Source organism: Pseudomonas sp. PGPPP1 (genome assembly GCF_002255865.1).
Classification (GTDB): Bacteria; Pseudomonadota; Gammaproteobacteria; order Pseudomonadales; family Pseudomonadaceae; genus Aquipseudomonas; species Aquipseudomonas cremoris.
Window position 1 is genome coordinate 169,087 of record NZ_NKIG01000004.1, and the last position, 57,671, is coordinate 226,757.

The 57,671-nt window shown below is 56.0% G+C and carries 40 protein-coding genes, 1 other RNA gene and 6 pseudogenes (2 of these 47 only partly in view); 21 read left to right on the forward strand and 26 right to left on the reverse strand.

The features are described from left to right. A protein-coding gene (locus CFE47_RS08395; RefSeq protein ID WP_286836253.1) for a sensor domain-containing protein crosses the window boundary here: on the reverse strand, window positions 1-3,586 show its 5' portion. The gene continues 266 nt to the left of window position 1, outside the view; the window shows 3,586 of its 3,852 coding nt (coding positions 1-3,586); its start codon is at window positions 3,584-3,586; the stop codon falls past the left edge of the window. A 285-nt stretch (window positions 3,587-3,871) separates the two neighbouring features. On the opposite strand from CFE47_RS08395, the gene ettA reads away from it, so the two are divergent. Together ettA and gdhA are read left to right on the forward strand one after the other, a co-directional pair. After that, window positions 3,872-5,536, forward strand: a complete 1,665-nt coding sequence (gene ettA / locus CFE47_RS08400) for an energy-dependent translational throttle protein EttA (RefSeq protein ID WP_185708540.1) — start codon at window positions 3,872-3,874, stop codon at window positions 5,534-5,536. A 347-nt stretch (window positions 5,537-5,883) separates the two neighbouring features. Continuing rightward, a complete protein-coding gene (gene gdhA / locus CFE47_RS08405) occupies window positions 5,884-7,221 on the forward strand; it encodes an NADP-specific glutamate dehydrogenase (RefSeq protein ID WP_185708539.1) in 1,338 nt (445 codons plus the stop codon). On the opposite strand, the gene CFE47_RS08410 is transcribed toward gdhA, so the two are convergent. The 5 genes from CFE47_RS08410 to CFE47_RS08430 all read right to left on the reverse strand — a co-directional run bounded on the left by CFE47_RS08410 (window position 7,218) and on the right by CFE47_RS08430 (window position 11,143). Beyond that, the gene (locus CFE47_RS08410) at window positions 7,218-7,715 is read right to left on the reverse strand and encodes a GreA/GreB family elongation factor (protein WP_286836254.1); all 498 of its coding nucleotides are present in this window, start codon (window positions 7,713-7,715) and stop codon (window positions 7,218-7,220) included. The genes gdhA and CFE47_RS08410 overlap by 4 nt on opposite strands. Window positions 7,716-7,785: 70 nt before the next feature. Further along, window positions 7,786-8,142, reverse strand: a complete 357-nt coding sequence (locus tag CFE47_RS08415; RefSeq protein WP_286836255.1) for a hypothetical protein — start codon at window positions 8,140-8,142, stop codon at window positions 7,786-7,788. A gap of 95 nt (window positions 8,143-8,237) precedes the next feature. Next, window positions 8,238-8,531 carry a chorismate mutase gene (locus tag CFE47_RS08420; RefSeq protein ID WP_286836256.1) on the reverse strand — a complete coding sequence of 98 codons (294 nt, stop codon included), beginning with the start codon at window positions 8,529-8,531 and terminating at the stop codon, window positions 8,238-8,240. 180 nt (window positions 8,532-8,711) lie between these two features. After that, window positions 8,712-10,565 carry an Lnb N-terminal periplasmic domain-containing protein gene (locus tag CFE47_RS08425; protein ID WP_286836257.1) on the reverse strand — a complete coding sequence of 618 codons (1,854 nt, stop codon included), beginning with the start codon at window positions 10,563-10,565 and terminating at the stop codon, window positions 8,712-8,714. An 89-nt stretch (window positions 10,566-10,654) separates the two neighbouring features. After that, window positions 10,655-11,143: a DUF3015 domain-containing protein gene (locus CFE47_RS08430; RefSeq protein ID WP_016973832.1), complete on the reverse strand. Its 489-nt coding sequence runs from the start codon at window positions 11,141-11,143 to the stop codon at window positions 10,655-10,657. A 268-nt stretch (window positions 11,144-11,411) separates the two neighbouring features. Between CFE47_RS08430 and CFE47_RS08435 the strand changes: the two genes are divergently transcribed. After that, window positions 11,412-13,850 (forward strand): Lon protease family protein, encoded by a 2,439-nt coding sequence (locus CFE47_RS08435; RefSeq protein WP_185708533.1) that lies wholly within the window; start codon window positions 11,412-11,414, stop codon window positions 13,848-13,850. Window positions 13,851-14,028: 178 nt separating this feature from the next. Next, complete coding sequence (locus CFE47_RS08440) at window positions 14,029-14,358, forward strand: PA4575 family protein (protein WP_286836258.1); 330 nt, start codon at window positions 14,029-14,031, stop codon at window positions 14,356-14,358. A gap of 3 nt (window positions 14,359-14,361) precedes the next feature. Here CFE47_RS08440 and CFE47_RS08445 read toward each other — a convergent pair whose 3' ends face one another. Further along, window positions 14,362-16,188, reverse strand: a complete 1,827-nt coding sequence (locus tag CFE47_RS08445; protein ID WP_286836259.1) for a hypothetical protein — start codon at window positions 16,186-16,188, stop codon at window positions 14,362-14,364. A gap of 162 nt (window positions 16,189-16,350) precedes the next feature. Between CFE47_RS08445 and CFE47_RS08450 the strand changes: the two genes are divergently transcribed. After that, window positions 16,351-16,839, forward strand: coding sequence for a TIGR00645 family protein (locus CFE47_RS08450; protein ID WP_017739158.1), 489 nt, complete (start codon window positions 16,351-16,353; stop codon window positions 16,837-16,839). Window positions 16,840-16,854: 15 nt separating this feature from the next. On the opposite strand, the gene CFE47_RS08455 is transcribed toward CFE47_RS08450, so the two are convergent. Both CFE47_RS08455 and CFE47_RS08460 read right to left on the reverse strand, forming a co-directional pair. Then, window positions 16,855-18,288, reverse strand: coding sequence for an ArnT family glycosyltransferase (locus tag CFE47_RS08455; RefSeq protein WP_286836260.1), 1,434 nt, complete (start codon window positions 18,286-18,288; stop codon window positions 16,855-16,857). Between the two features lie 206 nt (window positions 18,289-18,494). Then, window positions 18,495-18,746: a DUF6124 family protein gene (locus CFE47_RS08460; RefSeq protein ID WP_286836261.1), complete on the reverse strand. Its 252-nt coding sequence runs from the start codon at window positions 18,744-18,746 to the stop codon at window positions 18,495-18,497. Window positions 18,747-19,725: 979 nt separating this feature from the next. On the opposite strand from CFE47_RS08460, the gene CFE47_RS08470 reads away from it, so the two are divergent. Beyond that, on the forward strand, window positions 19,726-20,508 hold the full coding sequence (locus tag CFE47_RS08470) for a hypothetical protein (protein WP_286836262.1): 783 nt from the start codon (window positions 19,726-19,728) through the stop codon (window positions 20,506-20,508). Between the two features lie 33 nt (window positions 20,509-20,541). On the opposite strand, the pseudogene CFE47_RS08475 reads toward CFE47_RS08470, so the two are convergent. After that, a pseudogene (locus tag CFE47_RS08475) lies at window positions 20,542-21,127 on the reverse strand (IS66 family transposase); the annotation flags it as partial. Between the two features lie 426 nt (window positions 21,128-21,553). Between CFE47_RS08475 and CFE47_RS31665 the strand changes: the two are divergent. The 3 genes and pseudogenes from CFE47_RS31665 to CFE47_RS08485 form a co-directional block, all read left to right on the forward strand. Beyond that, window positions 21,554-21,842 (forward strand): annotated as a pseudogene (locus CFE47_RS31665) (hypothetical protein); the annotation flags it as partial. Between the two features lie 60 nt (window positions 21,843-21,902). Continuing rightward, on the forward strand, window positions 21,903-23,447 hold the full coding sequence (locus tag CFE47_RS08480; protein WP_286836263.1) for an AAA family ATPase: 1,545 nt from the start codon (window positions 21,903-21,905) through the stop codon (window positions 23,445-23,447). After that, window positions 23,444-24,526, forward strand: a complete 1,083-nt coding sequence (locus CFE47_RS08485; protein WP_286836264.1) for a hypothetical protein — start codon at window positions 23,444-23,446, stop codon at window positions 24,524-24,526. Before CFE47_RS08480 ends, CFE47_RS08485 begins: the two co-directional genes overlap by 4 nt. Before the next feature lie 443 nt (window positions 24,527-24,969). Here the strand turns inward: CFE47_RS08485 and CFE47_RS08490 are convergent, their stop codons facing one another. The 8 genes and pseudogenes from CFE47_RS08490 to CFE47_RS08525 all read right to left on the reverse strand — a co-directional run. Beyond that, window positions 24,970-26,799: a DUF3732 domain-containing protein gene (locus CFE47_RS08490; RefSeq protein ID WP_286836265.1), complete on the reverse strand. Its 1,830-nt coding sequence runs from the start codon at window positions 26,797-26,799 to the stop codon at window positions 24,970-24,972. Then, window positions 26,796-27,251: a hypothetical protein gene (locus CFE47_RS08495; protein ID WP_286836266.1), complete on the reverse strand. Its 456-nt coding sequence runs from the start codon at window positions 27,249-27,251 to the stop codon at window positions 26,796-26,798. Before CFE47_RS08495 ends, CFE47_RS08490 begins: the two co-directional genes overlap by 4 nt. Next, window positions 27,248-28,444, reverse strand: a complete 1,197-nt coding sequence (locus CFE47_RS08500; RefSeq protein ID WP_286836267.1) for a hypothetical protein — start codon at window positions 28,442-28,444, stop codon at window positions 27,248-27,250. Before CFE47_RS08500 ends, CFE47_RS08495 begins: the two co-directional genes overlap by 4 nt. 289 nt (window positions 28,445-28,733) lie before the next feature. Continuing rightward, complete coding sequence (locus tag CFE47_RS08505; RefSeq protein ID WP_286836268.1) at window positions 28,734-29,021, reverse strand: hypothetical protein; 288 nt, start codon at window positions 29,019-29,021, stop codon at window positions 28,734-28,736. Beyond that, window positions 29,018-29,997, reverse strand: a pseudogene (locus tag CFE47_RS08510) (integrase domain-containing protein). The gene CFE47_RS08505 and the pseudogene CFE47_RS08510 overlap by 4 nt, the downstream one beginning before the upstream one ends. Then, window positions 29,975-30,333: pseudogene (locus tag CFE47_RS08515) on the reverse strand (hypothetical protein). Before CFE47_RS08515 ends, CFE47_RS08510 begins: the two co-directional pseudogenes overlap by 23 nt. Continuing rightward, a pseudogene (locus CFE47_RS08520) lies at window positions 30,317-31,717 on the reverse strand (YfjI family protein). The pseudogenes CFE47_RS08515 and CFE47_RS08520 overlap by 17 nt, the downstream one beginning before the upstream one ends. A gap of 1,021 nt (window positions 31,718-32,738) precedes the next feature. Beyond that, window positions 32,739-32,879 (reverse strand): annotated as a pseudogene (locus CFE47_RS08525) (integrase); the annotation flags it as partial. A gap of 134 nt (window positions 32,880-33,013) precedes the next feature. Between CFE47_RS08525 and CFE47_RS08530 the strand changes: the two are divergent. The 3 genes from CFE47_RS08530 (at window position 33,014) to CFE47_RS08540 (ending at window position 39,523) form a co-directional block, all read left to right on the forward strand. Beyond that, window positions 33,014-34,498, forward strand: a complete 1,485-nt coding sequence (locus CFE47_RS08530) for a type I restriction-modification system subunit M (protein WP_286836269.1) — start codon at window positions 33,014-33,016, stop codon at window positions 34,496-34,498. After that, complete coding sequence (locus CFE47_RS08535; RefSeq protein ID WP_286836270.1) at window positions 34,495-35,604, forward strand: restriction endonuclease subunit S; 1,110 nt, start codon at window positions 34,495-34,497, stop codon at window positions 35,602-35,604. The genes CFE47_RS08530 and CFE47_RS08535 overlap by 4 nt, the downstream gene beginning before the upstream one ends. A gap of 442 nt (window positions 35,605-36,046) precedes the next feature. Next, window positions 36,047-39,523 (forward strand): DEAD/DEAH box helicase family protein, encoded by a 3,477-nt coding sequence (locus CFE47_RS08540; protein ID WP_286836271.1) that lies wholly within the window; start codon window positions 36,047-36,049, stop codon window positions 39,521-39,523. 154 nt (window positions 39,524-39,677) lie between these two features. Here CFE47_RS08540 and CFE47_RS08545 read toward each other — a convergent pair whose 3' ends face one another. The 5 genes from CFE47_RS08545 to CFE47_RS08565 all read right to left on the reverse strand — a co-directional run bounded on the left by CFE47_RS08545 (window position 39,678) and on the right by CFE47_RS08565 (window position 46,612). Next, entirely contained in the window at window positions 39,678-40,934 is a 1,257-nt protein-coding gene (locus CFE47_RS08545) for an integrase domain-containing protein (protein ID WP_286836272.1), read from the reverse strand. A 187-nt stretch (window positions 40,935-41,121) separates the two neighbouring features. Then, window positions 41,122-41,518: a transfer-messenger RNA gene (gene ssrA, locus CFE47_RS08550) on the reverse strand. 103 nt (window positions 41,519-41,621) lie between these two features. Next, the gene (locus tag CFE47_RS08555; protein WP_286836273.1) at window positions 41,622-41,900 is read right to left on the reverse strand and encodes a PA2433 domain-containing protein; all 279 of its coding nucleotides are present in this window, start codon (window positions 41,898-41,900) and stop codon (window positions 41,622-41,624) included. Between the two features lie 136 nt (window positions 41,901-42,036). Continuing rightward, entirely contained in the window at window positions 42,037-44,847 is a 2,811-nt protein-coding gene (locus CFE47_RS08560) for an FAD-binding and (Fe-S)-binding domain-containing protein (protein WP_286836274.1), read from the reverse strand. 70 nt (window positions 44,848-44,917) lie between these two features. Beyond that, entirely contained in the window at window positions 44,918-46,612 is a 1,695-nt protein-coding gene (locus tag CFE47_RS08565) for a lactate permease LctP family transporter (protein WP_286836275.1), read from the reverse strand. 262 nt (window positions 46,613-46,874) lie between these two features. On the opposite strand from CFE47_RS08565, the gene CFE47_RS08570 reads away from it, so the two are divergent. After that, entirely contained in the window at window positions 46,875-47,642 is a 768-nt protein-coding gene (locus tag CFE47_RS08570) for a GntR family transcriptional regulator (protein ID WP_286836276.1), read from the forward strand. Between the two features lie 36 nt (window positions 47,643-47,678). Here CFE47_RS08570 and smpB read toward each other — a convergent pair whose 3' ends face one another. Continuing rightward, complete coding sequence (gene smpB / locus CFE47_RS08575; protein WP_060752280.1) at window positions 47,679-48,161, reverse strand: SsrA-binding protein SmpB; 483 nt, start codon at window positions 48,159-48,161, stop codon at window positions 47,679-47,681. A 166-nt stretch (window positions 48,162-48,327) separates the two neighbouring features. Between smpB and CFE47_RS08580 the strand changes: the two genes are divergently transcribed. Next, complete coding sequence (locus tag CFE47_RS08580) at window positions 48,328-48,762, forward strand: type II toxin-antitoxin system RatA family toxin (protein WP_005791512.1); 435 nt, start codon at window positions 48,328-48,330, stop codon at window positions 48,760-48,762. Then, complete coding sequence (locus CFE47_RS08585; RefSeq protein ID WP_286836277.1) at window positions 48,755-49,057, forward strand: RnfH family protein; 303 nt, start codon at window positions 48,755-48,757, stop codon at window positions 49,055-49,057. The genes CFE47_RS08580 and CFE47_RS08585 overlap by 8 nt, the downstream gene beginning before the upstream one ends. A 63-nt stretch (window positions 49,058-49,120) precedes the next feature. On the opposite strand, the gene CFE47_RS08590 is transcribed toward CFE47_RS08585, so the two are convergent. Continuing rightward, window positions 49,121-49,648 (reverse strand): outer membrane protein assembly factor BamE, encoded by a 528-nt coding sequence (locus tag CFE47_RS08590; protein ID WP_105698706.1) that lies wholly within the window; start codon window positions 49,646-49,648, stop codon window positions 49,121-49,123. A 98-nt stretch (window positions 49,649-49,746) separates the two neighbouring features. Here CFE47_RS08590 and fur point away from each other — a divergent pair, with 98 nt between their 5' ends. Then, a complete protein-coding gene (gene fur, locus CFE47_RS08595; RefSeq protein ID WP_185708686.1) occupies window positions 49,747-50,151 on the forward strand; it encodes a ferric iron uptake transcriptional regulator in 405 nt (134 codons plus the stop codon). Window positions 50,152-50,236: 85 nt separating this feature from the next. Here the strand turns inward: fur and recN are convergent, their stop codons facing one another. Beyond that, complete coding sequence (recN, locus tag CFE47_RS08600; RefSeq protein ID WP_286836278.1) at window positions 50,237-51,910, reverse strand: DNA repair protein RecN; 1,674 nt, start codon at window positions 51,908-51,910, stop codon at window positions 50,237-50,239. Window positions 51,911-52,164: 254 nt separating this feature from the next. On the opposite strand from recN, the gene grpE reads away from it, so the two are divergent. The 5 genes from grpE to carA form a co-directional block, all read left to right on the forward strand. Further along, window positions 52,165-52,725: a nucleotide exchange factor GrpE gene (grpE, locus tag CFE47_RS08605; RefSeq protein WP_185708496.1), complete on the forward strand. Its 561-nt coding sequence runs from the start codon at window positions 52,165-52,167 to the stop codon at window positions 52,723-52,725. 102 nt (window positions 52,726-52,827) lie between these two features. Then, window positions 52,828-54,744, forward strand: a complete 1,917-nt coding sequence (gene dnaK, locus CFE47_RS08610) for a molecular chaperone DnaK (RefSeq protein WP_286836279.1) — start codon at window positions 52,828-52,830, stop codon at window positions 54,742-54,744. Between the two features lie 317 nt (window positions 54,745-55,061). Beyond that, window positions 55,062-56,186 carry a molecular chaperone DnaJ gene (gene dnaJ, locus CFE47_RS08615; RefSeq protein WP_286836280.1) on the forward strand — a complete coding sequence of 375 codons (1,125 nt, stop codon included), beginning with the start codon at window positions 55,062-55,064 and terminating at the stop codon, window positions 56,184-56,186. A gap of 9 nt (window positions 56,187-56,195) precedes the next feature. After that, window positions 56,196-57,002: a 4-hydroxy-tetrahydrodipicolinate reductase gene (dapB, locus tag CFE47_RS08620; RefSeq protein ID WP_286836281.1), complete on the forward strand. Its 807-nt coding sequence runs from the start codon at window positions 56,196-56,198 to the stop codon at window positions 57,000-57,002. 259 nt (window positions 57,003-57,261) lie between these two features. Next, window positions 57,262-57,671, forward strand: the 5' end (the start) of a protein-coding gene (carA, locus tag CFE47_RS08625; protein WP_159956129.1) for a glutamine-hydrolyzing carbamoyl-phosphate synthase small subunit. It continues 727 nt past the right edge of the window; the window shows 410 of its 1,137 coding nt (coding positions 1-410); its start codon is at window positions 57,262-57,264; its stop codon lies off the right edge, out of view.

Here is a 57,671-nt window from a genome sequence, read left to right on the forward strand (position 1 = left end):
GGAATTGCTTGAGGTAGTTGAGCGACGAGTAACCCGTGCCAAAGTCGTCTACCGCAATGCTCAGGCCCAGGTTTTTCAAGCTGTCGAGGATATGCATGGCCTCGTTGACTTCACGCATCAGGATGCTTTCGGTCAGCTCAAGCTCCAGGCACGCCGGCGGCAGGCCGGTGTCCTTGAGGATGGTGGCGATGCGCGTACCCAGTTGGCCGTCGGAGAACTGCCGCGCGGAGATGTTCACCGAGACTTTCGGCACGCGCACCTTGTTCTGGTGCCAGGTCTTGAGCTGACGGCAGGCTTCGCTGATCACCCAGTCGCCCACGTCCACCACCAGGCCCAACTCCTCCAACACTGGGATGAAGTCTCCTGGCGGCACCAGGCCGCGTCGCGGATGGCGCCAGCGCAGCAGGGCTTCAGCGCCCGTCAGGCGTTTGCCGTCACCACTGAACTGCGGCTGGTAATAAAGCACGAATTCGTTTTGGTCCAGGGCGTGGCGCAGGTCGCTTTCCAGCTCCAGGCGTTCCAGGGCGCTGGCGTTCATGTCGGCCTGGTAGAACTGGAAGTTGTTCTTGCCGCGCTCCTTGGCGTGATACATCGCGGTGTCGGCGTTTTTCATCAACTGGCTCAGCTCGTTGCCGTCCTGAGGGCTGAGGGCGATGCCGATACTCGCGGTCACGAAGAACTCGCGGCCTTCCAGCACGAAGGGCTTCACGAGGCTGGCGAGAATCTGTTCGGCCACATGAATCGCACGGTTCAACGCTAGTTCGCGGTTGACCCGCGGTTGCAGGAGCAAAGTGAATTCGTCACCGCCCATGCGCGCCACGGTGTCGTCTTCGGCCACGCAGCCCAGCAGGCGGGTGGCCATTTCCTTGAGCATGCGGTCGCCGGCCGCGTGGCCCAGGGAGTCGTTGATCGGCTTGAAACGGTCGAGGTCGAGGAACATCAGCACCACCCACGACTTCTGGCGGTCGGCGGCCTGCAGCGCGGTATGCAGCCGGTCCTGGAACAGCGTGCGGTTTGGCAAGTGGGTCAGGGCGTCGTAGTAGGCCAGGCGGTGGATACGCTGTTCGCTGGCCTTGCGCTCGCTGATATCACTGAAGAAGCACACGTAGCTGGCCAAGTCGCCTTCGTCGTCGAACACGGCGGTAATGCCGACCCAGGCCGGGTAATGCTCGCCGTTGCGGCGCTTGAGCCACACCTCGCCTTCCCAGGTGCTGTGCTGGTGCAATTGCTTGAGCACGTAACGCAAGTGAGCTTCCTGCTGTTCATCGACGGTGAGCAGGTTGGGCAACTGATCCAGTACATCAGCGACCGCGTAGCCGCTGACCCGGCTGAATGCCTCGTTGGCCTGCACGATATAGCCCGCCGGGTCGGTGATCAGGATCGCCGACGTGGAGTGCTCGAATACCGTGGCCGCCATGCGCAGGTCTTTTTCGGCGCGGCGCTGCTGGCTGACGTCGCGGCCCACACCGAGGACGCCTTCAAAGGCACCGTGTTCGTCCCACACCAGCACCAGGCGCAGTTCGATCGGCACTTTGCGGCCATCGGCGCGCAGGCAGTCGAACAGGAACAACTGGGTCTGTACTTCATCGCGCAGCTTGTTCAGCGCCTCGGTATCGCCCAGTGCACGGCTGACCTGCTCCACCAGGCTGTAGATGCCGGTTAACTGCTGCGGGTTGGCGATGATCGATTGCCAGCCGTTCTTGAACACCCAGTCCACGTCGTAACCCAGCACGGCGTTAACCGAGGGGCTGATGTAGTTGAGGGCCAATTGGCTGTCGGTGGAGCAGATGACGTCGCTGATGCTTTCGGCCAGCATGCGGTAGCGCTGTTCGCTGTCACGCAGGGACTCGCTGGCTTCGATCTGGTCGGTGATGTCCTTGGCCACGCCGATGATCCGGGTGACCACGGCGGTCTTGTCCCGGGCCAGGGCCTGTTCGCGGATATCAAAGCGGCGCCATTGGTTGTTACGGTGGCGAAAGCGCAACTGGCACTGCAATTGGGTGGTGTAGCCGATCTGGCGTTGCTGCTGGCGTAAGTCGTGGTAGTGCTCGGCGTCTTCGGGGTGTAGCAGGATTTCCCAGAAGTACTCGCCCATTTGCTGCAGCTCGGCTTTGTTATAGCCGAGGGTGTGGCCCAAGTGATGGTTGCTGAAAATCATGCGCTGGCTGATCACGTCCTGCACATACAGGTGGTCGGGCACGGTACGCACCACGTCGGACCAGAAACTTTCACGCTCCACCAGCGACAACTCGATCAGCTTGCGGCTGGTGATATCGCTGATGCTGAGGATCACGGCCTTGGCGTCATCCTGCTGCTCGGGCAGGCGCATCACCAGCCACAGGTATTGATCGTTGCCGGCCACATCCTTGAGCTGGATCTCCAGCTCAAGCTGGTTCTGTTGGGTCAGGACGGCTTCCAGTATCTGGTAGCCGATAGAGGTGGCGTTGCGCGGGCAGTCATCGATCAGACGCTCCCAGGCTTCTTCGCAAGAGCCCACGTTCAGCAGGCGCACGGCAACCTGGTTGACCTCGGTAATGCGCAGTTCCTTGAGCAGTTGCTGGCGTTCGGCGGGGTTGTCTTGCAGCCAGGCGTGCAGTTGCGCGCGCGTTTCCAGTTGGGCCTTGGCGAAGAACGCCTTGAGCCCCGACAGGTCCAGCACGCAAAGCGCTACGCCGGTGCCCTCGAAAATGTCCTGGTAGCGTCGCCGGCCCTCATGCACCTGACGCTGGCGGCGGCGCATGTTCAACAGCACGATCACCGGGATCAGTGAGAACGCCAGGCCCAGCAGGCATTTACCGATAAAGGCAGGCAGCAGTTGCTCCAGCACGGCGTTACGGTCGAACAGCCCGCGCAGTTGCCAGTCGCTTTTGCTCAGGGGCGTGACCAGCACGCTTTTATTCAACTCGTCCGGAGTGAGGGCACTGGTCCATTGGGCGGGCATGCCACTGTCACGGCTGATGACACGGTGGTTGAGGCGATTCTCGATGGCCCACATCGGGCGCACGCCCTGGCCGTCCTGACGGGTGAGGTTGGTCAGGTAATTGGGGGCCAGGCGCAGCACCCAATACACCCTTGAACCGCCGCTGGGCTGATGCAGCAATAAATAGATGATGGTCCCGTCGTTGTTGTTGCTCAGGTAATACGACTGGGAGTGGCTGCGCTGCACCAGCTCTTCGAGCCAGGCAGCATCTTGGCTATCGGTGGCGCTGTCGCTGATCATCGCGCCGCTGGGGGCGAGCAGGGCGATGCTGCGCAGCTCCGGCAGCGAGCGTTGCAAGGTGCGCATCAGGGCTTGTTGCTGTTCGCTGTCGCGCGGTGGCTCGACCATCGGTAGCAGGTTCAGGGCGATTTTTGCGCTGAGGGCCATGTTCAGGCTGATCTGTTCAGCCAGGTCGGCGCTGTAGTCAATGGTGTATTGCTGCTGGTTCTTCTGGTTTTGCTGCAGTTGGTCCAGCAGTTGCCAGAACAATAACGCGAGCAGCATGAGGACAAGCGTCGCCAATGCGCCTTTGAGGGTGCCGTGCAGGGGCGCTCCCGGCGCTATATGAGCGGCGCGCAGAGGAGTTGGCGGCGTGACTTTGGACAAGCTGTGATCCTGCGGTTTGGCTGGACTGGCGCGCGACGTGCACTATAAGCCGGACGCCCGGAGGGCGGCTAGCATGCCTTGACTTGTGGCAAAGTGCCAGCCCCGCCTGGCTGGACTGACCAAGCGCATTCAGGTAGCTTTGCCGGTTACGCGGGGGCGTTCCAGCCCCAGACATTCAGGCTTTTTCCGCACGCAGGCATTGATCATCGTCAACGGCCCGCGCGGCGCATGGCCTGGCACGGGCTTCGCCCGCTTAATTCATCAGTCACTGACGCTAGGTTCACCATGGCTCAATACGTCTTCACCATGCATCGGCTGGGAAAAGTTGTTCCGCCGAAGCGGGAAATCCTCAAAAATATTTCGCTGTCCTTCTTCCCAGGCGCCAAGATCGGCGTGCTCGGCCTCAACGGTTCGGGTAAGTCCACGCTGCTGAAAATCATGGCCGGCGTCGACACCGAGTTCGAAGGCGAAGCCCGCCCGATGCCGGAGCTGAACATCGGCTACCTGCCGCAGGAACCGATCCTGGATCCGACCAAGACCGTGCGCGAAGTGGTTGAAGAAGCCGTCAGCGTGATCAAGAACGCCCAGGCCCGCCTGGACGAGGTCTATGCCGCTTACGCCGAAGAAGATGCCGACTTCGACAAACTGGCTGCCGAACAAGCCAAGCTCGAAGCCATCCTGCAAGCCGGCGACGGTCACAACCTGGAGCGCCAGCTGGAAGTTGCCGCCGACGCGCTGCGCCTGCCGGCGTGGGACGCCAAGGTCGAACACCTGTCTGGTGGTGAGAAGCGTCGTGTGGCCCTGTGCCGCCTGCTGCTGTCGGCCCCTGACATGCTGCTGCTCGACGAACCTACCAACCACTTGGACGCCGATTCCGTCGCCTGGCTGGAACATTTCCTTCACGACTTCCCAGGCACCGTGGTTGCGATCACGCACGACCGCTACTTCCTGGACAATGTTGCTGGCTGGATTCTGGAGCTCGACCGTGGCGCCGGTATCCCTTACGAGGGCAACTACTCCGGTTGGCTGGAAGCCAAGTCCGACCGTCTGGCCGCCGAATCCAAGCAGCAATCGGCCCACGAAAAAGCCATGAAGGAAGAACTGGAGTGGGTGCGCAAAGGCGCCAAGGCCCGCCAGTCCAAGTCCAAGGCTCGTCTGCAACGCTTTGAAGAAATGCAGTCGCAGGAATTCCAGAAGCGTTCGGAAACCAACGAGATCTACATCCCGGCCGGCCCGCGCCTGGGTGACAAGGTCATCGAGTTCAAGAACGTTTCCAAAGGCTACGGCGACCGCGTGCTGATCGACAACCTGTCGTTCTCCATGCCAAAAGGCGCGATCGTCGGCGTTATTGGTGGTAACGGTGCGGGTAAATCCACACTGTTCCGCATGCTGATGGGCAAGGAGACTCCGGACTCCGGCAGCATCGAGATCGGCGAAACCGTGCAACTGGCCTGTGTCGACCAGAGCCGCGACGACCTCGACGGCAGCAAGACCGTGTTCCAGCAGATTTCCGACGGCTCCGACCAGATCCGCATCGGCAACTATGAAATCCCGTCGCGCACCTACGTCGGTCGTTTCAACTTCAAGGGCGGCGACCAGCAGAAGTTCGTCAAGGACCTGTCCGGTGGTGAGCGCGGTCGCTTGCACTTGGCCCTGACCCTGAAAGAGGGCGGCAACGTCCTGCTGCTCGACGAACCGTCCAACGACCTCGACGTTGAAACCTTGCGTTCCCTGGAAGAAGCCCTGTTGGACTTCCCGGGTGCCGCCATTGTGATCTCTCACGATCGGTGGTTCCTTGACCGCGTCGCGACTCACATCCTGGCGTACGAAGACGATTCCCAAGCGGTGTTCTTCGAAGGTAACTACACCGAGTACGAAGCGGACCGTAAAAAGCGCTTGGGCGAAGCAGCTGCCCAGCCGCACCGCGTGCGTCACAAAAAACTGGCCTGATTAAGGTCGGTTTGAATGAGCGGAGCCTTCGGGCTCCGTTTTTTTTTGAGTGTTTTTCAGGTGGACCGAATTGGATTTATCGCAGGCATGCCAGCTCCCACTTTTGATTTGTGAACACAGTCGAATGTGGGAGCTGGCTTGCCTGCGATGGCGGCTTATAGGTTGGTGCATGTCTTGGGGTGGCAATCCCTTTAAAGGTGCAAAAATCGCCTGTTTTTCAGGTTTATTTATATCCAATGCACCATTTAAATTCACAAAGGCGACATTTTGCCCTGTCGCAGTGCGAAATGAATTGATAAAGTCCGGCTCAATCTCCGTTAAAAACTAAAAATCTGCCGAGACTTTTCATGATCGAATCCGTCGAATCCTTCCTTGCCCGCCTCAAAAAACGCGACCCGGACCAGCCCGAATTCCACCAGGCAGTGGAAGAAGTCCTACGCAGTTTGTGGCCGTTTCTTGAAGCCAACCCCCACTACCTGACCTCGGGCATCCTGGAGCGCATCTGCGAGCCGGAACGCGCGATTACTTTCCGGGTTTCGTGGGTGGATGATCACGGCAAGGTCCAGGTCAATCGCGGTTTCCGTATCCAGATGAACAGCGCCATCGGCCCCTACAAAGGCGGCTTGCGCTTCCACCCGTCGGTGAACCTGGGCGTGTTGAAGTTCCTTGCCTTCGAGCAGACCTTCAAGAACTCCCTCACCTCGCTTCCCATGGGCGGCGGCAAAGGTGGCTCGGACTTCGACCCCAAAGGCAAGAGCGACGCGGAAGTCATGCGTTTCTGCCAATCCTTCATGAGCGAGCTGTACCGCCACATTGGTGCCGATGTGGACGTGCCGGCTGGCGATATCGGCGTGGGCGCCCGTGAGATCGGTTTCCTGTTCGGCCAGTACAAACGTCTGAGCAACCAGTTCACCTCCGTGCTGACCGGCAAGGGCATGACCTACGGCGGCAGCCTGATCCGCCCGGAGGCTACGGGTTTCGGCTGTGTGTACTTCGCCGAAGAAATGCTCAAGCGCAACAGCCTGCGGGTTGAAGGCAAGCGAGTGGCGGTATCCGGTTCCGGCAACGTGGCGCAATACGCGGCGCGCAAGGTGATGGACTTGGGCGGCAAGGTGATTTCCCTGTCCGACTCCGAAGGCACCCTGTACGCCGAAAGCGGTTTGACCGAAGAACAATGGTCAGCCCTGCTGGAGCTGAAAAACGTGCAGCGCGGTCGCATCAGCGAGCTGGCCGAGCGTTTCGGCCTGGAGTTCCGCAAGGGGCAAACCCCGTGGGAACTGGCCTGTGACATCGCATTGCCCTGCGCGACTCAGAACGAACTCGACGCCGATGCGGCACGTGCACTGCTGCGCAACGGCTGCATCTGCGTGGCCGAAGGCGCCAACATGCCGACCACCCTTGAGGCTGTGGATATCTTTATCGAGGCGGGCATTCTTTTTGCACCGGGCAAAGCGTCGAACGCCGGGGGTGTGGCCGTGAGTGGCCTGGAAATGTCGCAGAACGCCATGCGCCTGCTGTGGACCGCCGGTGAGGTGGACAGCAAGCTGCACAACATCATGCAGTCGATCCACCACGCTTGTGTGCACTACGGCGAAGAAAATGGCCGGATCAACTACGTGAAAGGCGCAAACATCGCGGGCTTCGTAAAAGTCGCCGACGCAATGCTGGCCCAAGGCATCGTCTAAGTCTCGGCCTCGATGCGCAGCACTTCGATCAACTGATCGCCGACGGGGCGCTGCCACAGCACCTCGTCACCCACCTGGGCGCCCAGCAACGCGCGGCCCAGGGGCGAACCCCAGTTGATCAGGCCGACTGAGGCATCGGCCTGGTCCTCGCCCACCAGTTGAATGCGTTGTTGCTCATCCAACTGATTGGCGAAGGTCACCCAACTGCCAATCTGCACCTTTTCGGTGGACGTGGCCGCAGCTACCACCTGTGCGCTTTGCACCCGCTGGTTGAAATAACGCAAATCCCGCTCAAGATCGGCCTGGCGCTGCTTGTCTGCCTGCTCGCCCTTGGCGGATTCCAGGCTGTGCTCGTGCTGCAATTGCACAACCTTGGCCTGCAACTGCGCCAATCCTTGCGCCGTCAGGCGATTGGGCTGTTCACTGATCTGACGCTCCACCGGCTGATCAGCCTGGGCGGCGGCGCTGTCTTCATTCACAAAAGCTCGGCTCATGGCGTTCTCCCTCTATGGAGTTTGGGCCATGTTCACCGCGCTTTAGTTTCGATGGATGTCTGAAAGCGACCTATTGCGAGCGATAAGCCCTGGCCGCGTCGCGATCCTTCTCCTGCTGCCAGGCGCGTTCGCGGTCATCCCAGTGGTTGTCCTTGTAGTCGCGCAGCTCTTCGTTTTCACGCATGGCTTTGCACTGGCGGAAGCCGTCCTCCCAGCCTTCGGCGTATTCACGATCCTTAAGGTAACGGGGCACGTTCTTGCGAAACTCCCCGCTGATCACCCCAGCCGCCTGGCGACCGCTGCTGCAGCCGTCATCAAAACCATCGGCAAAGGCCGGGGGATAACCCTTGGCCAACAACTCCTGATGGGTTGATTGGCAACCCGACAACCACACCACCGCACACAGCATTACTGCATACCGCCACATTGCTTACTCCCTGGCCGGTCACCGGCTGATGGGGAGAAGTCTAGTTTGGGATTTGTCGGGGTGGTGTGAAAGGGAGGTGAGATTGGTGTTGGTCCCTACGTCGACAGCGCGGCGTGCTCCGCCAACTCCTGCTGGATAAACGCGGCAATCATCGCGCGATACACCTGTTCGGTGACATCCGGATTGGCGCCCACCGAATGGGACAAGTCTCGCACTTTGGCGATCACTTGTTCGACGCGCTGCGGTGCCTTGACGCTATCGGTGTCTTTTTTGAAGCGAGCAGCCTGGGATACGTAGTGGCCGCGCTCTGCCAGCAGGGTGACGATTTGTTGGTCGAGGCGGTCGATGTTGCTTCGGACTTGTTCGAGGGTGGTGCAGGTAACGGCCATGTTGGTTGAGCTCCTTGAGATTAAACTGAATAGATACCGATCTACTGTGTGGGGTTGTGTGGGAGCCGGGCTTGCCCGCGATGCAGGCACCTCGGTATGACTGTTTCACCGCAGTGATGCTATCGCAGGCAAGCCAGCTCCCACACAAGCCTGCTTCCACAGTTGGATGTGTGTCGAGCCTTAGTAGTGATACCACTTCACTTCAAGCATCACTTCATTCACCGGCGTCGACAAGTGGCTGTACTCGCGCTGCGCACTCAGTCGCAAGCCCAGGTTACGTGACAACTCCCACTGCTGGTTCAGACTGAGACTACGGCGCACTTCGCCATTGGTGAAGAAGTCACCCTTGGCCTCCAGGCTCAGATTGCCCAGTGGATTCTTCCACAGCACACCCGTATTGAACCCGGCAGCCGGCGAGATGGCTTCGCTGAAGTCGTTGTTGTGTTCCACGCGCACGGTGCCGAGGGCGAAGCCGAGCATGTCGTCGCTCAACTGCCAGGTGCCGCCAGCGCCGCCGTTGACGTGGGCCACCAGGGTTTCGTCGTCGTGTTTGCCCGGTACGCGCTCCAGGCCGCCGGTGACTTGCCATGACCAGGGTTGCAGCAGGGCATTACGTGGGGTCAGGGAGCGGATGGTGGCCAGGTCCAGTTGCTGCAGTTGCCAGTGGTTACCCTCGTACTGGCGCAGTTTCATTTGCAGGATTTCGATCTGCGCGCCGAGCGGGAAACCTTCGGCGTTGTCATTCAGGTCGTGGTAGGCCATGCGCAGGCCGTATTCGCCGTAGGCCTTGTCGCCACGGGTGCCGATGCCGGCTTGCCAGGTGCGTGATTCGTGGCCGTCTTCCGGCAGGCCTGGGCGCTCGATGTTCAGGTCGGGCGCCGGGTTCTGGTTGATGGCGCGCAGCAGTTCGAAGCTGCGCTGGGAGCGAGCGGGGTCGCGCTCCAGGCCATTGGCACGGTAGCGGCCAAGGCGATAGGCCGCATCGATGATCAGGGCCTGGCGCTCGCGCGGCAGGGCCTTGAACGCAGGTTCCTGCAGTTGCTTCTGGTCGTCGCTGACTTTCAGCACCCATTGTTGCTCGTCGCTGTTCAGCGGCTTGGCGCGTTCCAGCAGCTCGCGTTCGCGGGAAGGGCGGTAGTCGATTTTTTCCACCAAACCGGCCTCTTTCACCGCCTTGACCGTATCGGTGGGAATGGCGGTCAGCGGGAATTGTTCGGTCAGGCGCAAGCCAGGGCGCGCGACTTGCAGCAGTTCCAGCAGACGATAGGAGCAGTTTTCGTCAAAGAAGAAGTAGTCGAACTGGATCTGCTTGAGTTCCCACACATGCTCCACCATGCGCTCGGTTTCGACCTGGGTGAGGTTGAGGCGGTATTCCCACAGGTCGCGGTTTTCGAGGCTGCGGTATTCGGAGAGTTTTTCCTGGTAGGGCACCAGGGCGAACAGGCCTGGGTAGCCGCCCATCAAACCCTTCCAGGCATAAAGGATGCTGTTGTCCGAACCTTCGATATAGGCGCCGAAGTTGATTGCATAGCTGAGCAGGGCGGTGTTGTTGCTCTGCACATCCGCCTGGTCGATGCGCAGCAGGGTATGGCCGAACATCGACGATGGGCTGTTGAGGTAGGCCGCCGGGAAAATCATCACCGCACTGTGGGGCGCGACGTCCTTGAACCATTGCTTGAATTCTTTGCAGTCCACGGCAGGCAGGTCGGTCAGGAGCAACTGATCCTTGAGCCAGCGGGTACGTGCGGGGTAGACGCATTGGGCGTGTTTTTCGCCCAGGCTGGCCGGAGCATAGAGTGCTTCAACGGTGGCCTTGAGTTCGGCGTCCGGGTGGTGGGCGCCATCGGGCGCGAGGAAGAACTTTTTGTCGCTGACATAGCTGTGCCAGCCGCTGATCTTGCCGGCCTCGTAATGGCCGAGGGACAGCCAGAACGGATCGTTGGCCAGTTGCTGCAAACGTTGATCATCAATATGCGGCGCCGCATACAGCGGGGCGCAGGCGAAGAGTGCCATCCAGGCAAAGCGTTTGAGCATAGGGGCAACTTAAGTCGGAAAAAGTGAGACCCAAAGGGGAGGCGGGTCCAAAAAACGCCCGCGCCTCGAAGGACGCGGGCGGGTCGAGCTTAAGCTTGGGTTGCGTACTTCGCCAAGCGGGCATCGCTTTTCAGTACAGCCAGGGTGTTGTTGTGCACGTCGTCAGCGGTCACGTCAGCTTTGCTGAAGATCTGCTGGAAGTGTTCGTGGGTCACGGCAGCAAAGTGCTCGCGATCTTCTGGAGCCACGCCCAGTACTACGGCATAGGTGGTCAGCGCTTCGCCATTGCCCTTGGCCATGTCTTCGGACAGCTCGTTCATCATGCCATTCATGGCAATCCAGGACTTGCCGCCGTAGGTCAGGGCGCTGTTGGTACTGCAACCGTTGGTGCCCGAGGTCATGCCGAAGGTGGCGTTACCCGAAGTGCCGTTGGTGGTGGACGCCAGGAAGTGAGCCGGAGTACCGCGCTGGCCTTCGAACAACATGTTGCCCCAACCGCAGTTCGGGCCACCTGGTGCTTCTGCCATTGCATTGAGGGAGACGACGGTGAAGAGAGTACCGAGAAGGATCCGTTTCATAGCTTTGTTCTCTTTGTGTGCAAACCAATGGACAAGGGTTCAGGCGCGTCGCAGCGCCCTGAGGGATCGGTTATTAGTCCAACCCGCGCAGTTTGGAGTTTAGGCACGTTCCAGGGGTTCCGTTATTTTTTATAAAACAATCAGAGATTTCGCGTTTTTTTTGTAGGACGTGTTCCGTGTCTAGGCTTTCCCAACAACGCGCCTTGCCAGAGCGCGCAACCGGGAGCCAGAATGCCGTCATCTGCCCCGCCTGATGTAAGGAAGCCCGATGCCTGATCCTGTTGCTGCCAGCTTGCGTCTAGCGCCCGAAGCGCTGACTCGCCCTTTCTCCGCTGAACAGTTCAGCTTCTCGACCACCAATGATTTGGAGCCCTTTCGCGGTGTGCTTGGCCAGGAACGTGCGGTTGAAGCGTTGCAGTTCGGTGTGGCAATGCCGCGCCCCGGTTACAACGTGTTTGTCATGGGCGAGCCGGGTACCGGTCGCTTTTCGTTCGTCAAACGCTACCTGAAGGCTGAAGGTAAACGCCTGCAGACCCCGGCGGATTGGGTCTACGTGAATAATTTCGATGAGCCTCGCGAACCGCGCGCACTGGAATTGCCAGGCGGCGGCGCGGCGGCGTTCATCAGCGACATCAACGGCTTGGTGGATAACCTGGTTGCCACCTTTCCGGCGGTCTTCGAACACCCCACTTACCAACAACGCAAAAGCGCCATCGACCGCGCGTTTAACCAGCGCTACGACAAAGCCCTGGACGTGATCGAGCGCCTGGCCCTGGAAAAGGACGTGGCGCTGTACCGCGACAGCACCAACATCGCCTTTACTCCGATGCTGGATGGAAAGGCGCTGGACGAGGCGGAGTTCTCGCAACTGCCGGAAGCCGACCGCGAGCGTTTCCACACGGACATCTCCGAGCTGGAAGAACGCCTGAACGAAGAACTGGCCAGCCTGCCGCAGTGGAAGCGCGAGTCAAACAACCAACTGCGCCAGTTCAACGAAGAAACCATCACCCTGGCCCTGCAGCCTTTGCTCGCACCGCTGTCGGAAAAGTACGCGGAAAACGCGGCTGTCTGCGGTTACCTGCAAGCCATGCAGGTGTATCTGCTCAAGACGGTGGTCGAGCAATTGGTGGACGACGCCAAGACCGACGCCCAGGCGCGCAAGCTGCTGGAAGAGCAATATTGCCCAAGCCTGGTGGTCGGCCACCCGGTCAACGGTGGTGCACCGGTGGTGTTCGAACCGCACCCGACCTACGACAACCTGTTCGGCCGTATCGAATACAGCACCGACCAGGGCGCGCTGTACACCACGTATCGCCAGTTACGTCCGGGCGCTTTGCACCGTGCCAATGGCGGCTTCCTGATCCTGGAAGCCGAGAAAATGCTCGGTGAACCGTTTGTGTGGGACGCTCTCAAGCGTTCCCTGCAGTCGCGCAAGTTGAAGATGGAGTCGCCGTTGGGCGAGCTGGGCCGTCTGGCCACGGTGACCCTCAACCCGCAGATGATCCCGTTGCAGGTCAAAGTGATCATCATCGGTTCGCGCCAGTTGTACTACGCGTTGCAGGATGCCGATCCGGACTTCCAGGAAATGTTCCGCGTGCTGGTGGACTTCGACGAAGACATCCCGATGGTGGACGAAAGCCTGGAACAGTTCGCCCAGTTGCTCAAAACCCGTACGTCGGAAGAAGGCATGGCGCCGCTGACCTCGGACGCGGTGGCGCGCCTGGCGACATACAGTGCGCGGCTGGCGGAGCACCAAGGCCGGTTGTCGGCGCGCATTGGTGATTTGTTCCAGTTGGTCAGCGAGGCGGACTTCATTCGTCACCTGGCCGGCGATGAGATGACCGATGCGGGTCACATCGAACGAGCGCTCAAGGCCAAGGCCACGCGCACTGGGCGAGTGTCGGCGCGGATCCTGGACGACATGCTCGCCGGGGTCATCCTGATCGACACCGCCGGCGCCGCGGTTGGCAAGTGCAACGGGCTGACGGTATTGGAAGTCGGTGACTCGGCCTTTGGTGTGCCGGCGCGGATCTCTGCCACGGTGTACCCGGGCGGCAGCGGTATCGTCGACATTGAACGCGAGGTCAACCTTGGCCAGCCGATTCACTCCAAGGGTGTGATGATCCTCACCGGTTACCTGGGCAGCCGTTATGCGCAGGAATTCCCGCTGGCGATCTCGGCGAGTATCGCGCTGGAGCAGTCCTACGGTTACGTGGACGGTGACAGCGCGTCCCTCGGCGAGGCGTGCACCCTGATCTCGGCCCTGTCAAAAACGCCGCTCAAGCAGTGCTTTGCGATCACCGGCTCTATCAACCAGTTTGGCGAAGTGCAGGCGGTGGGCGGGGTCAACGAGAAGATCGAAGGCTTCTTCCGTCTCTGTGAAGCCCGCGGTTTGACTGGTGAGCAGGGGGCGATCATTCCCCAGGCCAACGTTGCCACGTTGATGCTGGATGAGAAGGTGCTGCAGGCCGTGCGTGCCGGACAGTTCCATATCTACGCGGTGCGCCAGGCGGACGAGGCGTTGAGCCTGCTGGTGGGCGAGCCGGCGGGTGAGCCGGATGCCGAAGGGCAATTTCCGGAAGGCTCCGTCAACGCGCGCGTGGTTGAGCGTTTGCGGGTGATTGCGGAGATGATCAGCGAAGAAGACTTGAAGGAAGCGGAGAAGGAGCTGGCGCAGCAAGCGCTGGCCGAGGCCAAGCCCACCTGAAGGCGGTTTGTCATGAAATTGACTCGGGCTGTAGGGACCAACGCCCGTTGGTCCCTACAGCCTTGGTTTGTACTGGTTTTCTTCTATTCTCTGCTCAAGGGATCTCTACAGGAGTCGCAGGATAGAGACAGCCTCGCCTTGCGTGAGGTTGAACACCGATCTACCGAGGGTCGCCGCCATGTCGCGCAACCTCTGCCTCACCCGCCAGTGCCTGGGCCTGGTCACCCGTATCGAATGCTCGATTCGCCCTCTTGCGGGGGATACCGGGATGTGGACCTTGTTGTTTGCCGCCGGAATGACGGGCGAACAGCCTTCCACGATCAAGTCTCAAGGTCCGTTCCATGGGCCTTTCGTGGCCGAAACCATTCTTGAATCCATCGTCGAAAGCCTGACGCTGCACGGCTATGAGCTGGCAGACGACCCGCAGATCTGGTGCCTGCACCTGCAGGCCCATCTGCGGCAGCTCAATAGCGGGCGGGTGCACAGCCTCAGTGACACCCGCCACTGAGGGTTATTTGGTTTCTGGCTTGTCCAACTTGACCTCGAAACCGTATTGCACGGTGTTCAGGTCGGTGCGCTGGTAGCTCTCCAGCGATGTCGGCTGACCGTAGAAATAATGCACATCAAACATCGCCGTGCCGTATTCCTCGGCGCGGTGGCTTACGCCGAGGATTTCCTTGAGGTAGCTGCCACTGGCGTCCTTGGCATAGAAGCGCCAGCTGTCGGACGGGAATTCTTTCTGGTCGACGATCAACGCGTTGTCCTTGAGGGTCAGACCCTTGGGCAGTTTGGTCACGTCAATCGTGGCTTTCTCGATATTGGCCAAAAACAGCGGAATCGAGCCCACCACAAATGCCGGGTTTTCCGGGAACAGGTTCAGGTCGTAGGTGAGAGTGCCGCGCGCAGCATCCAGCTCGAAAGCCTCGGCCGGTAGCTCAATGGGCTCGCCGCGTTCGCCTTTTTCGTCGGCGGTGAAGAAGGTGATGGGCTCTTCACTGCTGCTGCGTTCGTTGCCCACCAGGTCGTCATTGAAGGTGAACGGGTGGTCGAACACGATATGTGCAGCGCTGGCGTCTTCGGTGGACTGGCTGATGGTGACGCTGTTTTTCAGCTGGTCCTCGGTCATCGACGCGTCCTTGAGCCAGCTGGCGGCGCTGTCGTCGTACACGGTGACTGGCATCGGCAGGGCCTGTACGGTTTTTTGCAGGCTGTTTTTGTCGAAACGCTGTACGGGTAGGTCGAGGTCTTTGCGGGTGACCGTGGCCGTGGAGAAGTCGAGCACATCGACCTGCAGGTTATCGATCAAGCCATTGAAATAGACCTTGGCGTAATGGCTGCTCTGTTTATGTTCGAAGGCTTTTTGCTCGTCAGTGAGCTGTTTTTCGAACGCATCGGACCAGGTTTTCTGTTTTTGCATCTCGGCCAGTTGTTTCTCGTAGAACTCCACCTGCGCGGCATTCTCGTTGATCGAGCCTGAACGCGTGAGGAATTGCCCCGTGCTGTCCCGTGCCTGTACCAGCAGCGGGTTGGGTGATTCGTCGCCGACCTCCGGCGCCAACGGTGCGCTGTTGGTAAGCTCGATTTCGGCGTAGTTCTTTTCCAGCAGCAGCAGGTTGAGGGTGATCGTGCCCTCGGTACGTTTGTGGCCAACGTCTTTTTTCGACAGGTCAAACGTCAGCACTTTGCCAGGCGCAACCACTTCAACCGCACCTTTGAGGCTGACGGGCTGTGGTTGGCTCTTGTTCTCTGTCTCGACGCCCTCGATGAATGGGTAGGTCACCGTCAGGTCGTCAGGGTTGGTCAGGTTGGAGCTGCTGGGGCTCAATTGGATGCCGGGATCGGTTTCCGACCATTCGGGCTGGAAGGGAATGACCTTGTTGTTGCTCAGGGTGACCGACTGCCATTCCAGAACGTGGGGGAACGGGAACTGGTCCGGGGTGTTGAAGCTGAACGGGAAGACCGGCTGCAAATCCGTCAGGTAGTCGGAGTGGGAGGCTTTGCGCAGCACGAACAGGCCATTGACGTAGGTATCCACCAAGGCTTGGGGAGTGGGGTAATGCTTGAGCAGGGCCAAGGTGTCTTCGCCGTACTCGGCCTCGATCGGTTTGTCGGCGAGCTTGACCCGTGCGCGCTCCAGCAACAGCAACGAACCACCGAGGTCGGCGATGGCGTCGCGCAGTTTTGGGTCCTGGATGCTGTCCAGTGATTGTTCGAACTTTGCGGTTTTCTCTTCGAGGGTGACCTGCTTTTTCTGCTCATCTTTGGGGGAGCAGCCGCTGGCCATCAGCAACGCCGCACACAGGCCGATACTGGCCAAAGGGGATCGCACATCCATCATCTGAGTCTTCCTGTCCGACGTCATCGAGCCGAGTTGATGGGCTCGACACTAGCAGAAAAACGCTCTTACAGATGCCGCCTGGGTCAGTTTTCTCGCGGTTACAGCTGTTTGGTAGTGGCTGGTATACTCGCCGCCATTTTTAGCCAAGCTGTGTGAGATCCCATGGAACGCTTTATCGAAAATACTATGTACGCCTCACGCTGGCTGTTGGCGCCTATCTACCTCGGGTTGTCCCTGGGCCTGCTGATCCTGGCGCTGAAGTTCTTCCAGGAAATCATCCATGTGCTGCCCAACGTGTTCACCATGCTGGAGGCGGACGTCATCCTGTTGCTGCTGTCGCTGATCGACATGGCCCTGGTCGGCGGCTTGTTGGTGATGGTGATGATCTCCGGCTACGAGAACTTCGTCTCGCAGCTGGATATCGATGACAACAAGGAAAAGCTCAACTGGCTGGGCACCATGGACTCTTCGTCGCTGAAGATGAAGGTGGCAGCCTCCATCGTGGCGATTTCGTCCATCCATTTGCTGCGCATCTTCATGGACGCCAAGAACGTCGATCCACAGCACCTGATGTGGTACGTGATCATCCACATGACCTTCGTGGTCTCGGCGTTTGCCATGGGTTACCTGGACAAACTCACCAAGCACTGATGCCCCGCGCCAGCCTTATTGCTCGATGAAGTAGTAAGGCTGGCGGCTGATCGCCATCTCCTTGATCACCGTCACTTTCTCATCCAACCCCTTGGTGTGATCCGTCAGCACAACGTTGCCGGGTTTGGCGGTGAGGAAAGCGCGCAACTCAGGCTCGCTTTGCAGGATCGGTACGTAGGCCTGCATATAGAACACACCGGCTCCGGAAATACGTTCGTTGGGCTGGAACATCGCCACTTCTCGACCTTCTGCCTGCAGCGCCTGGAGTTGGCTGATCACCGGCACGAACGACTCGCGCTTGTCGGCCTTGGGGATAAACCAGAAAGCCGCGCCCAAGTAGCTGGCAAACAGCACAGTAAATACCCCAGCAATCACCGGCCGATGGTAGCGGTACAGGCCAGGCTTGCGATCCTTCAGCCATTGCAACAACACGTAGGCATATTCCGCCGCCAGCACCGTGGCCGCTGGCGTGAGGGACATCAGGTAAACGGTACGTTTGCTGGACGCCAGCGTCAGCAGGGTGAACTGCGCCACCAGCCACACACTGAAAAACAGGCGGTAGCGATTGCGCATCAGGCTTTTGCGGAAATGCCACAGGCCCAGGTACACCAGGATGTTCCACGGCAGGAACGCCTGGGGCAGCTTGGCGATGTAGTAGTAGAACGGCTCGTAATGGCCGGCTTCGACAAACGAGCCGCTGAAACGCCCGACGCTATTGGTCCACAGCACTTCGCCGACAGCCTGCATGCCGCCACGCTGGAACAGGAAGCCCAGCCAGATCATCAGCGGCACCAGCGCCAACAGCGTGAACAGCCCAGGCTTGATCCAGTCACCGACGCGCAGGCGCTTGTCCATCACACTGGTCACGGCCAGGTACACAAAAATCACAATGCCCGGCATCGCCAGACCCAGCACCCCTTTGCTCAGGGTGGCGATCACCATGCCGACGGTAAACAGCGCCCAAGCCCAGGCGCTGGAGCCTTGGCGATCAGGGCGCATGACTTGGTAGAACGCCAGCAGCGCCGTGGTCACGCCAAGGGTGAGCAATGCGTCTTCACCCACACCGCGCACATTGCCCCAAAAACTGGCCATGGTCGCCAGGATCAACGCCGCGCCGAACGCCAGGTTCTTTGGTCGGCCGAATTGACGCAGCATCCCGTAGAACAGCATCACGCTGAACAACCCGGCAAACGCCGAAGCTAGCCGCACGGCCCAAGTAGTGCCGCCAAACAGGCGAATCGCACCGGCGTCGAGCCATAGGCTCAGAGGCGGTTTTTCCAGGAAGGGCTCGCGAAACAGACGCGGCACCACCCAATCATTGTCCAAGTGCATGGCCATGGCGATCCCGGCAACGCGGGCTTCGGTGGAACCTTGCAGCTCGTGTCTGCCCAGGGCGAAGAAGAACAGCAAACCTACAAGCAGCAACAGCAGAGGAACGGGACGCGTCATGGGTTCAAGCTACCGGGGCAGGGGACCGTTCGGGGGGAACGGTCATTGCAATTGGCTAGTATCTGTCGGGGATTCTGAATATTTCGTGAACGAGAGTGGGTTTTTGTCATTGTCACAGCCCACGCCTTGGGCACGCGCTTGGATGATGGAAACGCATCACAGCAAAAGGCCGAGCCGCAGAATGAATGCGCCTCGGCCTTTTTGGGTTATTGGACAGTTTGCGGAGCTTGGGTGAGTACCAGCACGCGCTCCACCAACAATTCCCCGAGCACGATCAATTGCTGAGTGGCCAGCAGCTTGTGGCGGTAGGCGCCGTCGAGTTCGAAGGCCAGGTCGGTGGTCATGGCATTGAGGGACGCGAGGGTTTCGCTGGTTTGGATCAACAGGGTTTCGGCTGGGATGTCTGGAGCTAGGGTGAAGAGGGTGGTGGAGGGGGGATTGGGGGTGAGTTTTTTCATGGTTGTTGCTCCTACACTGTTCAAGGAGCCGCCACCTCCCGCTGTCAAACAGGATTGGGTGGCAGCTGTACGCGGGTTGACAGACCGGAAGTGTAGGAACCCGGCGCACCCGAAGATGCCCCACGCACAGCCACCATGAAATAGGCGGAACGCGTAAAGCATGCCGTCTTATCAAAGGGGTGTGAAGGTTACACTTTTCGGCCTGTCAAAGCCGGTCACTGATGTGCAGCGACTGGGGAACGTTAGCGTTATGGTGAGGTGAGCACCAGTTCATCAACGGCGCGATAGCTTGCGGGAAAATTCCGAGGGCTGTTCGGCTGGGCTTTCCTCATCGCAGAAACAACAAAACCCGCAGTTGGCGGGTTTTGGTGATGCTGAAGTGCCGGGGTAATTTGAATCGGCTAATTAAGTTATTGATTTGTAACATTAATAATTATTTTTATTTTTAGTTGGAATACCATTTAGAATACTGCACTCCACATGACCACCCGTTTGCATTCGATCTGACCAGCACGCTTCCTAACCATGATTGGCAGTGAACTGCCCATAGCTGCCGGTGGCAATAGGCGGAAATCGATTCAACCCAGCCGGTCGTGGCGTCGTGGAAACGTAAGTGTCCGCCCACACGCCTTGCGTTGCTAAAATAGACGCCCACCGATGTGGCAACAGCTAGGTAATCCACTCACACGATGCGTCGGCGGGCACATAAGAACGCCCTTCAAGTAAGCGTACGGATCATGCCCATCGAGCCGCGCCGACCGGCTCAAACTCATGTTCGCAGTTGCACGTTTATCACTGGTAACGAGCCCGCAAACAATCAGTTCTAGCGCCCATTTGCCAATGGGCGGATTTGACTCTCGATCCAGTTTTCAGCGCTATCCAGCGTTGATTCGGCGTGCTGGCTGATAAGCTGTCACTCGTCCCTGACGAGTGACAGGGGCATCTTCCTCAATCCTAAGCAGTGAAAAAGGACGTCTAAATGGCAAATGCAGATTGGAACTCTCTTGATCGTTATGTGCCGCCGTCGCAACGCCATTACTGCGCTTTTCTGGACATCCTGGGCTACAAGGAAAAATCCAGAAAATTCTTCGCGGGTCAGTACAACCTCAGTGAGAGGATAAACCGCGCCTACGAAAATGCGTTTGGAACGATGAATCTGACATCGCACTTCTACGATACATCGGGAATCAAGACACGTTTCTTCTCCGATAGCATCGTGATAACAGCGGATGCCAAAGAAAACAGCGAGGATGAGCTCTTTGGCGTGGTGCAGTTTTGCTCACTGCTTGCCACTTTTCTGAGCTATGAAGATCTGTTCGTGAGGGGTGGCATCTCCAGCGGTACATATTCTGAGCGAAACGTTGCAGAGCACAGCTTCATCTCCTCAGTCGGGCTGGAGAAAGCCTACTATCTGGAGAGCCAGGTCGCCAAAAATCCTCGGATTATGTTCGACGACCATCTTTATGATGAATTGAGCACCGAGGGCAAGAATTATATCGTCAAGGAAAAGGGGGAAATGGTGCTGCACTTTGCCCGAAGCTTCATTTCCACGAACCCTAATCACAACGATATTTACAAAGAAATGGTCGACGTCTTCAAGAGCAGGGAAGCAGAGCCTGACGCAAGGGCCCGCGACAAATACACCTGGGTTCTCGACTATTATTATTGGTCGGTCACCAGCATCCCGGGACTTGATCTTGGGAGATTCAAACCATTCTGGTCTGGCCAGGATCGAGGCTTTTCCTTGATCGATCAGTACTGAGGCAAGAATTGATCATCAACCAAGGGTTGATGGTCATCGCCACCGAAGATTTTTTGCGTCTGCCCAACTCATCTTGCGTAAGTCAGGGAGGCACCACTGGTGTGGCAGTAGTTGTTCGATCTCACTCACCCGACGTGTCGGCAGGCGCGTGAGGACATCCTTTAAAAACGCGTGCGGATCATGTCCGTGGAGTCATGCCGACAGAATCAAATTCATGATCGCTACGGCCCGCTTGCCACTGCGCAGTGATCCTGCGAAGACCAGCTCTTGCGCCCCAACGCCTATGGTCGGATCTGGTTCTCCACCCAATTATTGTCAATGGGAGCGGCCCCTCCATTGAAATAGCGCGACAGCGCCGGCCAGCGTTTGAGGCTGTAATTCAGTGCTTTGCTGATAGCCGAACCATCATGCACAAGATCGCGCTGAGCGATCATCCATGCATGCAGCGCATCCATCACAGGGACTGCTTTGCCGCCCGTATTCAACGACGTAAATCCGGTTCCAGGTCGCAGACTTCACTCTCGATTTCGTATAACAACTGGATGTAGCGCAGGGCCTGCTCGGCGAGGATGCTCTTGTTGGTGGCGAGCAGCTCGAAGAAGTTGCGCCGTGCGTGGGCCTCGACCAGCGGCTGCAACTACACACCGCTCACGCCAACCCATTGGGGTAGGGTTGAATGCGGGATCGTCAAGCCTGCAGCCATTGGCCGCGTGAGCTTCCCGACGGGATGCAGAAAAAGCGATACCTTTAACCCGCAGGCGCGATTGAAGACGAGGACGTGCTCCAGATGCTGATCCATTCGCAGCCAGCACCGAGGCCAAGTCACGGACATAAAAAGCCACGTGTGATGGCTGATAGGATGAAAACATGGCCGACTTGAAGCCCCACCCGAGCTGAGGAGCTGGATCAAGGAACTCTTGCTCATCATCCTTCGGCGCACGCCGAGTTAGGCTGGGCGGGAACGCTAGCCGAGCAGCGCCTATTTCTATTGCACGCATTGCGCTGAGCCCATCAGAATTAGGGACCAGTTTACAAGGAAGTCAGCATGCAGCACACACCTCCTCCCCCTTTGAGTTCAGGCTCCCGTTGGCTTCGGTGGGAACCTCACGTACATGCCCCAGGCACTTTGTTCAACGATCAGTTCAAAGGCAATTGGGACGAATATCTGACCACGCTTGAAAACGCTACCCCGGCGACCGGCGATCCGCATACTGACCACTACGGATTATTATCTACTCGATACATATCGCGCCGTAATAGAGCAAAAATCAAAGGGGCGATTGCCAGGCTGCGATCTAATTTTTCCAAATATTGAACTCCGATTTAGCGTTGGTAGGGTCATTCTTTGTGCCAAATCGAAATGCAAATCTCTTTAGACAACTATAGGTATCCATTTGAAATCCATCCGACTTAAAGGCTTCAGGAGTCTTTCCGACACTGGACGCATCGAAATCAAACCAATTACTCTTCTTCTTGGTCAAAATAGTTCGGGTAAAAGTACTTTTTTGCGTTCGCTAGCGCTATTAAAACAAGGAACATCAGTTCGAACGCGCGAACCGTTTCTATGGGTCGGCGAGCTAGTCGACTTCGGTGGGATTACAGAAACGTTATCAACATTTTCTGATGAGAAAAGATTGTCGTTTTGCTATGATTTCGATCTTCCAAGCGAATTGCAATTATTGCGAAATTCACACATTAGAAAATCCATTTCTAGTCGATCAAACGTATCTGTAGAGATATCAGAAGTTGCGGCGCCCATTAAAAATGACGCAACCTTTGAGTATAAAATCCAGATTGAAAAAGATAATCTTGAGTTTGTGATTTCAAAAGACGGCAGTATTTCCCTTCTGAATATAAATGGTAAGGAGTATACCGCTTTAGTTGCACATATAGCGGTGAAACACTGGAAGGGACCTATTCCTACGTTCGCCAGAAAAGAGTCAGATGACGCTTTTAAGGTTCTAGAAGGAGACGACGGCAGTGACTTTAACATGGCGCTTCAAAAATTTGTCGCGACGCGTTTACATGGAAGGACTGGTGAGCAAAAGCGCGACAATTTGATTCACAGATTATCTTATTTTCCACTCGCTGCACTTAACGCGTCCAAGAGTGGATACATCGGAGATACTGTTTGGCGGAAGCATGCAGCAAGCTGGAGCAAGACAAGTCCTGATTTCGTAGAGCTGAAAAATCTACTTATCGGAACAAAATTTTTCGACTATATTAATATGATTGCCGACTATACACTCGAGGTGTTAGAGAAATCCAAGTACATTACTCCTCTTCGCGCGAGTGCAGAGAGATATTATAGAAAGCAAGGCTTGGCAGTAGATGAGTTAGACGCGCAGGGTAGAAATTTTGCGTTATTTCTGGATAACATGTCGCAAACTGATCAGACTGGTTTCTCGAGGTGGGCGCAAGATTTTTTTGGTATCTCAATTGCTGTTGAAGAGAATGGTGGACATCTCTCTGTCTACCTTACCTCTAAGGAAGTAGGGGCCGGGAAAGTTAACATAGCAGATACTGGTTTTGGATTTTCTCAAATATTTCCGATTCTTGCCCAATTATGGGTTGCTCAGCGTGCAGGTAGCAGAAAAGCACGGGTGAGCATCCCTATATTCTTTTCAATCGAACAACCGGAATTGCACCTGCATCCAAGATTGCAAGCTAATTTAGCAGATGTACTTGTAAATTCCATTAATGCGGCGAAGGTAGCAAATATAGACCTGAGATTGGTGATCGAAACTCACAGCGAGTATTTGGTCAATCGATTGGGTTATTTGATAGCCAAGAATAAATTTTCTAATGAGGATGCATCAATACTCATTTTTGATAGAGAAAGCTATTCCTTGCCAACCCAGCTAACTCACGCCACATTTAATGAAAAGGGCTTTCTGGAAAACTGGCCTTATGGTTTTTTTGAGCCTGTAGCCATATGATATTCGAACTTCACTCGTCCCTAGTGGGCTACGCAAACGCAAGCATAAAAAACCGAAACAATATTATTGAAAAACTGGAGCTACTTTGGACTGCGCATCGTGAAGGGAATCATATAATTTTTTCTGAAATTCATGTTTCCGAGGAGTTGATCGGCATAATTGGGAATGAAAGCAGATCTGCAAGCGCACTACTAAATCGAATTATTAACCAATACCCAAAGGTTGCCGCACTTGCATGCCATGTTGAGCGAAAAGTATTAATTGGTGATTATAACTCTAATTCCACAGCCATAAAATCCAAGATCATAGAATATCCAATCAATAAAATTAATAGTAGCTTGCTGCAAAAGTCAGTGATACTTGTTGAGAACCTCACAGATGCTGATTTTTATCGTTGGGTTGCTATAAATATTTATAGGCAGACTCAATATGAGGGCGTAACTCTTTCATTTGAAAGCTATCCAGGTGGTGGCAATACAACCTCTGAAGCGTATGATAATTTAAAAGCTAATACATCAAGGCTTTGTCTTTGTATTGTAGATAGCGACATTAGGGCCCCTAAGCTCCAGCCTGGAGAAACAGCCTCTAAGGTGGTGAAAAGCGACCGTTTAAGGCCGCGCGCGCAGGCAGATTTCCATATAATAGGCGCGTGCTCAATAGAGAATTTAATTCCAGTTAGTGCATTTGAAATGGCTTGGGGGGACGATCCAAACTATACTCAAAAACTGGTCTCCTACAAAAAACATTATCGTGATAATCACTGGCGATATCTTCAGTTAAAAAAGAACATATCCTGTTTTGAACTATATGGCGTTGGGGCTTTTTCTCAATATTGGAGCTCTGCTTTAGCGACTACGCCAAATGGCTGTAGCAATAAAATGTGCTCTAAAAAATCAGATTGCAAACACAATATGTTAGACCAGCTGTCTGGCTCACCATTAGGGGCTACATTCTCTCTAATTAAAGATAAAGTGGTTAACCTTGACGAGTTGCTGCCAGATATCCGGCATGCTTGGGAGGAAATTGCTTCAGAGATTTTGAGTTGGTGCTGTGCTCCAAACATGTCGTCAGTAGCTTGACATTGTTTGATTTTATCTTCTGAAACGCAGTAAAGTTAGGAGGGCCATGATCGAGTAAGAATTGATGGAGGATATGTTGCGCCATGGATTGCTTTTGGCCGAAAGCGGTGTAGGTTTGAGCGGCCGCTACTGGCCGAGGCTGTGTAAAAACACTTTCGTTCGGATGCAGTAATCAATGTCGGCGCAAAAAACACGCTCCTACACAATATCCAGGTCTGCTGACTAACCGAACGCTTGCAGATTTAACTTAGAAGCGAGGACTTCAAAACAGAGTCTACGTTTTGACACAGCCTGGGCCGTTTCGGCCTGTCACGACAACCAGTTTGGGTTGCTTTTTGCCATTGCGGCGGTGTTTTTCGTACATTAAAGGGTATTTCTTGCTGTTGGCGAGCGGAAAGCAGTTGGGCTGGCAACTGCTATTTGAAAAGAGCCACAAAAAATTCTTAGTCAAGAATCAGGCCGTAATCTCCACGCAATTCTTTGTCTACCAAGTGGAATCTGTCTAGTTTTAGTTTTGTCCAATGTGACTCTTTAATATGTTCGAGCAGTATTATTTGGAATCCGCCTTCTTGGTCCATTTTTTTTATAAAGCTATTCATCTCAATTAAAGCAGCATCAAGGCTGACAACATCATCGTTTGGTTCCCCTTCAGTAGAGTAATAAGGTGTGCTTGGCTGGTCGAGAATCATAAATGATGGCATCCACGAAACCTTATGCCTCTTTGCAACTTCGTGAATGGAGAGGAAGTAAGCTAGATGTAGATAAAGATAATTAGATGCACTGCCTATGTCGGGCATCTTTTCAATGAAGGACAGGTCTTCCGAAAACAAGTGTATTAGTCTTTCCCTCTCGCTGAACCGAGCAGTAAATTTATCATATCCTTTGAGTCTTAATCTTGTGAGTTTTTCATTAATGAATTCATTGAGCTTTTGCTCCGCTAACTCAACTTTCAGATTGTCTTCCTCAATCACGCTTTTGAGTTGGTCGGCTTTGGTGCGGTATTCTTCCGGATCATAGTTGAAGGTATGGCTGTCCGAGCCGCTAAATAGCTGGATCTTTGTATCAAGGCGGCCAATATACTTATAATATTCTTTCGGGGTCGATCGAGCTTTTTGATTTTTTTGAAGTGCTACCAGGTCTTTCTCAAGTTTTGAAATTTCTTTAGCATTCTCAGAAATCAATTCGGTGACTTCAGCAAGGAATGGAGCTTGTTTTTTGCTCTTCAATGATATACGTAGACGGGTCAGTTCCCTTTGGAGATGATGAATAAGGCTATTCGCCATTTCGGATGGAAATACTAAGTTTGCATTTTCGTTGAAAAATTCAATTGGGCGAAGAGCATCCTCTGCTTGTTTTGTTGAGGTGGTAAGTTCAGATTTCCTATCGGCAAACGCTTCGTATTTTTTATTTTTGGCACGAAGCGAAAATAATTGCTTTTCTATTTTCTCAGCTTCATTTTTTCCAGGTGATGGTATTTCTGAGTCAATTACGACTTCTTTAAGCTTTTGTAGAAGGGTGTCTGTATCCATTGGAATACTATCTAGAATTCCCAAGGCTGCTGCTTCTTGGCCAAGACTTTGAAGTTCATCGGAAAATGCAAGCTTGTTCTTTTCGAATATTTCTTTCTTACGCTCAAATGCTAAGCGCTGCTGCTCCAAGTCGAGTAACTTTGTTTTTGCTGTAGAGGTTTTGACGTTTTCAACGCCAAGCGCCATTCGAAAGGTTCTTTCAATCGATTCTTGATAGCGCCCGTCTGCCGGTCTGATATATAGGTATTCTGGTGCAATGATAGCATTCTGATCTTGATAACTATGAGGTAGAAAGCTACGAAAGGAAACTTTTGAACCAGTGCGTATGTGCCTTCCGCCATATGGGATTTTTAATTCAGAATCGATACCGAAAGCGTCATTTAAAATCTTTTTTAGATTGTCTATTTTAATGTTAAAAAATGGTGTTTCAGGAATTTCCTGACCTTCCGACAAGTAGGCCTGAGAGGTTTCCTCATTTTCCTCTGACGGGCGAGCAATCAAAAGCTCGCGTCCATGGATCTTAATTTTCAATCCATACCAAGTGACTTTTGAATCGATATTCGCTTTGGAGATTCCCTTCGTCTCACTGGCTAGTAGGCAGTAATCAATAATATAAAGAATTGACGACTTCCCTTTGCCCGAATCACCCGTTATGACGTTAACGTGATTCTCCAAGAACTCAAGGTTCCTCAGGATTCCATTTTTTTGCCAGAGAAGAATGTTTGTTATTTGTATGCTGCTCATAGCACTATCCTAAAATTCTGATAAAGTTCTTCGGCGCTTTCTTCTAGTATTTTTGCAAGGCGCGGGGCAGCGATAAAAATTTCACTGCCTAACTGACCTATAGATTTGGAGCAAGTTGATGTAAAGATTTCTGCGCTCAAAAATAATGTGTTTGCATTTAGCGTGGTGATGCCCATCTCGCATGCTAGCAGGATTGTGTTTATTGATGTAATTGACATGTCAAGATAGTGGTTGTTCACAGCTGCAAAGTCTTTTGGAAAAGAAAGTACTAAGTCGCGACTGCCTAAGTGCACCACCTTTTTGTTTTTAAGGATGCCCCTGATTCGCTTGTTATATAGCAGTGGTAAAATCAACAGCGCCTTTGTCAGGTCTAACTGTCGATTTGGTAGGCATGCCAATGTAGCTTGAAACGCTAAAGTGCCAAGTACTTCATTCGTGATAAGTTGGTTCATTTAGAATATAGCTCCTTCCAATCTACCTTCCACCCTATAGAAGGAAGATCGGATAGTGCGATGAACTTACCTTTGCTAAATCCGTCGGGAAGAGAAATGTTTTTTAATTTCAACTCTTTTTTCAAAGTGGCGTCGTAGCACGCTTGCGCGGCAAGTAATGCTCGGGGAGTTTTTTGATTAAATGTACCATGTGTTTGACGATGGATTTTCTTCCAGCTCATTTCACATTGTGCTGCAAGACGAGCATCATCTTGGTGGGTGAAATCTCCCTCCTTTTTCAGATCTCGAATTAAGTCCGCGGTTGCAAGCATTTCAATGCCATGCTCAATGACGTCCTCATGAGGCAGGCCGATATCTTTTAACTGATAGCTGAAGGTACTAGTTAGAAACGAAAGGTCACCTAACTGCTGAAAGTGATAATACTTATCATAAAAGCGGTCATAGTCTACTTCGTTGCTTCGGGAGGACCGCAATATTCGCTCGAACCCCATTTGAATTCTAAAGGTATCATACGTGATTATTACCTTCTCACCGCCGACGATGCTTGCAACTTTATATTCCTTGTAGGCACCTACAACAAATTTTCGTGTATCGTCCAACTTGGTGTTAGGCACAGCCAAGTACAAAAGCTTGTCGTTTATCTGATGAGTCACGGAAGCCGTGTCGGTATGGAAGTGGAATCGCTCTAGGATGAATTCTATTTCTTCTTTTTTTGCCGTTGCTAGCGCTTCCGCGTATTTGAATATCGGATTTGCTGAATCTGTCTTATCTTTCAGTGACTCTTTGGCTTTTATGTCCATAAAAATATCACTGATTGCAGCGATGATTTTTTCTTTGTTAGCTTTTGCTGAGTTAAGTAGTACTATTAGATTTTGGTTGTTGAGGGTTTTATTTGAGTAAATTTGAAATGTAATATTTTTCCCTTGAGGTAGTTCGGGTAGTGATTTTAGCCAATTGTATAGCGTCTTCCAGAGATCAATGTCTCGCTCAGTTATATTGCCTCCTAAGAGGCTATGCTTCACTTGGATGAGGCACAAGTCGTCACTAATGCTTTCGGTGTGGATGTCGTCAAACACCTCCAAACCAATTTGCTCTCCAGGTTTTAACCCCAACAGAGTATTCACAAGCACTAGGTCTTGGTACTCAAATCCTAAAGCGCTTTTATCTGCAGCTGTTTGTTCTAAGTGACCCATACGCATCTTCCTGAAGCTATACGTCTAGAATTATTAGTTGTACATCCTTAGGGGCGAACCAATTACGGGGGCTTGGCAGCGGAATCAAGAAGTGAATACTTCATTCTTCCCTGTCGGACATGCGGTTTGGTGTACGATGAGCCGGCGCGGCCCATAACTACTCTACAGATTGCCGACGCAACCATAATGGCTCCTCCCTGATATGACCGCATCCATATTTATTCGCGGTCCGTAATCCAAGGATAGCATTATGCCATGCCGCGCGATCGACTCGGGTGGCCTCCGTTACTCAAATGCCTCGAATTCCATGAAAGCTGGATCGGTTCCCCAGCCGCATCCAGATCAACGCAGTAGTGAGCCGATAGTGATACCGGGTGGCGTCGGAGTGGTCTTTCAGGTGCTGAGTGAGAAACCAGCGCACATGCTTGAACTGCCAGGTCCAAGGATTATCTCGCTGCCATCGTTGCTGAATGGCCGCTTGCATGGTCCGAGCTTGCCTTAAGTGGCGTTGCTGCGTGACCTTCGAACCGGTCAGCACGCCGCTCAGGAACAGCGCCATATCGAAGGGTTTGCTCATGCTCGGCCACCAATGTAGGCCGACACCACATCGATCCGGTTGTGTCCGAGCTCAAGGCTGATCTGTTGCCGCGCCTGTTGATCGAGGTCGCGGTCAATGCGATAACAGTGGCCACCATTGACCGGTGCGGCGTGCCCGGGAGCTGTTCGTAACGCTCGCAGGCATAGGCCGCTCGCAGTTCATGAAACCCCTTCAGCCCTTGTTCATGCAGCGTTTCGCGGGCGGGGAGTACGGTCTGATGCAGGAACACGGCGTAGCTTTCGTCTCGGGCCAGCAAGTTGCGGCTGCGAGGTGGCGATGCATGACGAGCCAGCTGCAGCGCCGTCTTCACTTCTTCATTGGCCACAACCCATCGCGGAACTGATGCCCCTGAGCGGCCGCCTTTGGTGCCGTCCTGGATGTTGATGCGGCCTAAGTGCTCGGCTTCGCGGTGCATGCGTGGCAGGTCAGCCAGGATCGCTTCGCGCAGGCGCATACCGGTTGTTCGGGCCAACAGGACAATCGCGGCCACCCGCTCGTGTTGCCGTTCGCCAAGCACCTCAAGCACTCGCCGCACCTGTTGGCGGTCTTGGCCATCCGGCGCGCGGGTGCGTACGCTTGAGCGCTGCTGTCCCAACGCCTGGCTCGGGCTGGCGATCCTAACGTCCTGATCACCGCGCAGCGCCGCGAGGGTGCGGTTAACGCTGCTCAGGCGGTTCTGCGCGGTAGCGATACAGAGTTCACCTTGCTGGATCTGCTGGCGCAGGTAAGCGGCGTAGTCTTGCAGCGTCTGTCGATCGATCTGACGCGCATCGTTGTAACCAGGAACGCCCTCTGATCGACACCAACGCACGAACGCTTGCCAGCGATCACTATGCGCTTTGACCGTGGCGAAGTGGCCACCGGCAAATAGATCCTTGAGCGCTTGTGGGCCGGCGTAGCTCAGCTGGCGGCCATAGCCAAAGTTGCGACCCTCACGCCGACCGACCAAGGCCATCGTCATCACCGTTTTCGTTTGTTTGCAGAAAGAGCAGCAAGGCTTTCCAGTGAGGGCTGAGCCTGTCCACCTGCTGCCAGTGTGTTGGGCGGATCAGGAGGGCGTTCTCCTGATGTTGCAGCAGTGCCCCTTCCTCACGCAGTTGCTCGATGAGCAGGGCGAGGTTGGCGGGGTCTAGGGGGGGGTGGCGACAGCGGCGACAGTGGCGACAACCCGCGTCGTTTCTGGCCTGGAGCGTGGCGACAGGGTGGCGACAGAGGCGGCGACACACCGCAATTCTGGCTGTGGTTGATGTTGCGCCTGGTAGCGGCGCACCGCGTCATTGAGGCGAAACATGGCGTACCTCGAAGGTTCTTCCATCGCGGCTGCTCAGCCAGCGATGAGTGATCAGCACGACCAATAAAGAGGCGGTATGGTCAGCGCTTTTGCGGGCAAAACGAGGGCCGTTTCGATTGACGTCGCGGATGGTGAAGTGGGTCCAGCCTTTCTGCACCAGCCAGCGCAGCAGCCGATCCGCCTCTTCGCGTCGGCTATTGACCGGCTCCTATTCGGTCAAGCGCTGGATCTCAGCCAGGTAGTAATCCATCAACGTGGAGGCGCGCTGGATGTGTGCTTCCTCCAACTGACTGGCCTCTTCAACCATGGCCAGCACGCCTGCGATGCGCAGCACATTCGCCGCGGCCTTGCCCGCGACAGGCTGGACGCCGGCCAGCTCGCCGAACTCGCCAGACTGGCACTCGATGGTGTCGTGAATATCGATCCAGGCACGACGGGCACGGGGAGTCAGTTCCAGCGTGACGGGATTGAGTGATCCATCCTTGTGAAGCGACCAGGGCTTTTGCAGCAGGGCGGTGATCCGTTGTTGGTAGCGCTGGACTTTGGCATCTCTGGTCAGGTCGATTGCCTTGTAGAGTCGCTGGCCGGCCAGGCGCTCGGGCCAACTGATAAGGCAGCGGCCGAGGATGCCTTGGCCATTGATCACCGGGTCTTTGTACAGCTGGTTGGCCAGGTAGGGCTGCAGCATCAGGTGCATGCTGAGGCGGCGATCATAGGCACGTAGACTTTCCCCTGCCATGGAGCGCGCCCGGTCGATCGGGCTGCCATCCCACAGTGTCGACAAGGTGGTGATCGCCTTGAGCCGATTCTCTTTGCTCATGGTGCTGCTGCCCAAGAACTGGCCGCCATCATCATTGAACAAGCCCATGCTGGGCAAGCCCTGGCACAGGCTTTTGACCAGGGCCTCAATGGTGGGTTCGGCAATGATCAGTCTCGGTGGTACCGGCTCGGACAGCTCACCGCCTTTCGCCTCAGCACGCTCTGTTGAGGTTTTGGGTTTGGCCATGATGCTGGTAGCGGCGCGATAGGCTTTGAGCTTTTCCACATACAGGGTCCACTGCTGCCGCTCCCAGTCGCGCGCCGCCCTTAATGCCAGGTGATCCACCGCGCTTTTGCGATCACCCGAGGACGCCACCGTCAGTAGGTAGAGGGACAGCGGATAGGTTCGGCCGTCGAGTTGGACATTGGCATGACCCTGGCTCACCAGAGCAGCGCTGGCCAGCACCGATTGCGCGGCCATGGCGCAGGGCACGCCGATCACCTCGGCCAGTCGTTCGACCGCAGGGCCCAACAGATCCCCGAGTGCTTCAACCGGGTAGGACAGTGGTGCCTGCTGGTATTCCAGCAATGGTTGTGGTGGCTCGAATGCTTCGCACAGTTGCATCGCTATTCTCCTGAGATTATCGACTTCGTCCTCACTCATCCCGCCACGGTTGTTGAGTGTTATCAGGGATCAAGGCCCCTGCGACCTGTGAGGTTTGTCCACTCACGCGGGACTGACGGCTCCTTACGACCGGGAACTTGGGCATCTCATGATCTGGCCTCCTGAACACCGATAGCGGTGGGCGGGTGGAGGCTGCACTGGCTGACGAAACCAGTGCCGCGAGATCCTGAGTCAGGTGAAGGCAGTGAGGCGATGACCGGGGCATGCCTGACTGTCAGTCAGGTGCAGTCCATCCCCTGGACTGCGGCACCATCATCGGCATCGCTGTGGCGAGTGAGCATTCGGTGTTTGTTACGCCGATTGTCACGAGGGGGAAAGCCGCAAAGCCCCGTGCGAGCAGGGCTGCAGCAGTGTGAGATGCGCCCGTCTCTTTCGGGGGTAAAGAGACGGGCAATAGGTTGGCGCAAGAAATTTCCAAGCGGATAAGTTGCTGCAGAGCAGCCAGGAGGGGGCATGAGTTGCCGCGGTGGGCATTCTGGAAGATTGGGCATCCATCACATCGCTGTGACCGTGCGAGCCGCCGGACGCTAATCGCACTTGGGGAGAACCGCCACGATGTGGCGTAGCCTCAAAGGTTCTGGCTACCTGGGAGCTGCCAACGGCAGCGCTTTGAGTCTTCTTTCTATCGTCCGCGTATGGTTGGGTCAACCGGACTGCGCGCAGTCGATTGGGCCAACCAGCGGTACTGGAATGCCTTGGTCGTGAGTGGTGTTGGATGGACGATGAGCCGTTCGTCGTCTTTTAAATTTGAGCCCCAGCGCATGGGAATGCGGAGCCTTCCTATGCGCTGGTGCTTGGCCGGAGGAGCGCAGACATGCAGGAGGTTTGGCGACAGTCGCCACTTCTGTCGCCATGCTGCGCGCCACGGATTACGTGGGTTGTCGCCGGTGTCGCCGGTGTCACCAACAGAAATGTCACTGCGTTTGAGGCGTTACGTCTACCGGTGCCATCCATTGAGTGCTTAGCATATCGGCACGGCGTTGCGGTCCTGCATTTGATTGATCGCAGATGCCAGAAGGCTGCCAGTGGCAGCCTTCTGGATGTGCTCACTTTACCAAGCCATCATCGGGCGGCGGCGTTCTATGTCGTCCGCGCGGTTGTACCTGACAGCCTCACCCGCTAATCGTTACACTGCGCGCACCTTGTCAGGCTGGCGCTTTCCCGGCTTGGCCTATTGTCCGCCGTGTTGCTTCGCTGGGCATTAAACCCATTATTCAATTCAGGTAGTCATCAGAAGTGATCACAGGCGCAATCAAATCCCAAGTTGACCAGATCTGGAATGCGTTCTGGAGCGGCGGTATTTCCAACCCCATGGAAGTTATCGAGCAGATGACCTATCTGCTGTTTATCAAACGCCTCGACGAGTTGCAGACGGTTAAAGAGCGTAAGGCCGCGCGCACCGGGCAGCCGATTGATAAGCCGATTTTCAGCCCCTACCAGGCGCATTTGCGTTGGGCGGCGTTCAAGGCTCTGGGTGATCCGGCCAGCTTGTACACGCTGATTGCCGATAAGGTGTTCCCTTTTATCAAGTCGCTGGGCGGCGAAGATGGCGAGTCCACCTACGCCGCGCATATGAAGGATGCGCGCTTTACCATTCCGAACCCGGCGTTGCTGGCCAAGGTGGTGGACATGCTCGACGCCATCCCCATGGAAGACCGCGACACTAAGGGTGACCTCTACGAATACATGCTCGGCAAAATCGCCAGTGCTGGGCAGAACGGTCAGTTCCGCACGCCCCGGCACATTATCAAACTGATGGTCGAGATGATGGCCCCCAAACCGTCGGACACAATTTGCGACCCGGCCTGCGGCACCGCTGGTTTTCTGGTGACGGCTGCCGAATACCTCAACACCCACCACAGCCAGGAGCTGTATCAGGACGCGGCCAGCGCCAAACGCTTTAATCACGACACCTTCCATGGCTTCGACTTCGACAGCACCATGCTCCGTGTTGGCTCGATGAACATGCTGCTGCACGGAGTGGAAAACCCGGCGATTGAAAACCGTGATTCCCTCAGCGAAGGCCACGCTGGCGTGGAGGGCCAGTTCAGTCTGATCCTCGCCAACCCGCCGTTTGCCGGCAGCCTGGATTACGAGGCCTGCGCCAAGGATTTGCAGCAAATCGTTAAAACCAAAAAGACCGAGCTGTTGTTTCTCGCCCTGTTCCTGCGCTTGATGAAGGCCGGCGGCCGCGCGGCGGTGATCGTCCCGGACGGCGTATTGTTCGGCTCCAGCAAGGCGCACAAGGCGCTGCGCCAGATGCTGGTGGAAGAGCACAAGCTGGACGGCATTGTTTCAATGCCGTCGGGCGTGTTCCGTCCCTATGCCGGGGTGTCTACCGCGATTTTGCTTTTTACCAAAACCAATTCTGGCGGCACCGACCACGTCTGGTTTTACAACATGCAGGCTGACGGCTTCTCGCTAGATGACAAGCGCAACGAACTTGATGCGAGCAAGCACGAGAGTAACAACCTGCCCGACATTATCGATCGTTGGCACAGGCGTAGCACCAGTGTCGGTCTCGACCGTACCGCGCAAAGTTTTCTGGTGCCTAAGACTGAGATCGTCGACAACGACTATGACTTGTCGATCAACCGCTACAAGGAGGTGGTGTACGAGGAAGTGCAGCATGAAGCGCCGCAAATAATCTTGGCTGAGCTAAAAGCGCTGGAGGCGGAAATTGCGCGGGGCATGGATGAGTTGGAGGGGATGTTGTTATGAATTGGCGTATGATGCCACTAGGTGAAGTATCCACACTTCAACGTGGATTTGATTTGCCCATTCAAAATAGGCTTGAAGGTGAGATACCTATTTATGCGGCAAATGGCCCGGTTGGTTTTCATAATGAAATGCGTGTTGCTGGGCCGGGGGTTATTACGGGGCGTAGCGGCAGCATTGGAAAAGTACATTATGTTGAAGGCGGATACTGGCCCCTGAACACTTCTTTGTATGTGAAGGACTTTCAAGGAAATGATCCGAAGTATATTTACTGGCTGCTTCGAAACTTACACCTAGATCGCTTTCACCATGGAACTGGCGTGCCGACGCTAAACAGGAATGTCGTACACCGCGAGCTCGTGCCTGTTCCGCCACTCTCCGAACAGCGTCGTATCGCAGAGATTCTAGATAAGGCCGACGCGCTACGCACCAAGCGCCTTGAAGCTATCACCAAGCTTGATGAACTGCTGCAATCCGTATTTCTGGAAATGTTCGGCGACCCTGTGACAAATCCGAAAGGTTGGCCAGCATCTAAGCTTGGAGAGTTTGCTGAGTTCGAAAATGGTGATCGATCATCCAACTACCCTAGCAAAGGTGACATCGTTTCTGGTGGCGTCTTGTTTCTGAGCACAAAAAATATTACGGATCATAGGTTAGATCTTCGTAATACGCAGTTCATTACCGAGAAAAAGTTCGAGTCTCTTTCCAGAGGAAAAATACGAAAAGGAGATTTGGTCATTACCCTTAGAGGAACTCTTGGAGCGTGTTGCATATTTGATGGGGTTTACGATATTGCATTTATCAACGCACAGATGATGATCATGCGTCCTAGGTTGGGAATTAACTCTGTATTCCTGCATTCGGTGATTACGAGTTCCGCTATTCAAGAAAAAATAAAGGGTAGCTTTACGGGAGCTGCGGTTCCTCAGTTAACAAGTGGCGGCATCGCCGAGCTTGGCTTATACAGGCCGCCTACAGACCTTCAAATCCGTTTTTCCGAAATCGCTCTTATGATTCAAGCGCATAGACGAGAGCTATGTAGATCGTCGAGTTTGGTCGACGACCTCTTTCATTCACTTCAACGGAAAGGCTTTTTAGGTGCGGTTTAGTCGAATTGTACTTCAGTCGATCGAGGGCAAATTCCACGGCCTCAATACCCTGAGGTGCTGATCGACGAGGGACATGATCTCCAGCCAGTGTGGTTTAAGCTGGTGGTGCAGATGATCGATCCCTAGAATAATTCGCTGCTGGTGCTGTATCACACTGCGCAGTCGATTTATCGCGGAAAGGTCGGTAAAAATGACATAGATTCAGCTTCGCCAGCGTTGGTATTCAGGCCCTGGGGCGTACCACCATCCTACGGTTGAATTACCGCAATACCGTGGAGAGGTCGACGAAACGTGGTTGCTGTATGTGGCCAAACTCGCGCGATTGATCGGTTGGTGATGACTTACCGCGAGCCATCCAGCTTTACCCGCAGGATTCAGGATTCAATAGGCAGCGTGCGACAGCACCTGGACGAGATGGACTCACAAAAGGCAGCCGGTTGATATGAGCAACTTTGAATTTCTCATCCCCGAATTTAAAGCGCTGGTTGAGCCGGCCAAGGGGGCGGAACACCTAGTGTATTCTGACCCGCGTGCCTGTTGTATGCGTACCCGTCATGCGTTGGAGCAGATGGTGCATTGGTTGTACGAGCATGATCGCGACCTGCGCATGCCTTACGACAACGGCCTAAATCTGCTGCTGACTCAGGTGGAGTTCGTTCGCCTTCTGCCCCCGCAAATTCATCAAAAGACGCGCTTGATTCAGAAGTTTGGCAATCAGGCAGTGCACTCCAATCAAGCGATTGGCTACAGCGATGCGATGAGGCTGGTACGCGAGCTGTTTCACGTGTTGTTTTGGCTGGCACGCACTTATACCCGCGCCACCGACCCAAAAAATATCGACGCTGCATTTGACGAAAAACGTGTGCCTCAGCTCGTTAGCATGAATGAGGCAGTTGCCTTTACCCGTGCGGAACTGAAAAAGCAGGAAGCCAAATTCCAGGAACAGATCTCAGCCCAACACGGAACCCTTGAAGCCCGCGAGGCGGCGATTGCCGAGCAAGCCGCCAACCTTAGTGAGCGCGAGGCGCTGCTAGCGCGACTGGATGCCGAACTGGTTGCCACCCGTGCCGCACTGGCCCAGGCCAAGGCGACTAATATCGCCGTGCCAGATAACCATGATTACGACGAGGCCGACACCCGTCGTCTGTTTATCGATGTGTTGCTGCGCGAGGCCGGTTGGGAATTGGGCAAAAACGCTGACGCCGAAGTGCCAGTGAGCGGCATGCCCAACGGGCAAGGCGAAGGTTTTGTCGATTACGTGTTGTGGGGGGCCAATGGCAAACCGTTGGCGGTGGTGGAAGCCAAGCGCAGCCTGAAAGACCCGGACGTGGGGCAGCAGCAAGCCAAATTGTACGCCGATTGCCTTGAGGCCGAGAAAGGCCAGCGGCCGCTGATTTTCTATAGCAACGGTAACCACACCTGGCTGTGGGACGACCGCCGTGCGCCACCACGCGAAGTACAGGGTTTTTATACCCGCGATGAACTGGAACTGGCGATTCAGCGGCGCAGCCTGCAAACCGATTTGCGCGAACTGCCGATCAATAGCGAGATTGTTGAGCGGGCATATCAACACCGGGCGATTCGAGCGATGACCGAATCCCTGAGTCAGGGCCGCCGCGCCGGTTTGCTAACCATGGCCACCGGCACAGGCAAGACGCGGATGTCGATTGCCCTGATCGAGCTGTTGATGCGGGGCAACTGGGTCAAGCGCGTGCTGTTTCTGGCTGACCGGGTAGCCCTGGTAAAACAAGCCGCCAACGCCTTTAAGGAGTTCCTGCCGGACTCCAGTCCGGTCAATCTGGTCACCGACAAGAGCGGCCAGGGCCGAGTGTATCTGTGTACCTATCCGACCATGATGGGTTTGATCGAGCAGATGGAGGGTGACCGTCGCAAGTACGGCGTTGGCCACTTTGACCTGATCGTGATCGACGAGGCGCACCGCAGTGTGTACCAGAAGTACGGCGCGATTTTCCGTTACTTCGACAGTTACTTAGTGGGCCTGACCGCCACCCCGCGTGACGAAGTGGATCGCGATACCTATCACCTGTTCGGCCTGGAAACTGGCGTGCCGACCGACGCCTACGGCCTAAATGAGGCAGTGGATGACGGTTATTTGGTGCCGCCCAAGGCATATTCGGTGCCGATCAAGTTCGTTCGCGAAGGCATCCGTTACGATCAACTCAGCGATGATGAAAAAGCGCACTGGGAGTCGCTGGATTGGGGTGATTACAGTGCTGAAGGTGATGCGCCTACCGAGGTATTGGCGTCGGAAGTCAACAAGCAGCTGTTCAACGAGCCAACCGTTGACCTGATGCTCAAGCACTTGATGCAAAACGGCCTAACGGTGGAGGGCGGTGACAAGCTAGGCAAGACCATTATTTTTGCGGTGAACCAGAAGCACGCCGATTTTATCGCTCGCCGCTTCAATCATCATTACCCGCACTTTAAGGGTGAGTTTGCGCGGGTTATCACCCATGCGGTGAGTTATGCGCAGACCTTGATTGATGACTTCAGCAGCAAGCTCAACAAGCTGCCGCAGATCGCCATTTCGGTGGACATGCTCGATACCGGCATCGATGTGCCACAGGTTTTGAATTTGGTGTTCTTCAAGGCCGTCCGTTCAAAGGTGAAGTTCTTGCAGATGATCGGCCGCGGCACGCGCCTATGCCCGGACCTGTTTGCGCCGGGTGTGCACAAGCGCGAGTTCGCCATCTTCGATTTCTGCGCCAACTTCGAATACTTCAACGAAAACCCCAAAGGCGCTTTGGGCGGTACGGCCGAACCGTTAGGCAAGCGGTTGTTCAAAGCGCGGCTGGATCTGCTGTCGTTGTTAGCGCCGAAGGACGTTCGGAAGCCTGGTGATCTGGCGGAAACCAGAGGCCGGTACGATGCCTTTGTCGAGCTGCGCACGGAGTTGACCGACGAGTTGCACGACGAAGTCGCGGCGATGAATAAAGACAACTTCATCGTGCGTACCGAACTTGAGCACGTAACCCGCTTTACCGAGCGTGAAATTTGGAATGCGCTGGATGATGCAGCGCTGGGTGATCTGCGCAGTCACGTCGCAGGCTTGCCGAGTGAGCGCGCTCCTGAGCACATCACCGCCAAGTTGTTCGATCTCCTGTGCCTTAATTTGCAGCTGGCGTTACTTCGCTCGACCAGCGACTTCGTGACGTATCGTGACAAGGTGATCGAGCTGGCCAGCCAGTTAGAAGTGATGGACAGCATTCCGGCAGTGCATGCTGAAATTGCGTTGCTTCAGGACGTGCAAACCGACGAGTACTGGCAGGACATCCGCTTGCCGATGCTTGAGCAACTGCGGCGCAAGATGCGTGAGCTGATCAAGTTTATCGAACGCCGCCCGAACAACCCCGTTTATAGCGTGCTGAGCGACGAGATTGGCGAAGCAACTGTAGTCAACCTGAAAGATTTCAATACCGGCATCAACCTGGAGCAGTACAGGAAAAAGGTCGAAGCCTATATCTGTGGCAATGAGAACCATGTGGCCATCGCCAAGCTCAAATTTAACCGGCCGCTGACGCCGAGCGATCTGAGCGAGCTGGAGCATTTTGTCTACGAGTCGGAACCGGTTCAGAGTCGTGAGCAGTTCGAACAGTGCTACGGCACTGACCAACCGCTGACGCTGTTGATCCGATCATTGGTAGGCTTGGATCGCAATGCGGCAAAAGAGGCTTTCGGTCAATTCCTCGACGAGAACCGCTACAGCAGTCAGCAGATTCGTTTTGTTGAAATGATCATCGAGCGTCTAACCCGGCAGGGCGTGATGGAAGCGGGTCAACTATATGAACCGCCTTTTACCGCACTGCACCACGAGGGATTAGACGGTGCGTTTGGCGACGCGGATGCCAACGCGATCATTTCGGTGATTGCTTCAATCAAACGCAGTGCGGCAGCCTGATGGCGACTGACTCAATCGTGGGCGCTGCCCGGTTTGCGCTGGCGTCTGGGTTGTAGCTTTTGGCTAAGCGCTTGGCGACAGTCGCCACTTCTGTCGCCACGCTGCGCGCTACGGATTACGCGGGTTGTCGCCGTTGTCGCCGTCCGGTGAGTCCTCAGCGTATCGACACGACGTTGCGGTCCCTGGTTTGATTGATAGCAGATGCCGACAGGCTGCCGGTGGCCGCCTTCTGGATATGTTCACTCCACCAAGCCATCATCGGACGCCGGCGTTCGATGTAATCCGCCCGGTTGTAGGCGCTTCGAACTTCGTCTTTATCGACATGTGCCAGCGCGACTTCGATTAGCTCCGGATCCCACCCATGCTCGTTCAGGATTGTGCTGGCCATGGAGCGCATGCCGTGGCTGACCAAGCGGTCCTGAAAGCCCATTCGTTTCAACGCCATGTTGGCGGTCTGGCTATTCGCGTGGGTGCGCGGGTTTCTATCTGACGGGAACACATATTCCCTGTGGCCACTATGGGGCTTAAGCGTCTCCAATAACGAGAGTACATGTTCGGTCAGCGGGATTGTGTGCGGACGACGCTTTTTCATTCGCTCCGGAGGGATGGTCCAGATGAGTTTGTCGAAGTCGATGTCTGCCCATCGAGTGGTGGCCGCCTCGGCAGGGCGGGTCATGGTATGAAGTTGCCATTCGATCAGGCAGCGGGTCGTCCGCTTGATGCTGGCATTCGCGATTTCCATCATGAGCACCGGAAGCTCATCAGGTGGTAGCGCTGCCATGTTCTCTTTCTTAGGTTTCTTGAATACCGCTCGAATTCCGCTGAGAGGGTTGGCAAGGATCATTCCGGAATTGACCCCGTAGGTCATGATCTCGTTAAGGCGCTGGCTCACTCGCTTAACTGTCTCGAGGCTGCCTTTGGCCTCAATCGGACGAAGGAGCTTGATGACCATCGGGGCGCTGACTTCCGAGAGAGGCGTTGATTTCATACTCGGAAAAACATGCAGTTTGAGGGAGCGCCAAATATCTTCGGCATACGCCGGTGTGACGGAATCCTTCTTCAGCTCGAACCAGGCGGTGGCCACGTTCTCGAAGGTGTGTTCCGTTTCCGCTCGTTTGGCTTCCTGCAGCTCATTGCGCTGAGCTTTTGGGTCGATGCCCTGTGCAAGCAGCTGTCTGGCCTCAACGGTTTTCTTCCTCGCTTGCGCAAGAGAAACCTCGGGATAAGAGCCGAGTGCCATGTTGATTCGATTCTTGGTGACGGGATGCCGGTAGTTGAAATTCCACTGCATCGAGCGATTGACCCTAACTCGCAGCTGGAGCCCGTCGCCATCCGTGAGGACGTAATCCTTGTCTTTCGGTTTGACCGCCTTGAGCTGGCGGTCGGAGAGGCGGATGGTTTGAGCGCACATGAGAAGTACTCCATGACACCTTTTGGTATTCCCAAGATTAGCGCCGGGGAGTCGGGAATACCATTGGGAATACCAAACCGCCTGGAACTCAAAAAATCTGGAAAGCCCTGAGTAGCCCTGAAACCCCCGTATTTACTGAATTTCAGGCACAAAAAAAGACGTCCGTGGACGTCTTTAGATGATGAAGTGGTGGAGCCGGGGGGATTTGAACCCCCGTCCGCCAGTACTCCGCTGTCGGTACTACATGCGTAGCCGTTTCTATTAAGTTAACCCTCAGCGACCCGAAGGGCAGGGTGCTTTGGGCGAGTTGTGTAAGTTTTAGCCGATTCGTCCACAACGTACTGCACGGCGATTCTGTTCTATATGACAATCACTTTGGGTTTACAGACATCCCCTGGTGATTGCTGGACCCGAAGGTACCAGAAGCTCAGGGCTAAGGCTGCTTACGCAGCGAGAGCGAATTCCTGGCCGTAGTTTTCGTCATTGGCAACTATAAGAAGTTGCAACAGTGGATTTACGAGTTCTGTTACCAACTCGGCATGCACCTAAAGTTTCGCGACCGGCGTCGAATCCTAAACGGCCCCGTGCTTGTAACTCGTTGTTTCATAGTGAGTGACAAGCCTGTGCAGTGTACGCCAAACGGTCACAGAAGGCCAACCCGAAGGTTGGCCTTGAGCGGGCGAGGGGCTACTGGCCGCCTTTCTCGCTGTTCTGCAGGTCCTGTATGGCCTTGGAAGTGATCTCGATGCATTTCTTGTCATCGCCTGCGGCATACGCGGCTTTGGCCTGGGAGACGGCTGTGTCTATCTCGCCGCTTTTGCCACTGGTGTCGGTGGCGAGTAGGGCTTTGCCGTTGTTGATTTTGTCCAGGTTGATCTTGCACAGGTCGGGGTCGCCAGCCGCAAAAGCGGGGGAGGCCAGCATCGCAGCGGTAATGAACAAGCCAGCAAGAGCGGAACGCTTCATAGGGTATCTCCTTGCGCAAAAGGGCTCGACGCTACTGGCGTTAAAGGGCTGCCAGCGACATCACTGAAGGGCCTCGTTCGTTGAGGCCTATGCAGATGACTACGCCGGCGCGCAAGGGTTCTGTTTTCTTGCGCAATTAATGGGCGCGGGCTTGGGTCACACGATCCACGAGGTACACCAGGCCGTGATAATCGATGCCGCCGTGCTGGCTAAGGCCGATCTCGCAGGTTCGGCTGGTGGAGATGCCTTCGCTGCAATATTGCACCGCATCCTTGAGCGTGCGCAGCGAGTGGGCGTTGAGTTCCGGGGTGGTGAAGCCCTTGTCACCGGCAAAGCCGCAACAGTGAATACCTTCTGGGATAACTACCGTTTTGGCGCAACGTCGAGCCAGGTCGATCAGGGTCTGGCTTTCTCCCAAGTGCTGGGTGCTGCAGGTGACGTGTACCGCGATGGGGGCTTCCTGTGGCGTGAAGTCCAGGCGATCCATCAAGTGTGTGCGGATGAAACGCACGGGGTCGTACAGGTCCATGCGCGTCTCGCCCAGGTCCTGGACAAGCCGTAAGGTGCAGGGGCTGGTGTCGCAATAGATTGGGTCGATCCCGCCACGGCTGGCGTGGAGCAGGGCGCCGATGAGTTCCTGGCGCTTGTGTTCGGCTTGTTCGGCATAGCCTTTGGACGCGAATGGCTGGCCGCAGCAGAGGCTGTCTTGGTTGTCGGGTGACACCACTTGGTAACCGGCTTTTTCCAACAGACCACGAGTTTTTTCGTACAGCGACATTTGCTCTTTATCACCGGCCGCTGGGCCCATGGCGCGTGAGACGCAGGCCGCCAGATAGACGACGCGTGGACGTTCATCGGCCACTGACGGGCTGAAACGGATGGCTTTTTCCGGCTGAGGCATGGCGTTGGTCCACTGCGGGATTTGCCCGTTGGACAGTTTGGTCACGCGGGCTGAAAGCTTTGCCAAGCGTGGTGCGCCTAACAACATGCGTGCACCGTTGGCGACATGCAGGGTAAAGCGCGCACCTTGCAGTGCGGTAGCGAAATGGTCGGCGAGCCATTCGGCGGTTTTCGTACGGTTGGCATCGCGGCTGCGCAGTTTTTTCACCAGGTCGCCGGTATTAATTCCTACGGGGCAGCGTTGCGCGCAGAGGCCGGTGGCTGCGCAGGTGTCGATGCCTTGATAGTGATAGGCGGCTTCCAGTTCGGTGGTGTCGATGCCTGCACGTTTCTTGGCTTGGATATCACGCCAGATCACGATGCGTTGGCGCGGGCTAAGCGTCAGCCCCTTGGACGGGCACACCGGTTCGCAGAACCCGCACTCGATGCACTTATCCACAAGCTCGTCGGCGGCGGGCAGAGGTTTGAGGTGCTTGAGGTGAATTTGCGGGTCTTCGCTGAGCACTACGTCCGGGTTGAGAATGCCATTGGGGTCCAGCAGGCGTTTGAGTTGCCACATGAGCTGATAGGCATCGCTGCCCCACTCGAGCTCGACGAACGGCGCCATATTGCGACCGGTGCCGTGTTCAGCCTTCAGCGAGCCGCCAAACTCTACCGCCACCAATTGTGCCACGTCGTCCATGAACGCCTGGTAGCGTGCGACCTCTTCCGCACTGTTGAAGCCTTGTGTGAAGACGAAGTGCAGATTGCCTTCCAGCGCGTGTCCGAAAAGAATGGCTTCGTCGTAGTGATGTTTGTCGAACAGTTCGATCAGGCGGTTTACGCCGAAGGCCAATTGCTCGACTGGAAAGGTGACGTCTTCGATGATCACCGTGGTGCCGGTTTTTCGCACGGCGCCGACGGCGGGAAAGGTGTCTTTGCGGATCGCCCACAGGCGGGCGTTCTCGACGGGGTCTTCGGTGAAGTCGACCTGTTTCTCCACGGGGAAACGGGCCAGGGATTCCATGATCAGAGCCAGTTGCTCATGCAACAGTGACGATGACGCCGCGCGGGATTCGATCAGCAGCGCGCAGGCATTTTCCGATAGGTGTTGTACGAATGCGGGCATGCCCGGTTTGTCCTGTACCGAACGCATGCTGCGCCGGTCCAGCAGTTCAACTGCAGAGACCGGCTGGGTTTTCAGTACGGTGACTGCATTGCAGCAGGTTTCCACATCCGGGAATACGATCAGCGCTGAGGCTTTGTTGGGGTGGTCGACCACGGTGTCGTAGGTGACCGCACTGATAAACCCCAGGGTGCCTTCGGAACCCACGAGCAGGTGGCTGAGGATATCCAGGGGGTCATCGAAATCCACCAGGGCGTTGAGTGACAGGCCGGTGGTATTTTTCAGGCGGTATTTGTGGCGGATTCTTGCTGCCAATTCGGCATTTGCCCGCGTCTCACGCCCGAGTGTTGCAAGCCGATCAAGCAGTGCGCCGTACTGCTGGCGAAACGCGTTGACGCTGGCTGCATCCTCCGTGTCCAGGCGGCTGCCGTCAGCCAGTACAAGACGGATGCCTGCCAAGGTGTGGTAGGTATTTTGCGCCGTGCCACAGCACATGCCGCTGGCGTTGTTGGCGACAATGCCGCCGATTTTGCAGGCATTGATTGACGCAGGGTCCGGCCCGATCTTGCGTCCGAACGGTGCCAACCAGGCGTTGGCCTGGGCACCGATTACCCCGGGCTGCAGGCGAATCTGCGTGCCCTGGCCCCGAATCTCGCGACCGTTCCAGTTGTCCCCCAGCACGATCAGCACCGAGTCGCTGATCGCCTGCCCGGAAAGGCTGGTGCCGGCAGCGCGAAAGGTCACCGGCACGTGGTCGCGTTGGGCCAGTTGCAGCAATGACACCACTTCGTCTTCTGACTCTACGCGGATCACTAGCTGTGGGATCAGTCGGTAAAAACTGGCATCGGTGCCGAATGCGAGTGTGGAAAGTGGGTCGTCGAAGCGTCGATCTTTTGGGATCAGGTGTGCGACATCGCTCAGAAAAGCAGCAGGCAGGCTCATCGGTCCTCCAGAAATAGCTGACGCCGGCGTGGATGTCCGGCGTCGATTCTTACCCTATTGCGTGCAGGTCTCAGTGCACCAGCATACCGGTGAACCAGTAAGCCTGGGCCAGGGTGATCAGCCCCACGATGGTGGCGAAGAACAAGCTGTGCTTGAGGGTGAAACGGAACAGGTCGGATTCTTTGCCCACCAGGCCGGTTGCGGCGCACGCCACGGCGATCGATTGCGGCGAGATCATCTTGCCGGTGACGCCGCCGCTGGTGTTTGCGGCAACCAAAAGGGTGTCGTTCACGCCGATCTGATGTGCAGTGGTGGCCTGCAGCGAGCTGAACAGGGCGTTGGACGAGGTGTCGGAGCCTGTCAGGAAAACCCCCAGCCAGCCGAGGAAAGGCGAGAAGAACGGGAAGGCAGCGCCAGTGCCGGCCAATACCAGGGCCATGGTCGAGGACATGCCGGAATAGTTGGTGACGAACGCAAACGCCAGCACCATGCCGATGGACAGGATTGGCCAGCGCAATTCGTAGAAGGTTTCTTTTAAAGTGGTCAGACCAGTTTTGATGCTGATCTTCAGCACGAGCATGGAAATCAGCGCGGAGAAGAAAATCGCGGTGCCGGTTGCCGAAATCGGGTCCAGCTTGAACACAGCCGGGATGGCAGTGGGGTTGGTCACGATCGGCGCGACTTTGATCACCAACTGATCCAGATGCGGGATCGCGAAGCTGAACACCCAGCTGTACATCGAGCCGCCGGCGGCGAACATCGCCTTGAACGGCTTGAGGGTCCAGATCGTCACTAGCACGGTGAGGATCAGGAACGGCGACCAGGCCTTGAAAATCTGCACCAGGCTGTAGGGCGATGCAATGGTGCTGCGTGGCAGGCCAAAGCCGCCGGCGCTGGCAGTGATCGCTGCGCTGGAGCTTGCGCCGGCAATCTGTGCGCCTGCGGTGCGCTTGGGCTGCCAGATTTTCAGGAACAGGGTCAAGGAGATCAGGCTGGCCAGGGCCGAGGTGATGTCCGGCAACTCTGGGCCGATGAAGTTGGAGGTGAAGTATTGGGTGATGGCAAAGCTCAGGCCCGCTACCAGTGCTGCAGGCCAGGTCTCACGCACGCCGCGTAGACCGTCCATCATGAACACCAGCCAGAACGGCACGAACAACGACAGTAGCGGTAGCTGGCGGCCAGTCATGGCGCCGATCTTGAACGCGTCGATGCCCGTGACTTGGCCGGCGACGATGATCGGGATGCCCAGGGCGCCGAAAGCAACCGGGGCGGTGTTGGCAATCAGGCACAGGCCTGCGGCGTACAGTGGGTTGAAACCCAGGCCTACCAGCAACGCTGCGGTGATCGCCACAGGTGCGCCGAAGCCCGCTGCGCCCTCCAGGAATGCGCCGAAGCAGAAGCCGATCAGCAGCACTTGCAGGCGCTGGTCGTCAGTGATCGAGAGGACGGAGCTACGGATAATCTCGAACTGACCGCTCTTGACGGTCAACTTGTAGAGGAACACGGCTGCGACGATGATCCACGCGATAGGCCACAGGCCATAAGCAAAGCCGTAACCGGCGGCGGCCAACGCCATGTCCACTGGCATCTGGAAAGCGAAAATCGCTACCAGGATCGACAGCGCCAACGTGATGCTGCCGGCCACGTGGCCTTTGAGGCGAAACACGGCCAGGGCCAGGAAGAAAAACACGATCGGGATTACGGCGGCCAATGCGGACAGGCCGAGGCTGCCGAGTGGGCTGTAGAGCTGTTGCCAGGTTTGCATATGGGGTGGCCCCTAATTGTTGTTGGTCAGGCACTTCGTAGTCGACTTGGATAATTGGTAAGACCAATTTACAATCGCTGTGGGCTAGGTTAAAAGCCTTCGGGTGGGTGTGTCAATTTGCCGCCCGCGAAACTTTCGTCGTAGGGCTGTTGATAGACGCTGCTGATCGGACAAAACGAGCGTGTTCTGATAGGTGTCGCAAGGGCTGCGATAAGCGAGAATAGAGGGCCCGGCGAGTGGTCGGGATGGTGGAGAAAGAGTTATGGGGTTTGATCAGGTGCGTCAGCGCCGTTTGTCTGACGATATTGTCGAGCAGCTTGAGGGCATGATCCTTGAGGGCACGCTGAAGTCGGGTGAGCGTTTGCCTGCCGAACGGGCGTTGGCCGAGCAGTTTGGTGTGTCGCGCCCGTCGTTGCGGGAGGCGATCCAAAAGCTGGCGGCCAAGGGATTGCTGGTGAGTCGTCAGGGTGGGGGTAACTATGTCGCCGAGTCCCTGGGTTCAACCTTCAGTGATCCGCTGTTGCACCTTTTGGAAAACAACTCGGAGGCTCAGCGTGACTTGCTGGAATTTCGTCAGACCCTGGAAGCATCTTGTGCCTATTACGCAGCGTTGCGTGCCACCGAAGTTGACCGTGAACGGCTGAAGGCTGCGTTTGAGGCGTTGCAGGATTGCTATGCCCGGGCTGATGAAGTGAGTCGAGCGGAGGAGGGGGCGGCGGATGCGAGTTTTCACTTGGCGATTGCCGAGGCGAGTCATAACGCCGTGTTGCTGCACACCATTCGTGGTTTGTTCGATCTGCTCAAGCGTAATGTGGTGACCAACATTGGTGGCATGTACCAGCAACGTACGGAAACCCGCGACATGCTGATCAGTCAGCATCGGGATTTGTATCTGGCGATTATCGAGGGGCGGGCAGAGCAGGCGCGCGAGGTGTCTACGCGTCACTTGCTGTATGTGCAGGAAGTATTGGAAGAGGTGCGCCAAGAGGTGCAGCGCGTTGCGCGTGCCGAGCGGCGTAAGGGAATGTAGCCAGGGGGCTTGCCCAAGGCTACATCGCTACAAGGATTATTCTTCCTTGCCCTTGTTGCGCACTGCGCGATGCAGTTCGCGATTGGAATCGCGCTCGCGCTCGGTATCGCGCTTGTCGTATTCCTTCTTGCCCTTGCCCAAGGCGATCTCGCACTTGACCAAATGCTTGCTCCAATACCAGGACAGGCAGACGCAGGCATAGCCTTTCTGCTGTACGGCGGCGGCGAGCTTGTCGATTTCGCGGGCATTGAGCAGCAGCTTGCGCGTGCGCACCGGGTCGGCAATCACGTGGGTGCTCGCGGTGGTCAGCGGAGTGATATGACTGCCGAGCAGCCATGCCTCGCCATCCTTGAGCAGCACATAACTGTCGACCAGCTGCAGCTTGCTGGCACGCAGACTCTTTACTTCCCAGCCGGCCAGGACCAGACCAGCCTCGAAACGATGTTCGATGAAGTAATCGTGTCGCGCCTTTTTATTTTGCGCGATGGTCCCTGTGGGGTGTTTCTTTTGTTTAGCCATAGGGGCGGCATTATAGGGAGTTGCGAGCGTGTCGGCTACGGTCAACCTGCGTGCTTGAGCGTGTTGGATGAATCCCGGACAATACAGGCAATTCTTTGGTTTTTTTCTTTCGCGGATCGGGCTGTTCTTTCGCGATGTTTGCCTCCGCAGTGGAAATGACGCACACATGACGACGCATATTCAACGTTCGGCGCTGCTGCCTTATCCGGCACAGGCGCTCTATGACCTGGTCAACGACGTGGCGCGTTACCCGGAATTCCTGCCTTGGTGCTCAACGGCCGAGGTGCTGGAAAGCAGTGATGAGCACATGGTCGCCAGCGTTGGCGTGGCGAAAGGCGGCCTGAGCCAGCACTTTGTTACGCGAAATGTGCTGGTGCCGGGTAAATCCATTGAAATGAATCTGCAGGAAGGGCCGTTCACCCAGCTGCATGGGGTGTGGGTGTTCAAAGCGCTGACCGACAAGGCCTGCAAGATCAGCCTGGACCTGTCATTTGATTACGCTGGCCCGATTGTGCGAGCGACGTTGGGGCCCTTGTTCAACCAAGCCGCCAATACGTTGGTGGATGCCTTCTGCCAGCGAGCCAAGCAACTGCATGGTTGAGATTGAAGTGGTGTATGCGGCCGTGGATCGTCAGGTTTTGCTGGCGGTGACGGTGCCCGAGGGGACTGGCTTGCGGGCAGCGGCGCAGGCGTCGGGGATCGCAGCTCATTTTCCTGAGCTGAATCTGGCGGATTGTCCCTTGGGTATATTCGGCAAGGTGGTCGCGGACGCGGAGCTGCGGGTTGTGCAGGCGGGTGATCGTATCGAGATCTACCGCCCCTTGCTGGTCGACCCTAAAGAGGTGCGCCGACTGCGTGCCGCCAAGGCGGCCTTGGCCAAACAGCAGAACTCATGAGTTTGCCAACCGGCAAATAGCAAAAAGCCCGGCATGCCGGGCTTTTTGTTGGGCGCCGCAAACTTATTGCGGGCTGGTGTCCAGAGGCTGTGGCGTCGGGACTGGGACAGTCTGCACGCCATCGACGTCTTTCTGGATCTTGTCGAGCAGCGAGCCTGGCTTGGCTGGCACTTCGGACTTCGGTTTCTCCGCTTCCTGCGCTGGCGCAGTCACGTTGGTACCGTTGTCCTTGCCAAGCAAGGCTTCATCACGGCTCACGCCGGGCATGAAGTCGCCGGAAAGGCTCACAAGCTGGTCATTGCCATTGAAAATGACACTGACGCGTTCCTGCTGGCGTTCACCGCCACCAGGCTGGATGCTGTAGAGATAATCCCAGCGATCAGCATGGAAAGTGTCGGTCAGCAGGGGATTGCCCATGATAAACCGTACTTGCCGTCGGGTCATTCCCGGGCGTAACTGGTCTATCATGTCCTGCGTGACGACATTGCCCTGCTGGATGTCGATTTTGTAAACCCCGGGGAATGAACAACCGGCGAGTGCGAGCAGTCCCACAAAGGTGAAACTGGTTAGCAAGAGCTTGGTGTTTTGCATCGGTGGGCGACTTCCACTATCTTGGCTGGGACAACGTAAACGCCGATCATACCCGTATTAAGAGAAGCTGCGAAGCAGCATCCGCGAGAAAGCTAACCATGGTTGAAAATAGCGAACTACGCAAAGCCGGTCTTAAAGTGACTCTGCCACGAGTCAAGATTCTACAAATGCTCGATTCTGCTGAGCAGCGCCACATGAGTGCCGAGGATGTCTACAAGGCGCTGATGGAGTCTAACGAGGACGTTGGCCTGGCCACGGTTTACCGTGTGCTGACCCAGTTTGAAGCCGCAGGGCTGGTGGTTCGTCATAATTTCGACGGCGGTCATGCGGTGTTCGAATTGGCTGACGGTGGTCACCACGACCACATGGTTGACCTGGATACCAACGAGGTTATCGAGTTCACCAGTCCAGAAATCGAACGCCTCCAGCACAAAATTGCTGAGGAGCATGGGTTCGATTTGGTTGACCACAATCTTGTGTTGTACATCCGTAAGAAAAAGTAAAAAGCGATGCAGATTCGCTCTGCAGAACGATCGAAGGCGACCTTAGGGTCGCCTTCGTGCTTTTTATAGAGGGAAAACTGTCAGTTCAGGCCTTTGTCGCGACGACCATTTTTTTCGCGTGTGCCAGGGACTCCTTGGTCAAGTCGATGCCCCCGAGCATCCGCGCCACTTCTTCTACGCGCTCTGACTTGTTCAGCTTGGAAACGGCTGTGTGTGTCGCATCGCTGCCGCGTACCTTGTGTACAAATAGATGCTGATGCCCTTGGGCTGCCACTTGTGGCAAGTGGGTCACCGTCAGCACCTGCCCCCGATCTCCAAGGCGCCGCAACAGTTGGCCAACAATTTCTGCTGTAGGCCCGCCGATTCCCACATCCACTTCATCGAATACCAGCGTTGGTACTCGCGAGGTTTGCGCAGTAATCACCTGAATCGCCAGGCTGATCCGCGACAGCTCGCCGCCAGACGCCACTTTTGCCAGTGCCTTGAGTGGTTGCCCGGGGTTGGCGCTGACCAGCAGCTCAACCTGTTCCATGCCATGAGGTTGCAGTTCATTGCTGGCGTTGGCGCGTAACTCAATGGTGAAGCGCCCACCTGGCATGCCTAGGCGCTGAATCTCAAGTTCCACGGCGCTGGCTAGGCCGGTGGCTGCCTGCTGTCGCAGGTCGCTCAGTTCGCGTGCTTTTTCTTGATAGTGGCGTGCGAAGGAGGCGAGTTCATCGCCAAGTCGTTCGATGGACTCGTCATTTGCGTTCAGGGTTTCGATTTCATCCAGCAGTTTCTGCTGCAGGGTGGCCACTTCGGTCGGCTGGATTCTATGTTTGCGCGCCAGGGTATAAATAGTGTCCAGGCGTTCTTCTATTTCCTGCAGTCGCGCAGGGTCGGCATCGAAATGATCCAGGAAGCGATTCAACTCTCCCACGGCTTCTTCTACCTGGATCTGCGCACTGGTCAGCAGGGTGGTTGCTTCGCTCAGTGAGCCAGAGGCGCTGTTCACGCTGGACAGGCGATTGAGGCTGGCGGTCAGTGCATTAAGAACATTGCCGGAATCGCTTTCGCTGCATTGCTCGACGACTTGGCGGCAGATGCCCAGCAGGCTTTCGGCGTTGGTCAGGTTCTTGTGTTCCTGCTCAAGCTGTTCCAGCTCGGTCTCGCCCAGGCCAAGGCTTTCCAGTTCTTCAAGTTGATAGCTGAGTAGTTGATGGCGAGCGCGCTGTTCGTCACCGGAGTTGGAGAGGCGCTCCAGTTCCTGGCGGGTTTGGCGCCAGCGCTGTGAGGCCAGCTGTACTTGTCGGGCAAGGTCGGTGGCGCCGGCATACTCGTCGAGCAGGCGGCGGTGGGTGTCGGTTTTCAGTAGGGATTGATGCTCGTGCTGGCTGTGGATATCAATCAGCAGCTCGCCCAGGGCTTTCAAGTCGCCCAAGGGGCATGGCGTGCCGTTGATATAGCCGCGGGAGCGCCCTTCGGCGGTGATTACCCGGCGCAGGATGCAGGGACCATCGTTGTTAAGGTCGCGCTCGGCCAACCAGGCTTCGGCTTCGGGAATGTCTGCCAGATCAAAGGTGGCCAGGATATCGGCTTTGTCCGCGCCAGGACGCACGACGCCGCTGTCGGCGCGGTCACCCAGGGTAAGGCCCAAGGCGTCAAGCATGATCGACTTGCCGGCACCGGTCTCGCCTGTGATTACGCTCATCCCGCGATCCAGTTCAAGGTCCAGATGTTCAACGATGGCGTAGTTATGTACAGACAGGTGCACGAGCATGACGGGCGCTCCCAGGCTTTAGGTCTGGTTATTTATACAGTGTTTTATTCGGGGGTGACAATCCTGACGCTTAGCTCGATTTGCTTGATTGCCCGACTTTTTTAGCGCGATGTGGAATGGGCGCGAAGGAATTGACCCGCCTCACTCGAAAGACTTTTGGTAACCCTTGCGCTCTTGAACCTGGAAATTGTGGCCCCATATACCGGAACAGAAGCGCGAGTTGAGTTCGCGCATGATTTTGAAAGGAGAAAACTATGGCTGACGAACAGACGCAGGATACGCAAACTCCAAACGCCAATTCGGCTGCCGGTGATGAGCTGGCGACCCGTGTGCAAGTGCTCGAAGAGCAATTGGCTGCTGCGCAGGACCAGTCTTTGCGTGTTGCCGCCGATCTGCAGAACGTCCGCCGTCGTGCCGAGCAGGATGTAGAAAAAGCTCACAAGTTTGCGCTGGAAAAATTCGCCAACGATCTGCTGCCGATCATCGACAGCCTTGAGCGTGGCCTTGAATTGTCCAATCCGGACGACGAAAACATCCGTCCAATGCGCGAAGGGATCGAACTGACCCTGAAAATGTTCCAGGACACCCTGAAGCGTTATCAGTTGGAAGCTATCGACCCGCAAGGCGGCGAGCCTTTCAATGCTGAGCATCATCAGGCCATGGCCATGCAGGAAAGCCATGATCTTGAGCCGAACAGTGTATTGAAGGTGTTCCAGAAGGGTTATCAGTTGAACGGTCGCTTGCTGCGTCCGGCGATGGTGGTGGTGAGCAAGGCTCCTGCACCTGTTTCGCCTTCTATTGATGAGCAGGCTTGAAATTAGCCTTAGCGGCCCCATCTATAAGTCAAGCGTTTAAGTGCTACCGCAGTTAGCCACCACTGCTGCGGCAACCAAATTCAAGTTTCGGGAGAGTAAATCATGGGCAAAATTATCGGTATCGACCTGGGGACCACCAACTCCTGTGTCTCCGTGCTGGAAAACGGCGTTGCAAAAGTAATCGAAAACGCCGAAGGCGCACGTACCACTCCGTCGATCATTGCTTACGCCAACGACGGTGAAATCCTTGTTGGTCAGTCGGCCAAGCGTCAGGCTGTCACTAACCCGCATAACACCCTGTACGCGGTTAAGCGTCTGATCGGTCGTAAGTTCGACGAAGAAGTCGTGCAGAAAGACATCAAGATGGTCCCTTACAAAATCGCCAAGGCTGACAACGGTGACGCCTGGGTTGAAGTAAACGGCCAGAAAATGTCGCCGCCGCAAATCTCGGCTGAAATCTTGAAAAAGATGAAGAAAACCGCCGAAGACTACCTCGGTGAAGCAGTGACTGAAGCGGTCATCACCGTTCCGGCCTACTTCAACGACAGCCAGCGCCAGGCGACCAAAGACGCCGGCCGCATCGCGGGCCTGGACGTAAAACGTATCATCAACGAGCCAACCGCAGCCGCTCTGGCTTACGGTATGGACAAGGCCAAAGGCGACCACACTGTGATCGTTTATGACCTGGGTGGCGGTACTTTCGACGTCTCCGTTATCGAGATCGCTGAAGTTGACGGCGAGCACCAGTTTGAAGTGTTGGCCACCAACGGTGACACCTTCCTGGGTGGTGAAGACTTTGACATTCGTCTGATCGATTACCTCGTTGACGAATTCAAGAAAGAAAGCGGCATGAACCTTAAAGGTGACCCGCTGGCGATGCAGCGTCTGAAAGAAGCTGCTGAAAAGGCGAAGATCGAGCTGTCTTCTGCTCAGTCGACCGACGTGAACCTGCCGTACATCACTGCAGACGCTACCGGTCCTAAGCACTTGAACGTGAAGATCTCGCGCGCCAAGCTGGAAGCGCTGGTTGAAGACCTGGTTCAACGCACCATCGAACCTTGCCGCATCGCGCTGAAAGACTCCGGTATCGACGTGGGTGCTATCAACGACGTGATCCTGGTTGGCGGTCAGACCCGTATGCCACTGGTTCAGAAGTTGGTAACCGAGTTCTTCGGTAAAGAAGCACGTAAAGACGTGAACCCGGACGAAGCTGTTGCCATGGGTGCTGCTATCCAGGGCGCGGTACTGGCCGGTGACGTGAAAGACGTGCTGCTGCTGGACGTTAGCCCGCTGACCCTGGGTATCGAAACCATGGGTGGCGTGATGACTGCGCTGATCGAGAAAAACACCACGATTCCTACCAAGAAATCGCAAGTGTTCTCGACTGCCGACGACAACCAAGGCGCTGTGACCATTCACGTGCTGCAAGGTGAGCGTAAGCAGGCTGCTCAGAACAAGTCCCTGGGCAAGTTCGACCTGGCTGAGATTCCACCAGCACCACGTGGCGTGCCACAAATCGAAGTGACCTTCGACATCGACGCCAACGGCATTCTGCACGTTGGCGCGAAAGACAAGGCTACCGGCAAAGAGCAGAAAATCACGATCAAGGCCAACTCCGGTCTGTCTGATGAAGAAATTCAACAGATGATCCGTGATGCTGAAGCCAACGCTGATGCGGACGCCAAGTTTGCTGAGCTGGCCGGCGCGCGTAACCAGGGCGATGCACTGGTTCACTCGACACGTAAAATGGTCGCTGATGCTGGCGACAAAGTGACTGCCGAGGAGAAGACTGCAATCGAAGCTGCCGTGGTTGCCCTGGAAGCCGCTATCAAAGGCGACGACAAGGCTGCTATCGAAGCCAAGGTTGAGGAGCTGTCCAAGGTCTCCGCGCCGGTTGCTCAGAAAATGTACGCCGAACAAGGCCAGCCGGCTGAAGGTGCTGCGCAACACGCAGAGCCTGAAGCCAAGCACGATGATGTTGTCGATGCCGAGTTCGAAGAAGTCAAAGACCAGAAGTAAGTTGGTCGCCCGGTTGACCGCTATCAAGCGGTGACTGGTAGGATGTCGCCGCGCGGGAGCTTGCTCCCGCGTTGGCGTGTCTGGGGTATGCGAATTTTTACAGCATGCGACAGCTGTCGGGTGCTGGCGGTGTGATTGGGAAAGCTCCTGCTTCCTGAGCGATATATACCGCGTTTTTTGGCTGGGTCTCGGCTAAAAGTAGTAACGACCAGGATCGTTGAATTGACGTGAGTTGGGTCCGGGCCTGTATTGGGGCTCAACGAGTTTGGCAAGGCTCAGGAGGGTCTGGCTGAACGTCCTTAAGAGTGCAAAGACTTATGGCAAAGCGTGACTATTACGTAGTGTTGGGTGTGGAGCGCAGCTCCAGCGAGGCGGACCTGAAGAAGGCTTATCGCCGCCTGGCGATGAAGCACCACCCGGACCGTAATCCGGATAGCAAAGAATCCGAAGAGTTGTTCAAAGAGGCCAACGAGGCCTACGAATGCCTGTCTGATCCCAATAAGCGTGCGGCCTACGACCAGTATGGCCATGCTGGTGTCGACCCGAGCATGGGTGGCGGCGGTGCCGGTTTTGGTGGTCAGAACTTCTCCGATATCTTCGGTGATGTATTCAGCGACTTCTTCGGCGGTGGCCGTGGTGGTCAGCGTGGTGGTGCCCAGCGTGGCAGTGATCTGCGCTACACCCTGGAGCTGAACCTGGAAGAGGCCGTGCGCGGCACTAGCGTCAATATCCGTGTACCGACGCTGGTGAACTGCAAGCCGTGCGATGGTTCGGGTGCCAAGAAAGGTTCCTCGCCGATCACGTGCCCTACGTGCGGCGGTATCGGCCAGGTGCGTATGCAGCAGGGCTTCTTCTCGGTGCAGCAGACCTGCCCGCGTTGCCATGGCCAAGGCAAGATCATTTCCGATCCGTGCGACTCCTGCCACGGCGAAGGCCGCGTCGAAGAGTACAAGACTCTTTCGGTGAAAGTGCCAGCGGGTGTTGATACTGGCGACCGCATTCGTCTGTCGGGCGAAGGCGAGGCGGGTACGCAAGGTGGTCCTACCGGCGACTTGTACGTGGTGATCAATGTGCGTGAGCATTCGATCTTCCAGCGTGACGGCAAGCATCTGTTCTGCGAAGTGCCTATCAGCTTTGTCGATGCGGCCCTGGGTGGCGAGCTGGAGATTCCGACCCTTGATGGTCGGGTGAAGCTCAAGATTCCTGAGGGTACCCAGACCGGCAAGCAGTTCCGTATCCGTGGCAAAGGCGTTGCGCCGGTGCGCGGTGGTGGTGCTGGCGACCTGATGTGTCGTGTGGCGATAGAAACACCGGTCAACCTGAATCGCCGCCAGCGTGAGCTGCTTGAAGAATTCCGCAGCTCGTTGGAGGGTGATGACTCGCACTCGCCAAAGACCACGGGCTTTTTCGATGGCGTGAAGCGCTTTTTCGGCGACCTGTAAGGGATGAGTATGCGACGTATAGCCGTGATGGGCGCTGCAGGGCGCATGGGTAAAACCCTGGTTGAAGCAGTGCAGCAGCGCTCGCCGGCTTCCGGGCTGACGGCAGCAATTGTGCGCCCGGGCAGCACGCTGATCGGTGCAGATGCTGGTGAGCTGGCCTCGCTGGGGCGTATCGGCGTTTCGTTGTCTGGCAGCCTGGAGCAGGTCGCTGACGAGTTCGATGTGCTGATCGACTTCACCCTGCCGGACGTGATGCTGAAAAACCTGGCGTTTTGCCGCAAGGCAGGCAAGGCCATGGTGATTGGTACTACGGGTTTGACGGCTGAGCAGAAGCAAGTGCTGGTGGAGGCGGGCAAGGATATCCCTGTGGTGTTTGCTGCCAACTTCAGTGTCGGTGTGAACCTGTCGCTCAAGTTGCTGGATCTGGCTGCGCGCGTGTTAGGTGATGAGGCGGATATCGAAATCATCGAGACCCATCATCGTCACAAGATCGACGCGCCGTCGGGTACTGCGTTGCGCATGGGTGAGGCGATTGCCGATGCGTTGGGTCGCGATTTGTCGAAAGTGGCTGTGTATGGTCGCGAGGGTCATACCGGTGAGCGCGCACGTGACACCATTGGCTTTGCGACTGTTCGTGGTGGCGATGTGGTGGGTGATCACACCGTGCTGTTTGCCACTGAGGGTGAGCGCCTGGAAATCACGCACAAAGCGTCAAGTCGCATGACGTTTGCCAAGGGTGCGGTACGTGCTGCACTCTGGTTGGAAGGTCGCGAGCCTGGTCTGTATGACATGCGCGACGTGCTTGATCTGCACTAATCAGTAGCTAAATCGGGGTCTCAGGCTTATCCTAAGGCCCCGTTTTTACCCGCTAAGCGACGTCCTGTCGCATTCCCCTGCCTTTAAGGCTCATTAGCGGTGGACCAAAAAAGCCTTTTTCTGTAAGCTACAGCTTTAGTGTGTCCACTAAAAGCGCGCAGAATAATTCAGTGAACAAGCGGGGTGACGTGTCCATACGTCACTCCGCTTTTTTACAACCTGCGATCGCCCTTTCAGGCTTTATTTACGGGAGGTCTTCTTGACTAAGCCAGCCATACTCGCCCTTGCTGATGGCAGCATTTTTCGCGGCGAAGCCATTGGAGCCGACGGTCAAACCGTTGGAGAGGTGGTGTTTAACACCGCCATGACCGGCTATCAGGAAATCCTTACCGATCCTTCCTACGCCCAACAGATCGTTACCCTGACCTATCCGCACATCGGCAACACCGGTACTACACCGGAAGACGTCGAGTCTGATCGTGTCTGGTCGGCTGGCTTGGTCATTCGTGACCTGCCATTGGTTGCGAGCAACTGGCGTAACACGATGTCGCTGTCCGATTACCTGAAAGCCAACAACGTTGTGGCGATCGCCGGTATCGATACGCGCCGCCTGACACGCATCCTGCGTGAAAAAGGCTCGCAGAACGGCTGCATCATGGTTGGCGACGA

Coding starts and splice junctions, on each gene's coding strand:
- CFE47_RS08555 (WP_286836273.1), bottom strand. CDS start 41,900: ATGAAGCGTTCCGCTCTTGCTGGCTTGTTCATTACCGCTGCGATGCTG.
- CFE47_RS08565 (WP_286836275.1), bottom strand. CDS start 46,612: ATGCAAACCTGGCAACAGCTCTACAGCCCACTCGGCAGCCTCGGCCTG.
- dapB (WP_286836281.1), top strand. CDS start 56,196: ATGCGACGTATAGCCGTGATGGGCGCTGCAGGGCGCATGGGTAAAACC.
- CFE47_RS08425 (WP_286836257.1), bottom strand. CDS start 10,565: ATGCTCAAACGCTTTGCCTGGATGGCACTCTTCGCCTGCGCCCCGCTG.
- recN (WP_286836278.1), bottom strand. CDS start 51,910: ATGCTCGTGCACCTGTCTGTACATAACTACGCCATCGTTGAACATCTG.
- smpB (WP_060752280.1), bottom strand. CDS start 48,161: ATGGCTAAACAAAAGAAACACCCCACAGGGACCATCGCGCAAAATAAA.
- ettA (WP_185708540.1), top strand. CDS start 3,872: ATGGCTCAATACGTCTTCACCATGCATCGGCTGGGAAAAGTTGTTCCG.
- CFE47_RS08415 (WP_286836255.1), bottom strand. CDS start 8,142: ATGTGGCGGTATGCAGTAATGCTGTGTGCGGTGGTGTGGTTGTCGGGT.
- CFE47_RS08420 (WP_286836256.1), bottom strand. CDS start 8,531: ATGGCCGTTACCTGCACCACCCTCGAACAAGTCCGAAGCAACATCGAC.
- CFE47_RS08590 (WP_105698706.1), bottom strand. CDS start 49,648: ATGCAAAACACCAAGCTCTTGCTAACCAGTTTCACCTTTGTGGGACTG.
- dnaJ (WP_286836280.1), top strand. CDS start 55,062: ATGGCAAAGCGTGACTATTACGTAGTGTTGGGTGTGGAGCGCAGCTCC.
- CFE47_RS08455 (WP_286836260.1), bottom strand. CDS start 18,288: ATGACGCGTCCCGTTCCTCTGCTGTTGCTGCTTGTAGGTTTGCTGTTC.
- CFE47_RS08500 (WP_286836267.1), bottom strand. CDS start 28,444: ATGGGTCACTTAGAACAAACAGCTGCAGATAAAAGCGCTTTAGGATTT.
- CFE47_RS08460 (WP_286836261.1), bottom strand. CDS start 18,746: ATGAAAAAACTCACCCCCAATCCCCCCTCCACCACCCTCTTCACCCTA.
- gdhA (WP_185708539.1), top strand. CDS start 5,884: ATGATCGAATCCGTCGAATCCTTCCTTGCCCGCCTCAAAAAACGCGAC.
- CFE47_RS08430 (WP_016973832.1), bottom strand. CDS start 11,143: ATGAAACGGATCCTTCTCGGTACTCTCTTCACCGTCGTCTCCCTCAAT.
- CFE47_RS08535 (WP_286836270.1), top strand. CDS start 34,495: ATGAATTGGCGTATGATGCCACTAGGTGAAGTATCCACACTTCAACGT.
- grpE (WP_185708496.1), top strand. CDS start 52,165: ATGGCTGACGAACAGACGCAGGATACGCAAACTCCAAACGCCAATTCG.
- CFE47_RS08560 (WP_286836274.1), bottom strand. CDS start 44,847: ATGAGCCTGCCTGCTGCTTTTCTGAGCGATGTCGCACACCTGATCCCA.
- CFE47_RS08585 (WP_286836277.1), top strand. CDS start 48,755: ATGGTTGAGATTGAAGTGGTGTATGCGGCCGTGGATCGTCAGGTTTTG.
- CFE47_RS08505 (WP_286836268.1), bottom strand. CDS start 29,021: ATGAGCAAACCCTTCGATATGGCGCTGTTCCTGAGCGGCGTGCTGACC.
- CFE47_RS08495 (WP_286836266.1), bottom strand. CDS start 27,251: ATGAACCAACTTATCACGAATGAAGTACTTGGCACTTTAGCGTTTCAA.
- CFE47_RS08450 (WP_017739158.1), top strand. CDS start 16,351: ATGGAACGCTTTATCGAAAATACTATGTACGCCTCACGCTGGCTGTTG.
- CFE47_RS08540 (WP_286836271.1), top strand. CDS start 36,047: ATGAGCAACTTTGAATTTCTCATCCCCGAATTTAAAGCGCTGGTTGAG.
- CFE47_RS08410 (WP_286836254.1), bottom strand. CDS start 7,715: ATGAGCCGAGCTTTTGTGAATGAAGACAGCGCCGCCGCCCAGGCTGAT.
- CFE47_RS08435 (WP_185708533.1), top strand. CDS start 11,412: ATGCCTGATCCTGTTGCTGCCAGCTTGCGTCTAGCGCCCGAAGCGCTG.
- CFE47_RS08470 (WP_286836262.1), top strand. CDS start 19,726: ATGGCAAATGCAGATTGGAACTCTCTTGATCGTTATGTGCCGCCGTCG.
- CFE47_RS08485 (WP_286836264.1), top strand. CDS start 23,444: ATGATATTCGAACTTCACTCGTCCCTAGTGGGCTACGCAAACGCAAGC.
- CFE47_RS08490 (WP_286836265.1), bottom strand. CDS start 26,799: ATGAGCAGCATACAAATAACAAACATTCTTCTCTGGCAAAAAAATGGA.
- CFE47_RS08570 (WP_286836276.1), top strand. CDS start 46,875: ATGGGGTTTGATCAGGTGCGTCAGCGCCGTTTGTCTGACGATATTGTC.
- CFE47_RS08580 (WP_005791512.1), top strand. CDS start 48,328: ATGACGACGCATATTCAACGTTCGGCGCTGCTGCCTTATCCGGCACAG.
- CFE47_RS08445 (WP_286836259.1), bottom strand. CDS start 16,188: ATGATGGATGTGCGATCCCCTTTGGCCAGTATCGGCCTGTGTGCGGCG.
- fur (WP_185708686.1), top strand. CDS start 49,747: ATGGTTGAAAATAGCGAACTACGCAAAGCCGGTCTTAAAGTGACTCTG.
- CFE47_RS08440 (WP_286836258.1), top strand. CDS start 14,029: ATGTCGCGCAACCTCTGCCTCACCCGCCAGTGCCTGGGCCTGGTCACC.
- CFE47_RS08545 (WP_286836272.1), bottom strand. CDS start 40,934: ATGTGCGCTCAAACCATCCGCCTCTCCGACCGCCAGCTCAAGGCGGTC.
- dnaK (WP_286836279.1), top strand. CDS start 52,828: ATGGGCAAAATTATCGGTATCGACCTGGGGACCACCAACTCCTGTGTC.